The 57,671-nt window shown below is 42.5% G+C and carries 50 protein-coding genes (2 of these 50 cut by a window edge); 6 read left to right on the top strand and 44 right to left on the bottom strand.

Translation table 11 applies throughout. From position 1 onward, the window contains the following. The 16 genes from AC3E8G_RS04045 to AC3E8G_RS04120 form a co-directional block, all read right to left on the bottom strand. Positions 1-510 carry the 5' portion of a B3/B4 domain-containing protein gene (locus AC3E8G_RS04045; protein WP_490677086.1) on the bottom strand. 186 nt of this gene lie to the left of the window's left edge, so 510 of the gene's 696 nt are visible here — the first part of the coding sequence; its start codon is at positions 508-510; the stop codon falls past the left edge of the window. A 110-nt stretch (positions 511-620) separates the two neighbouring features. After that, a complete protein-coding gene (gene rpoE / locus AC3E8G_RS04050; protein WP_048691524.1) occupies positions 621-1,199 on the bottom strand; it encodes a DNA-directed RNA polymerase subunit delta in 579 nt (192 codons plus the stop codon). 218 nt (positions 1,200-1,417) lie between these two features. Then, positions 1,418-2,701: a trigger factor gene (gene tig, locus AC3E8G_RS04055; RefSeq protein ID WP_048717652.1), complete on the bottom strand. Its 1,284-nt coding sequence runs from the start codon at positions 2,699-2,701 to the stop codon at positions 1,418-1,420. Positions 2,702-2,919: 218 nt separating this feature from the next. Then, positions 2,920-3,483, bottom strand: a complete 564-nt coding sequence (locus AC3E8G_RS04060; protein WP_490677087.1) for a TIGR01440 family protein — start codon at positions 3,481-3,483, stop codon at positions 2,920-2,922. 3 nt (positions 3,484-3,486) lie between these two features. After that, complete coding sequence (locus tag AC3E8G_RS04065) at positions 3,487-3,957, bottom strand: ECF transporter S component (protein WP_048691530.1); 471 nt, start codon at positions 3,955-3,957, stop codon at positions 3,487-3,489. Then, positions 3,947-4,708 (bottom strand): bifunctional hydroxymethylpyrimidine kinase/phosphomethylpyrimidine kinase, encoded by a 762-nt coding sequence (locus AC3E8G_RS04070; RefSeq protein WP_490677088.1) that lies wholly within the window; start codon positions 4,706-4,708, stop codon positions 3,947-3,949. Before AC3E8G_RS04070 ends, AC3E8G_RS04065 begins: the two co-directional genes overlap by 11 nt. Beyond that, positions 4,701-5,447, bottom strand: a complete 747-nt coding sequence (gene truA, locus AC3E8G_RS04075; protein WP_490677089.1) for a tRNA pseudouridine(38-40) synthase TruA — start codon at positions 5,445-5,447, stop codon at positions 4,701-4,703. Before truA ends, AC3E8G_RS04070 begins: the two co-directional genes overlap by 8 nt. Positions 5,448-5,591: 144 nt before the next feature. Beyond that, on the bottom strand, positions 5,592-9,314 hold the full coding sequence (locus tag AC3E8G_RS04080) for a family 20 glycosylhydrolase (protein ID WP_490677090.1): 3,723 nt from the start codon (positions 9,312-9,314) through the stop codon (positions 5,592-5,594). A gap of 615 nt (positions 9,315-9,929) precedes the next feature. Continuing rightward, positions 9,930-11,171: an aminopeptidase gene (locus AC3E8G_RS04085; protein WP_490677091.1), complete on the bottom strand. Its 1,242-nt coding sequence runs from the start codon at positions 11,169-11,171 to the stop codon at positions 9,930-9,932. A gap of 18 nt (positions 11,172-11,189) precedes the next feature. Next, entirely contained in the window at positions 11,190-11,339 is a 150-nt protein-coding gene (locus AC3E8G_RS04090; protein ID WP_414286400.1) for a hypothetical protein, read from the bottom strand. Next, a complete protein-coding gene (locus tag AC3E8G_RS04095) occupies positions 11,336-12,031 on the bottom strand; it encodes a hypothetical protein (protein WP_490677092.1) in 696 nt (231 codons plus the stop codon). The genes AC3E8G_RS04090 and AC3E8G_RS04095 overlap by 4 nt, the downstream gene beginning before the upstream one ends. A 37-nt stretch (positions 12,032-12,068) precedes the next feature. Then, the gene (locus AC3E8G_RS04100; protein ID WP_045504411.1) at positions 12,069-12,347 is read right to left on the bottom strand and encodes a type II toxin-antitoxin system YafQ family toxin; all 279 of its coding nucleotides are present in this window, start codon (positions 12,345-12,347) and stop codon (positions 12,069-12,071) included. Beyond that, entirely contained in the window at positions 12,340-12,603 is a 264-nt protein-coding gene (locus AC3E8G_RS04105; protein ID WP_490677093.1) for a type II toxin-antitoxin system RelB/DinJ family antitoxin, read from the bottom strand. The genes AC3E8G_RS04100 and AC3E8G_RS04105 overlap by 8 nt, the downstream gene beginning before the upstream one ends. A 105-nt stretch (positions 12,604-12,708) precedes the next feature. After that, a complete protein-coding gene (locus AC3E8G_RS04110) occupies positions 12,709-14,583 on the bottom strand; it encodes a DUF262 domain-containing protein (protein WP_490677094.1) in 1,875 nt (624 codons plus the stop codon). Then, the gene (locus tag AC3E8G_RS04115; protein ID WP_490677095.1) at positions 14,577-15,887 is read right to left on the bottom strand and encodes a DUF262 domain-containing protein; all 1,311 of its coding nucleotides are present in this window, start codon (positions 15,885-15,887) and stop codon (positions 14,577-14,579) included. The genes AC3E8G_RS04110 and AC3E8G_RS04115 overlap by 7 nt, the downstream gene beginning before the upstream one ends. Positions 15,888-16,424: 537 nt before the next feature. After that, a complete protein-coding gene (locus AC3E8G_RS04120) occupies positions 16,425-20,816 on the bottom strand; it encodes a PolC-type DNA polymerase III (RefSeq protein WP_490677096.1) in 4,392 nt (1,463 codons plus the stop codon). 167 nt (positions 20,817-20,983) lie between these two features. On the opposite strand from AC3E8G_RS04120, the gene AC3E8G_RS04125 reads away from it, so the two are divergent. Together AC3E8G_RS04125 and AC3E8G_RS04130 are read left to right on the top strand one after the other, a co-directional pair. Next, positions 20,984-21,529: a DUF1307 domain-containing protein gene (locus AC3E8G_RS04125; RefSeq protein ID WP_490677097.1), complete on the top strand. Its 546-nt coding sequence runs from the start codon at positions 20,984-20,986 to the stop codon at positions 21,527-21,529. Positions 21,530-21,638: 109 nt separating this feature from the next. After that, positions 21,639-22,106, top strand: a complete 468-nt coding sequence (locus tag AC3E8G_RS04130) for a hypothetical protein (protein WP_490677098.1) — start codon at positions 21,639-21,641, stop codon at positions 22,104-22,106. 209 nt (positions 22,107-22,315) lie between these two features. On the opposite strand, the gene AC3E8G_RS04135 is transcribed toward AC3E8G_RS04130, so the two are convergent. From AC3E8G_RS04135 to AC3E8G_RS04200, 14 genes are all read right to left on the bottom strand, one after another. Further along, positions 22,316-24,166: a proline--tRNA ligase gene (locus tag AC3E8G_RS04135; protein WP_490677099.1), complete on the bottom strand. Its 1,851-nt coding sequence runs from the start codon at positions 24,164-24,166 to the stop codon at positions 22,316-22,318. 17 nt (positions 24,167-24,183) lie between these two features. After that, positions 24,184-25,443 (bottom strand): RIP metalloprotease RseP, encoded by a 1,260-nt coding sequence (gene rseP / locus AC3E8G_RS04140; protein ID WP_490677100.1) that lies wholly within the window; start codon positions 25,441-25,443, stop codon positions 24,184-24,186. A gap of 41 nt (positions 25,444-25,484) precedes the next feature. Next, positions 25,485-26,288 carry a phosphatidate cytidylyltransferase gene (locus AC3E8G_RS04145; RefSeq protein WP_023027645.1) on the bottom strand — a complete coding sequence of 268 codons (804 nt, stop codon included), beginning with the start codon at positions 26,286-26,288 and terminating at the stop codon, positions 25,485-25,487. 11 nt (positions 26,289-26,299) lie between these two features. Next, on the bottom strand, positions 26,300-27,049 hold the full coding sequence (gene uppS / locus AC3E8G_RS04150; RefSeq protein ID WP_048691553.1) for an undecaprenyl pyrophosphate synthase: 750 nt from the start codon (positions 27,047-27,049) through the stop codon (positions 26,300-26,302). Between the two features lie 132 nt (positions 27,050-27,181). Further along, the gene (gene yajC / locus AC3E8G_RS04155) at positions 27,182-27,511 is read right to left on the bottom strand and encodes a preprotein translocase subunit YajC (RefSeq protein WP_006595033.1); all 330 of its coding nucleotides are present in this window, start codon (positions 27,509-27,511) and stop codon (positions 27,182-27,184) included. Positions 27,512-27,698: 187 nt separating this feature from the next. Continuing rightward, positions 27,699-27,944, bottom strand: coding sequence for a hypothetical protein (locus AC3E8G_RS04160; RefSeq protein WP_023022151.1), 246 nt, complete (start codon positions 27,942-27,944; stop codon positions 27,699-27,701). A 291-nt stretch (positions 27,945-28,235) separates the two neighbouring features. After that, positions 28,236-30,341, bottom strand: a complete 2,106-nt coding sequence (locus AC3E8G_RS04165) for an AAA family ATPase (protein WP_490677101.1) — start codon at positions 30,339-30,341, stop codon at positions 28,236-28,238. Positions 30,342-30,699: 358 nt separating this feature from the next. Further along, positions 30,700-31,464, bottom strand: a complete 765-nt coding sequence (locus tag AC3E8G_RS04170; RefSeq protein WP_154858909.1) for an amino acid ABC transporter ATP-binding protein — start codon at positions 31,462-31,464, stop codon at positions 30,700-30,702. Between the two features lie 19 nt (positions 31,465-31,483). Next, positions 31,484-32,170 carry an amino acid ABC transporter permease gene (locus AC3E8G_RS04175; protein WP_154858910.1) on the bottom strand — a complete coding sequence of 229 codons (687 nt, stop codon included), beginning with the start codon at positions 32,168-32,170 and terminating at the stop codon, positions 31,484-31,486. Between the two features lie 3 nt (positions 32,171-32,173). Continuing rightward, positions 32,174-32,866 carry an amino acid ABC transporter permease gene (locus tag AC3E8G_RS04180; protein ID WP_154858911.1) on the bottom strand — a complete coding sequence of 231 codons (693 nt, stop codon included), beginning with the start codon at positions 32,864-32,866 and terminating at the stop codon, positions 32,174-32,176. A gap of 66 nt (positions 32,867-32,932) precedes the next feature. Beyond that, complete coding sequence (locus tag AC3E8G_RS04185) at positions 32,933-33,811, bottom strand: transporter substrate-binding domain-containing protein (protein WP_154858913.1); 879 nt, start codon at positions 33,809-33,811, stop codon at positions 32,933-32,935. A gap of 27 nt (positions 33,812-33,838) precedes the next feature. Next, positions 33,839-34,840 carry a uroporphyrinogen decarboxylase family protein gene (locus AC3E8G_RS04190; protein WP_490677102.1) on the bottom strand — a complete coding sequence of 334 codons (1,002 nt, stop codon included), beginning with the start codon at positions 34,838-34,840 and terminating at the stop codon, positions 33,839-33,841. A 99-nt stretch (positions 34,841-34,939) separates the two neighbouring features. Beyond that, positions 34,940-35,140, bottom strand: coding sequence for a hypothetical protein (locus AC3E8G_RS04195; protein ID WP_006595041.1), 201 nt, complete (start codon positions 35,138-35,140; stop codon positions 34,940-34,942). A gap of 18 nt (positions 35,141-35,158) precedes the next feature. Continuing rightward, positions 35,159-36,160 (bottom strand): uroporphyrinogen decarboxylase family protein, encoded by a 1,002-nt coding sequence (locus tag AC3E8G_RS04200; RefSeq protein ID WP_006596959.1) that lies wholly within the window; start codon positions 36,158-36,160, stop codon positions 35,159-35,161. Between the two features lie 319 nt (positions 36,161-36,479). On the opposite strand from AC3E8G_RS04200, the gene AC3E8G_RS04205 reads away from it, so the two are divergent. Then, positions 36,480-37,301 (top strand): Cof-type HAD-IIB family hydrolase, encoded by an 822-nt coding sequence (locus AC3E8G_RS04205; protein ID WP_129270415.1) that lies wholly within the window; start codon positions 36,480-36,482, stop codon positions 37,299-37,301. Between the two features lie 31 nt (positions 37,302-37,332). Here AC3E8G_RS04205 and AC3E8G_RS04210 read toward each other — a convergent pair whose 3' ends face one another. The 7 genes from AC3E8G_RS04210 to AC3E8G_RS04240 form a co-directional block, all read right to left on the bottom strand. After that, on the bottom strand, positions 37,333-38,382 hold the full coding sequence (locus AC3E8G_RS04210; protein WP_006595044.1) for an LLM class flavin-dependent oxidoreductase: 1,050 nt from the start codon (positions 38,380-38,382) through the stop codon (positions 37,333-37,335). A 267-nt stretch (positions 38,383-38,649) separates the two neighbouring features. Further along, positions 38,650-40,458 (bottom strand): glutamine--fructose-6-phosphate transaminase (isomerizing), encoded by a 1,809-nt coding sequence (gene glmS, locus AC3E8G_RS04215; protein WP_490677103.1) that lies wholly within the window; start codon positions 40,456-40,458, stop codon positions 38,650-38,652. Between the two features lie 326 nt (positions 40,459-40,784). Next, a complete protein-coding gene (locus AC3E8G_RS04220; RefSeq protein WP_125374776.1) occupies positions 40,785-41,663 on the bottom strand; it encodes an ABC transporter permease in 879 nt (292 codons plus the stop codon). Beyond that, the gene (locus AC3E8G_RS04225) at positions 41,656-42,585 is read right to left on the bottom strand and encodes an ABC transporter ATP-binding protein (RefSeq protein ID WP_425931619.1); all 930 of its coding nucleotides are present in this window, start codon (positions 42,583-42,585) and stop codon (positions 41,656-41,658) included. Before AC3E8G_RS04225 ends, AC3E8G_RS04220 begins: the two co-directional genes overlap by 8 nt. A 350-nt stretch (positions 42,586-42,935) precedes the next feature. Continuing rightward, complete coding sequence (locus tag AC3E8G_RS04230; RefSeq protein ID WP_490677104.1) at positions 42,936-43,862, bottom strand: helix-turn-helix domain-containing protein; 927 nt, start codon at positions 43,860-43,862, stop codon at positions 42,936-42,938. Between the two features lie 210 nt (positions 43,863-44,072). After that, complete coding sequence (locus AC3E8G_RS04235) at positions 44,073-45,458, bottom strand: glycoside hydrolase family 1 protein (RefSeq protein ID WP_490677105.1); 1,386 nt, start codon at positions 45,456-45,458, stop codon at positions 44,073-44,075. Positions 45,459-45,604: 146 nt separating this feature from the next. Continuing rightward, entirely contained in the window at positions 45,605-46,297 is a 693-nt protein-coding gene (locus AC3E8G_RS04240) for a gamma-glutamyl-gamma-aminobutyrate hydrolase family protein (RefSeq protein ID WP_490677106.1), read from the bottom strand. A gap of 166 nt (positions 46,298-46,463) precedes the next feature. Between AC3E8G_RS04240 and AC3E8G_RS04245 the strand changes: the two genes are divergently transcribed. Next, positions 46,464-46,652, top strand: coding sequence for a class IIb bacteriocin, lactobin A/cerein 7B family (locus AC3E8G_RS04245; protein ID WP_048690331.1), 189 nt, complete (start codon positions 46,464-46,466; stop codon positions 46,650-46,652). Positions 46,653-46,949: 297 nt separating this feature from the next. Then, positions 46,950-47,162, top strand: a complete 213-nt coding sequence (locus AC3E8G_RS04250; RefSeq protein WP_313964741.1) for a P-loop NTPase family protein — start codon at positions 46,950-46,952, stop codon at positions 47,160-47,162. 72 nt (positions 47,163-47,234) lie between these two features. Here AC3E8G_RS04250 and AC3E8G_RS04255 read toward each other — a convergent pair whose 3' ends face one another. From AC3E8G_RS04255 to AC3E8G_RS04275, 5 genes are all read right to left on the bottom strand, one after another. Continuing rightward, positions 47,235-47,648, bottom strand: coding sequence for a YjdF family protein (locus AC3E8G_RS04255; RefSeq protein ID WP_313964740.1), 414 nt, complete (start codon positions 47,646-47,648; stop codon positions 47,235-47,237). 141 nt (positions 47,649-47,789) lie between these two features. Continuing rightward, the gene (locus AC3E8G_RS04260; protein ID WP_313964739.1) at positions 47,790-49,022 is read right to left on the bottom strand and encodes an acyl-CoA thioesterase/BAAT N-terminal domain-containing protein; all 1,233 of its coding nucleotides are present in this window, start codon (positions 49,020-49,022) and stop codon (positions 47,790-47,792) included. Positions 49,023-49,079: 57 nt separating this feature from the next. Further along, positions 49,080-49,535, bottom strand: a complete 456-nt coding sequence (locus AC3E8G_RS04265) for a MarR family winged helix-turn-helix transcriptional regulator (protein WP_313964738.1) — start codon at positions 49,533-49,535, stop codon at positions 49,080-49,082. Positions 49,536-49,715: 180 nt separating this feature from the next. Continuing rightward, complete coding sequence (leuS, locus tag AC3E8G_RS04270; protein WP_490677107.1) at positions 49,716-52,217, bottom strand: leucine--tRNA ligase; 2,502 nt, start codon at positions 52,215-52,217, stop codon at positions 49,716-49,718. A 285-nt stretch (positions 52,218-52,502) separates the two neighbouring features. Next, entirely contained in the window at positions 52,503-54,485 is a 1,983-nt protein-coding gene (locus tag AC3E8G_RS04275; RefSeq protein WP_313964736.1) for a peptide ABC transporter substrate-binding protein, read from the bottom strand. A 170-nt stretch (positions 54,486-54,655) separates the two neighbouring features. On the opposite strand from AC3E8G_RS04275, the gene AC3E8G_RS04280 reads away from it, so the two are divergent. Beyond that, complete coding sequence (locus AC3E8G_RS04280; protein ID WP_313964735.1) at positions 54,656-55,978, top strand: DUF1958 domain-containing protein; 1,323 nt, start codon at positions 54,656-54,658, stop codon at positions 55,976-55,978. 71 nt (positions 55,979-56,049) lie between these two features. Here AC3E8G_RS04280 and AC3E8G_RS04285 read toward each other — a convergent pair whose 3' ends face one another. Then, on the bottom strand, positions 56,050-57,141 hold the full coding sequence (locus tag AC3E8G_RS04285) for a glycerol dehydrogenase (RefSeq protein WP_048788743.1): 1,092 nt from the start codon (positions 57,139-57,141) through the stop codon (positions 56,050-56,052). Between the two features lie 14 nt (positions 57,142-57,155). Then, positions 57,156-57,671: the 3' portion of a fructose-6-phosphate aldolase gene (locus tag AC3E8G_RS04290; protein WP_048717592.1), read on the bottom strand. It continues 153 nt past the right edge of the window; the window shows 516 of its 669 coding nt (coding positions 154-669); its start codon lies off the right edge, out of view; the stop codon is at positions 57,156-57,158.

Genomic DNA, 57,671 nt, shown 5'->3' on the forward strand with positions numbered 1-57,671 from the left:
ACCATCTCTCACATCTAGCCAGGCCATAATACCCTCTTGATCTCGGTAGACCGGATCTGTTTCACTAACATGCTTTTCTGTTGATAAGATGGGCAAAAAGGTCTCCTCTCTTTGACTAATCGTAAACTCGATTGGCCCCTGGATTTTATCCAGATCATGCCCTCCAATGGCTAGAAAGGAACGGAGACATTCGACATTATAGATATCAATCACACTATTGATCGTCGGAAGGAAGCCTCGACTTTGGATATTCTTAATCAGAGCAAGAATTGTCGGCGGGTTCTTTTTGACACTACGCCCCACTTCCTTCAACAAGCCCATATAGCCTTGTACAACTGCCTCCTCTTTCACCGAGCTGAAATCACAATTTAAGGCCCAAGCTTCCATCTCCTTCTTTTTAGCTAGAAAAGTTGCAGACAAGGGAGCTTGTGGATCCACCTGTTTGGCCACTCCGATTACAACTGTCTCAATCCCTAAGTCCACCAAACTTTGATTCAGTATCCAGTCCATATGCTCTTCCTCCTTCTGCACTACTTCAGGCTTACACCCTTATTATACTCCTCCTTGAAGCGTCCTTCAAGCAAAGAAAAAACAAGGAACGAATTCCTTGTTTTTTTGAATTATTCTTCTTCTTCGTAAGACTCTTCTTCGTCTTCTTCGTCACTTAACTCAACTTCTTCATCCAACTCATCTGGTGAGATTTCATTGATTTCAGCGTCATAGGCTTCTACTTCATCCTTCTCATCTTCTGGGTTTTCATCATCGTAAGTAAGCGCTGGATCTGCTTCATAGACATCTTCGTCTTCTGGATCATCCGCATTGTAATCGATCGCGTCTTCGTCTCCATCCATAAAGGCATTGACACGTTTTTTCTTACGTTTTTTAGGCTCTTCGTCTTCATCTGTTTCTTCAAGAGCGATGATTTCTTCATCTACCTCATCAATCGCATACCATGAGCGAAGTCCCCATTTGTTGTCTCCTAGTGGGATAAAGCTTCCATCCACATTTAATTCTGTATAGAACAATGGAAGAGCTTCACGAATTTCACTGTTTGATTTTTCGAGGTAGTTTTGAATTTCATTGACCAGGTCATTGAAATACATTTCATGATCACGGCCACGTGACTCTAAGATCGCACGGGCTACTTCAATCATTGAAAGTTCACTTTTTTCTTGTCCAGCAAATACTTCTAATTCCAAGGTAGATCTCCTTCATTTTTATCTCAAGGCAACACTCTTTTTCATTAAAAAAGAGGATACCCCTAGAATACATCATTTATCGTTACACTCTATTGTACGATAATTTTCCCCTTTCGTCAAAGGAAAATTCCGCGCCAATAAGAAGAGAAAAGCCGGGACACATGGCCTCAGCTTTTCTTCTTATGACTTGTTTCCATCAAGATGGAAGATCGTCTTTTTTATTTTACTTTTGCAGTACTTGTGATCACTTCAACAGCTTTCTTCACAGCAATATCATGTTTCAACATTTCTGGTGAAAGCAAGCTACGAACTTGTTCAACTGGCATGTTGTAGTCTGCTGCCAATTGTTCGATTTCTGCAGTTACTTCTTCGTCAGTTGCTTCGAAGCCTTCTGCTTTAGCAACTGCTTCTACGACAAGGTTAGTCTTAGTACGTGCTGCTGCATCTGCTTCATATTGTTTGTGAAGATCTTCTTGAGTTGTACCAGTGATTTGGAAGTACATGTCTGGAGAGATTCCTTGACGTTGCATGTTCCCAAGGAATTCATTGACAGCACGGTGTACTTCTTCGTGGATCATTTCTTCTGGAAGGTCAACGATTTCTGCGTTTTCTACTGCAAGGTCAATCGCTGCTGACTCAACTGCATCTTTGTAAGCTTCTTCTTTCGCTTCAGCCAACTCTTTGCGGTATTTTTCTTTCAATTCAGCAAGAGTTTCAACTTCTTCGTCGATGTCTTTTGCCAATTCATCGTCAAGAGCTGGTACTTCTTTTGCTTTTACTTCGTGGATGGTTGTCACGAATTTTGCTTCTTTACCTGCAAGGTCAGTTGCTTGGTAGTTTTCTGGGAAAGTTACGATGACATCAACTGTTTCACCAGCTGAGTGTCCAACCAATTGGTCTTCGAAACCTGGGATGAATTGACCTGAACCAAGGCCAAGTGAGAAGTTATCTCCTTTTCCTCCGTCAAACTCAACACCGTCAACAGAACCTACAAAGTCGATCACAACAGTATCACCTTCAGCTGCTGGTCCTTCTTTGATTACCAATTCAGCCAAGTTGTTGCGTTCGCGTTCGATACGTGCATCTACATCTTCATCTGTTACTTCTTTAGAAACTTCTACAGATACTTCAAGGTCTTTGTAAGCACCCAATTTTACTTCTGGTTTTGTAACAACATTTGCTGTCAATGTCCAATCTTGACCTTTTTCCATTGATACAACGTCAAAAGTTGGTTGAGCAACCACTTCAAGACCTGCTTCTTTTACTGCTGCTTCATAAGCTGCTGGAAGAAGATCGTTCAAAGCATCTTGATAAAGTGATTCTTCACCAAAACGTTGGTTAAAGATCGGACGTGGAAGGTGACCTTTACGGAATCCTGGTACGTTCAAGTTTTTCTTAACAGACTCAAACACGCGGTCTAAAGCTGGTTTAATTTGGTCTTGACTGATGGTAAAAGTCAATACTCCGCGGTTTGTTTCTTTGTTTTCAAATGATACAGACATTCTGTCTCTCCTTAAAATAATATAGTCATTCCTAATAATTTTACCATAAAACTTCGAAAATGCAAGTTTTTGGGCATCTTGGTTTTGTGGAAACTGCTTCTTTTTAGAGGAATTTTATAGTGGTTTCTGGAGACTCGAAGATTAAAAATCTCTTTCCTATCTCAAAAATTGTCCCGGAATAAAAAAACTAGTACATGCCTGAACTAGTTTCCTTCCTATTAGGACTTCCGAAGCGGGTCTTCCTGGTAAGTAGCACGCGCCCCACCAACCAACTTGGGACGACTGGCTAGAGCCGTCACATGAGCACCACCCAGTTCTTTCAAAACAGGGCGAACGGGTACTTGCACATGTTTGACATGCATCCCGATAGAAGTATCACCGATATCCAAACCAGCCTGAGCTGTGATGTATTCCACTTCGACAGGATCTTTCATATAGCCGAAGGCAGCCAACTGTCCGGCACCCCCCGCATGGAGGCTCGGTAGTACATTGACGATTTCTAAGTCTTTCTTTTCTGCTAGTTCACGTTCGACCACCAGAGCTCGGTTAAGATGCTCACATCCTTGGACAGCTAAGTAAATCCCTTTGGGAGTTAGGGTATCCAGGATGGTTTTCACAATGGCTTGCCCAATCTCCAGGCTTGAGTTCTTCCCGATACTTGCGCCAGCGACTTCACTGGTGGACAGGCCTAATACGAGGATTTGTCCCTGATGCAGATTAGCCTTGGATATAATATCCAGTAAGATCTCCTGGGTTTCTCTTTTTAATTGCTCTAACTCCATCCTCTAATTTCCCTTCTTTGGTAAGAAATGATACAGAGCATATCCCAGAGCCATCCCAACGAAGTTTTGAACCAGATTATGAGGAACCTCTTCAATCGCCGCTACCCAGGTATTTCCTAAAAAGAGTGCTGACGCTAGGGCATAGCCGCCTACCATGATAACCGTTCCTAGAAGCAGACCGATGTAACGGGCTTTTCCTTTAAAGCCAGCAAAGTAACCTTGAGCTCCGTGGAAAAGAAGACTAAAGAACATCCATTGAGGATAGCCAGAGAGGAGGTCTAAGAGAAAGGCACCAAGACCACCGACCACTGCTCCTTCTTTGCGCCCCAGATAAAAGGCGGTAAAGTAGACGCCTAGATCCAGTAAGGTCACCATCCCGGTTGGAGTTGGCAACTTGGTATAATAGCCTAGCACAACTGTCAAGGCGGTTAAAATGGCTAAATGCGCGATTACTTGGGTACGGTTATTGGTCATATTGAACTACTCCATATTGATCTGATTTTTGAATGGCTTGGTAGACGAACGCTTTTGAAGCCTTAACAGCTTCTAAGGTTGCCTTCCCTTGGACTAACTGGCTTGCTATGCTAGAGGCAAAGGTACAACCAGCTCCTGTATTATTCTTTTCTAAAACATCTTCTTCGAAGACCGTAAAGTCTTGGCCGTCATAAAAGACATCGATGGCTTTTTCCTTGTTAAGGCGGTTGCCCCCTTTGACCACGACAGTCGCTGCTCCCAATTCATGGAGCTTGCGCGCCGCCTCCTTCATATCGTCAAGCGATTGAATCTTGCTTTGAGTCAAGATCTCAGCTTCTGGTAAGTTTGGCGTGATGATGGTCACATAAGGGAAAAACTTGATCAATTCATCTCGAAGGGCTGACACTTCCACGTCATGGGTTTCCTTGCAGACCAAGACAGGGTCTAGTATCACAGGGATCTCCGCATGGGCTTTGACATAGTCCAAGGCTAAATCTGCCACTTGGACATTTGGCAAAAGACCGAGTTTAATAGCAGAGAAAGGAACATCCTTGAGAGAGTTGAGCTGTTGGGCAAAGGTCGTCGGATCCACCGGAATCACTTCAAAACCATGCTCTGTCATAGCTGTCAAACAAGTCACCGCTACAAAGCCATGCTGTTTGTTGGTTGTATAGGTCGCAAGGTCTGCGTGAAGACCTCCTCCACTAAAAATATCATTTCCTGAAATAGCTAGAATCAATTCATTACTCATAACGGATCTCCTTTAAATATAAGCCATTTGGCGCTGCTGTAGGACCTGCTAAATTGCGGTCCTTCTTTTCCAAAATCAGATTGATCTGCTCGATCGGCATCCGATCATTTCCGATCTTCAACAAAGTTCCCACCATATTGCGGATTTGCTTGTAGAGAAAGCCATTGCCCGAAAAGGTAAAGACAAGGCGATGATGCTCTGCATCCTCGACCAAGCGAGCCTCTGTAATCGTACGAACCTTGTCTTCCACACTGGTTCCCGAAGCTGTAAAGCCGGTGAAATCATGGGTCCCCACCAACTTTTGGATGGCCGCTTGCATCTTTTCCACATCCAAAGGATAAGGGTAGTGGGTTGCATAGTGGCGCATCATGGGATTTTTGGGACGACCATAATCCACGATGAATTCATAGGTCTTGCTGTGCTTCTGGTAGCGTGAGTGAAAGTCATCGGGAACTTGCTCCACCCGGATAAAGTCAATATCCTCTGGGGTTTGGGTATCGAGGGCGAAGCGGAGCTTCTCCTCGTCCCTCGCTTGAGGGAGATCAAAATGGATGACCTGCCCAAGGGCATGGACACCTGCATCCGTCCGGCCTGCTCCATGGATGGTCACAGGATTTCCTTGATTGAGACGCATCAAGGTCTTCTCGATTTCTTCTTGCACACTACGGGCATGCGGTTGTCGTTGGAAACCCGCAAATAGAGTTCCATCGTAAGAAATAGTTGCTTTGTATCGTGTCATGTTTTTATTTTATCAAGTTCATCCAAGCTGAACAAGGCGGAAAAGAGAAAACTGTCCGGGTACAGTTGTAGAGACAAAAAAGAACCAAGTCTTTCCTTTTCCATCTCTGGAAAATAGAAAAACTTAGTTCAATCGGGGGGCTGATTAGTCTTCTTTCCGTCCTTTGAGACTCATGCCTGTCGCTCCTAAGATCGCTCCAAGCAAGGCCAAACCTAGGACAGATTCTTGTCCAGTCTGAGGAAGTTCTTTGCTTCCTTCTGCTTCTTGCTGTACACCCTTCTCTGAGCGAGAGTTTTCTGGTTTCAGAGGCGAGATAAATGCTTGAAGTTCTTTGCTTCCTACTTCTGTAATTTCTGGAACAGCTTCACTGGTCAGCTCAGTCGCTACCAGTTGACGACTCTGATCAAGAGATGAAACCATCACGAATTCGCGGCGCAAACCTTTCACTCCTGCCTGGACTACTTTTCGTTCACCCTTGGCTAGTTCTGGATTGGTCCGTTCAACTCGTTCAAAGTCAACTTCTTTCTCTAGAATCTCTAAGATTGGCTTATCGAGTACTAAGGCTTTCACACCATTGAAGCCTTGAACCTTCGGTGTTTCTGGAGTAGAAGGAAGTACTTCCGCCTCCTTGGTGCCCACTTCCACAATCTCAGCAACAGCTTCTTTCGATACTTCTGTTCCTAGCACTTGGCGGCTCTCATCAAGGGCAGAAACCGCAACAAATTCACGCTGCTGGCCTTTGACACCTGCTTGAACCACTTTTCGTTCACCCTTGGCTAGTTCTGGATTGGTCCGTTCGACAAGTTCAAAATCTAGCTCTTTCTCAATGACTTCCAAGCTTGGTTTGTCTTCTACCAAGGCTCTGACATCATCTTCTGCTAGGCTTCCCACTTGGGTGATTGGTTTCAATTGACTGAGAGCTTGAGTGACCTGTTCAACCTGCTCTGCCACTTTTTCTTGGTGAGCACGACTGATCGTCCAATTTAACTGATCTAGCACCGTTGCAAGAGCTGAACGAGATTCCTCAGTGTAGATGGAAAGATCTGTTGGAACATTGGCAAGGGCCGTACGAAGGGCTGTATAGTCAGCCTTGAAATAGTCTTTGTTATGGTTGGCAAATGCTTCCATGACCTGGAAGACTTCTTCTTCCTTGTATTCATTGGCTGGTTCATCTGCCCAGATTCCCAACATACTTCCGGACACTGGTAATTTCACATCAGGGTATTTGGTTGAAGCTAATTGTTCAAATGGAACAGTTTCTGAATGTTGAAGAGCTTTATCGAGTGGATAGCTTTGATCTCCTTTATGGCCCAAAACATAGTACCAGTCACCGTTGGTATTGAGAAATTTATAGCCCTTGTCTGCGAGGTACTGTGGTGATGCGAGGTTATAGCCCCACCATCCTTTAGACCAGTAAGAAATCAAGACGTCCTTGTCAAAGGTCACATCATCTTCGTCTCCATAGTAGAAGCCATCGTTAAAGGCCATTGGTTGCAAGCCTTTTTCACGCGCCATAGCTGCAAGACTATTGGAATAGTCCGCAAACTTACCATAGAGCTCATACCATTTGAGGTAATACCAGCCTTGGGCATTGGTAGCATCATTGGCATATTCGTCTGTTCCGTAGTTAAAGATCTTAGACTTGCCTTTGAAATAGTCCATGTACTTGCCAATGAGGGCCTTGGTGAAATTAACCGCTTCTTCGTTGGTCAGATCCATGGTTGTCTTGGAAACCGTATCAAAGGTCGCTTGCGGATGTTCGATACCTAGTTTTTCCATCGCTACCAAGATGGCATCCATATGACCTGGACTATTGACTGCTGGGATCAAGCCAATTCCTTTAGAAGTCGCATAAGCAAGCAATTCGTCCATTTCTGCTTGGGTCAAGGCTTGACCATTTGGATCGTCATAGTAGGACTTGGTTCCTTCGAGAAGGGCCTGTTTCACGTCATCGCTGGCATAAGTCTTGCCATTGGCTTCCACCGTCATATCATCGAGAACGAAGCGCATGCCATCGTTTCCGACAAGGAGGTGCAAGTCAGAATAACCTAGCTCACTGGCCTTATCGACGATCCGTTTCAACTGATCTAGCGAGAAGTATTTGCGTCCTGCGTCAATGGAAATCACCTTGCTCTTAGCTAGTTTTTCAGCCGCTTCCTTGTCTGCCAACTCTTTGGCATAGCTTTCTGTATAGACTAAGGACTCTTGAGCGGCTTTGAGAGAAGCAATCAGTTCCTTAGCTTCTGCCCGAGTCGTGTCTGCTCCTACTCCTTCCAGCGCCTTTTTTGCTGCTGTATAGGCTACTAGGGATTCTGGTGTGTAGTGGTCCAAATCAGTTGGAGCTTCCGCTAGAGCTTTTTCAACGACTTTAGGATCTGCTACAAAGTAGTCCGCATTCTTATCCGCAAAAGCGTGCATGAGCTTGAAGAGTAGCTCTTTTTTATAGGTTGCAGATGGCGTATCTGCCCAGGCAGCTACCATCCCACCAATGAAGGGAACCTTAGCCCCATCATTTTTTTGAACAACATCAATCGCAGACTTGGAAATCCCTTCAAGTCCTTGATCGAGGTTGTACCAACCAGATCCAGCCTTATCCCGGCCGAGGACATAATACCAAGCATCATTGGTGTTAAGAATTTGATGGCCTAGTTCAGATAGGAATTTTGACGAAGCCACATCATAGCCGTTCCAACCACCTGTCCAGTAGGATACAATGATATCCTTATCAAAGGTTCCGTAGGAGGTATCGCCATTGTAGTAGATACCGTCGTTGAAGGCCATTGGTTTCATCTTGTGTTTTTTCACAATAGCCGCTAGATCATTGGCATATTGGATGAATTTTTCGTAGCCTTTATCTGGATAGCCTTCATCTGGCCAATGCTTGCTAGCTTGAAGGACCTGCCAACCATGGGCATCTGTTGCATCATTGGCATATTCGTCCAAGCCGATGTTAAAGATTTCTGTCTTGCCACTGAAATAAGCTGCATACTTGTCCACCAAGGCTTTGGTGAAATCTAGAGCTTTTTGGTTGTCTAAATCAACGGTCCGTTCTGACTTCTTCGTACCAAAGTAATTAAAGTGAGGGTTTTCAATCCCCAATTGCTCCATAGCTGTCAGAATTGCATCCATGTGCCCTGGGCTATTAATCGTTGGAATGACGCCTATATTCTTGGATTTGGCATAAGCCAAAATCTCATCCATTTGAGCCTGAGTCAAGGCTGTTCCATTTGGATCATCATAGTAGGCTTTGGTTCCTTTTTCTACAGCTTCTTTGACCGCTTGACTTGAGTAGGACGCATCTCCTACTTGCAAGGACATGTCATCAAGGACAAAGCGCAAGCCGTCATTTCCCACTAAGAGATGCAAATCGGTATAACCCGTCTTGCTGGCTTCATCAATGATTTCCTTGATTTGATCCGGCGAGAAGTACTTGCGACCGGCATCAATAGAGATGACCTTTTTCTTGGCCAATTTTTCTTCTTGCTCTGGATCTTTAGCAGGTGTTTCAGTCGCTGCTGTTACCGGTTGAGCTGTCCCATCAGTTTCTGTAACAGTGACCGCTTCTTCACGAATCAAGCGATCAAGGTCGGATGCGCGCAATTCTCGATCAGGTAGGGTTGGTTGACTTTGATCGACGATTGGAGCAGGAGCCGTTGGTTTTTCTACTACCGGCTGAGCAGCTTCCTCGGTAGCAGACTGAGGCAAGTCTCCTTCACTTGGCTGTGTCGGAAGAGTCGTTGCAGGGCTTTCTGTAACGCTTGGCGTATCTGCAGCTACGACTTGACCGCTGGCAAAAAAGCCAACCAGTACCGAAGCAACTCCTACAGCATACTTGCGAATAGAATAACGTGGTTGATGTGATTTCATCAGGACCTCCTAAAATTTGTTATGTGTAAACGCTTACTTCCAGTCTATCTAGAAAGCAGGCCCTCGTCAAGGCTTCTTTGAAAGGTTCTTTAATTAAGAGAAGAAGCTATAAAATTTTATCCCTATATTTCATTAAAACCAGCTGACACAAAAAAGAGCTTAGTCGTTAAAACCAAACTCTTCGAGTTACCGATTTCTGTCTCTTAGCACAGTGGTTGATTGCTCAAAACACTGTTTTGAGGCGGCGAATAGGGATTGCGGAGCAAGGCCCTTCCTAATCAACTGGGCGGGGGTACTAAAAAGGTCCTGTGGACCTTTTTTGCCCGAGCCTTAAAACCGAAAAGCGAGGTAGAAATCGAGACTGCGTCTACCGATTTCTGTCTCTTGGCGCAGTGGTTGATTGGAGCTACTCCTACCTGCGGTACTCGTACTTCCTAATCAACTGGGCGGGGGCAAAACTACGAAATCAAACTCTTCGAGTTACTGATTTCTGTCTCTTAGCACAGTGGTTGATTGACGGTACTTGAACCTTTCGGTTCTTCGTCCAGTCTAATCAACTGTGTGGGGGCAGGACTACGAAATCGAGACTGCGTCTACCGATTTCTGTCCTGCTCCCTATATTGCCCAATCTCCGTTTCGGAAGACTGGGACGCGGGTGCCGTCTTCTCGGATGCCGTCGATATCCATTTGGCTTGAGCCAATCATGAAGTCGACGTGGACGTCTGAGCGGTTGAGGCCGGCTGCTTCGAGTTCTTCTTCTGTGAACTCTGCGCCACCTTCTACACTGGTAGCATAGGCTGCCCCGATGGCCAAGTGGTTAGAAGCATTTTCATCAAAGAGGGTGTTAAAGAAGGTAATGCCTGATTGAGAAATTGGGCTTGGATCTGGTACAAGGGCACATTCACCCAAGGCACGCGCTCCCTTGTTTTTGAAGACCAAATCTTTCATGACTTGGTCGCCTTTTTCTGCTGTGATATCTACGATTTCTCCATTTTTAAAGGTCACTTTGATGCCTTCGATGATGTTTCCGTTGTAGCTAAGCGGTTTTGTAGAGGTGACATAACCTTCTGCGCGACGGAAGTCAGGAGCTGTGAAGACCTCTTCTGTCGGCATGTTTGGCAAGAATCCTTCGCCTTGGGCATTGATAGCTCCCGCAGATTCCCAGACGTGGTTCTTCGGCAAGCCAAGAGTCAAATCTGTTCCTGGTGCTGTGTAATGAAGAGCTGAGAATTGTTCCTTATTAAGAGTGTCTGCCTTGCTCTTGAGAATAGCCGCATGCTCTTCCCAAGCTTTGACTGGATCTTCTTCGTATACCCGGCAGGTCTTGAAGATCTGATCCCACAGGAGATCCACTGCTTCTTCATCACTTGCAGCATTTGGAAAGACCTTTTTCGCCCATTCTAAACCTGCTGCTGCAGCAACAGTCCAGCTGACCTTGTTGGATTGAGTAGCGATGCGCATTGGTTTCATAGCCATGCCCAAAGCCTTAGCAGAAGCAGAAAGCTTCTCTGCCTCGACACCGTTTAAAGCACCTGGATCAGACGAGCGCACACCCAAGCGACTGGCCTTGTGTTCCAAGAGGTAGTTCATCTCTGCAATCTTGTAGTCAGGCACATTGTCCAAGCGATCCATCGGTGCATGGAGGAATTTTTCACGGGTAGTAAAATCATCTGCCCATTGGATGATTACTTCATGTGCACCTAAGGCATAGGCCTCCTTCACGATCAAGTGGGCCAATTCTCTTTGCTCCACATCGATGTTCAAAGCCAAGGTATGGCCAGGTTGCACGTTGATGCCGTTTGCAACCAACAATTTTGCGTATTTTTCTAAGTTTTCTTTAAAATTTGGTAAAACCATGTTCAATCCTTTTCTATATTAATCCTTTAAGAGTGACAAGAGGTTTGCTACCACGACAGTGGAGCAGACCAAGCCAGTGACTTTTAAAATTGTATCGGTATCTAGCTCTAATTGATAGCTAAATGTTTTTTGAGCAGGTTTGTCTGCTGCAAAAATTTTGACTCTCATCGTTCTATTCCTTTCTTAGCATCCTCCTCACCTAGATAGAGGCGTCGTACCTCTGGGCTGTTGGTAAGAATATCGAGATAGGTTTCATAAGCATCGGGCAGGGGCTTTCCCAAAGAGATATCTAGCTCTGGATTCACATTTCTCCCATAGAGAAAGCAGAGATAAAGACGTTCATTGAGCGTCGGAAAGACTTCTAGAGACATGAGCTCAGCCTGACCGACCCGCTCCCAATCTTGCTCTTGGATATCTGGTAGGATATAGGTTTGGAAGAGTCCCATCAGAGGATTGTCCTCTGGTTGGCCACTTTCCTTGTCCGCCTCAACCAAGGAAAGCCGATGACCAAAACCAGCTACTTGGCGCTCCTGTCCCTTCACCGAAACCGTAATCGGATGCCCTCCCATATGACTATAAATCCATTCTTTAGGCAGCCGGTAATCTAAGAGAGGCTCAAGATCTTTGACAATCGTTACAGGACTAGAGCGTAGAAACTGACGAGTGACTGCTTTACAAAAGAGAATATTCTCCTCTTTCAAGGTCACTCCCTTCCAGCTATTTTCCTCCTTAAAATGGTTAAAAAACACCAAATAGGGCTCTCGTACCATTTGTGCTAAGACATAAACACCATTTCGTAGGCGAATGGAAATGACTTTCCCTGACTTCCAGGATGTTGCTCTTTTTTTCTTTTCTATCATTAACCAACCTCAAACCGAGCGAGGATCGTTGAATCCATCAGAACAAATCGCTATGACTTCCTGTCCTTAGCAAGTTTAAAATCAATTCGTCCTTATCTACTTTGTAAACCAAAAGCCAATCCGGCTGGATATGACACTCCCGAACACCTTGGAAATGCTTGGAGTTGGTCAGTTGATGGTCACGATATCTAACAGGAAGTTCTTTTTCTTGAATCAGAAAATCCAAGACTTCTTCTAATAAGTCTGCCTTCAAACCACGCTTCATTGCCAACTTAAAATCTTTTTTAAACTGTTTATGATAGCGAATCTTAAGCACGCAAATCCTCCATCAAATCTGAGACTGATTCAAAGGATTGACTCATATTCCGATTTTGCTCTACATCCGTTACGACTTGAAGCAACTTCCCATGATCGTCTAATCGAACATCAAAAGGTAAGCCCTGATATTGAATAGCCTGACGGAGGAAAATGTTTATGGCTGTAGTCATATCCATCCCTAAATGGCTAAAAACCTGTTGAGCCTGCTCCTTGACCTCACTATCCAAACGGATACTCATGCTCGTCTTTGACATATTCTCACCTTCTTTCTATCTTTTATTGTAACAAAAAAGAAGGCTATTGTAAATCTATCGGATATACATTAGCTTCTCAAAAATTAATGGTTAAATCAATTCTTATTACTTGCTTTCTATAAATTTTTTGACCATAGGCAAAATTTCTTTTTCCAACCCTTTTATTTGATCCGATCCCCATTTAGTTTTTTCTGTTATGCTAGCCATAATTTGTAATTTTAGACTCTGACGATCAAAAATTCCTTCCCATTGTTTATATTTTGCACTCGGAACTAAATTTCCAAATTTTGAATTTTGACTATCTGTAATGATACAAAGGTTCCCAAAGGAGTGTAAGAATTGATCATTCATTTTTTCAACTTTTTCGTCACTATTTGGATGTTGTGGAAACCAATGCTCTATTGAACGACGATATGCAAATTTGAAATGATCAAATATAACACCTTTATACTCCCTTCCTAACTCTTCACGATTTTTCCATAAGATGTAATCAATAAAATTAAATGCATAAACAGGAATGTCACCATATTTCTTAATAATATCTTCCTCGGTGAACAATCTTCCCTCAGCATATCTCACAGCCATTTTTTCAAGAAAATCCTTAAATCGAATAGCAAATTCTTGATCATTTAGTTCCTCAATATTCTCGAAGAGGAATTGCAAAATTTCATATAACCAACGACTATCACGATTGGCAGTGAAAGTCACAGCAAACATAGATTGAAGAAGAATAATGTTTTGGTTAATTTCCGAATCTGAAAATGTATTCTTAGTAAAGCGTTCTTCAACTATGTAATGCTCTTTCGCTTTTCCGTTAGGTTGATATTCATAATAAGTTCCCTTCTGCAAAAACCATTCATCCTTATTTCTGCTTGAAGAATCCATATTTGAATTTCTAACGATGTAATTATCAAAAATATGTTTTATTTTAAGAAGAAATTCACTGAATTCAATAATCCAAGTCTTATTTTTATTTTTTATATCAAATAGAGTTAAGAGTTTCTTATCGTCTAGCTGAACCTCACTGGGATCTCTACCTTCCCAAATAGCCAATACATGGAGTAAGAAGGTAGGAAAATCTATAACTTGGGTATAATCACCAAAATCTTTTTCTACTTCTATATTTTTTTCATTTATCTTTTTTCCTAATACATCTGATAACTTTCTTCTTTCATTTTGATAAAAATCAAAGTCATCATAAATATTATGAAATGAGTAATTTGAAAAGTGCCATCCAAAAATGCGTTCACGCTCCTGAAAACTGTCTGCCCTCTTCCGCCTCATCTTAAATTGACTTGCTACCGGCTTATCAAATTCAGCGCAAGCATCCCAGATTCTAGCAAATTTTTCTGCTGTTTCTTGATTTTCTCCAAACTTAGCCATCATTTGTGCCTTAAGAATTTCATGAGCTTCTAGTTGTTCTCCCCGAGAGTTAAAACGTTCGAAATAAAGATTCAAATCTAAATCTTTAGGAAGTATACTTCGAAAAATGATGACTTTATTAAAAAGATAATCAACGAAGGACTGAGGTTCAAGTTGGCGCTCTCCTAGCACTTTTTTCAAGGCATCTTTAGCATGTCTGTAACCTCTAGTTAATTCATTTTCATCGTTCTCAGAAATTTTTTCATTGATAAATAGTTTTTGAATATTCTCATTTGATCTTCTCCGAGCCGGGAAAGTTAAGTTAACCTCCTCTAATTTGTCAAAATTAAACTCATTTTTCAAAACCAAAGCAATTAAATTAAGGGCTGTTGTTCGTTGTTGACCATCTATAATTTTAAAAAGACCATTCTCTTCATTGACAACTAATGTTCCAATATAGTAATTGTCTCTCTTTTCTTGATAAGCATCTGCTACATCGTTCAATAACTGCTCGATCTCATCATAAGTCCAGGAAAAATTTCTCTGATAAAGAGGAATAGCATAGCTATCTTCGTTTAATAAACGATCAACGGACAAGCTGATATGTGTCTCTACCATTTCCCTCTTTCCTCCTCTATAATCTGCTCCACAGTATAATTTTCAAATAATTCTCTATCTATCTTAAGCATGAAATCATTTGGAGTTACAGCATGGGCTAAAATTTGGAAAAGTTTTTGAACTTCTCTTTGTCTGAACTTCCCGCCTGCAGCGTAGTTTCCTAAAGTAGCATCATATATAGCACGAGACTTTACACGCGGGTAGTAAGCCCAAATAAACAAGGTCTCTACTATTTCTTTTGATAGCTCTTCTTTTCCAAATCTCTCTGCAAAAAGCAAGCAAATATTTAGAAACAAATTATGACACTTGATATAGCGTCCTTTTGAACTATTGTAAATTTTCAACATACCTTTTGGATAATCTGAACTATTTTCTGCCCTTTTAGAATCATTAGAAATTCCTAACTGTTTATTCAAAATATCTATATGATCTTTAATCGTTTGATGGACAGATTCAATATACTTAAAAAATTTACTTCCATCAATGATTGGCATGGTTATTGACATAGGGAAATTTTCAATATGACGGTATAATTCTAGGTATGGAAAATTCTGACTTAAATCAACACCTTTAAAATCATCAATAAAAGATTCTGTAAAACGCAGATATGAACCATAACGCTTATTGGTTAATCCTGTTTCTCCCCTCGACCAACGTCTCATACGAAAAAGATGCTTATCAAATAGATCTTTCAGACTTAAATCGTTATCTTCCACAAACTGCTCCCATTTCTCAACAATTTTTTCATCTTCTGTTTCTTGTTGACGCAGATGGTAGGCTTTGAGTAAATCATGAGGTTCTAAAGATTTGCCACGATTATTCTGAGAGTCAAATAATTGAAAAGCTTCTGATAAACGTTCCTCTGGCATGACGATACAAGAGATAGAACAATTTTCTAATAAAAATTCGCAAATTCCTTTTGCCTGGTTTGAACCAACCAATTGAGCTAAATTTTCCCACTCATTATAATTTTCGCTCGCATGATAGCAGGATATCTCTCCAAATTCAGCACCTAAAAGTTGATTAGCACCTTCATAATTCTCTAATTTCTCTAATAAATGAAGAAATAAAGAAATAGAAATTAGCCGTTGTTGCCCATCTACAATATCTAAGTATTCACCATTCTCATGCAAGATAACAGAGCCAACTTGATATTCCTTTTTTTCCATAGCATCTTGTAAATCATAAAAAAGATTACGGATATGCTTTCTGTTCCACTTATAAGGTCTTTGATAAGAAGGAATCCGCAAATTACCTTCTTTCAATAGTTCCCCAACCTTTTTAGAAGTAAATTGAATACCCATTTCATCCGCCTTTATTGTATTTTAAAAAAACTACAAATTCATATGAATCTGTAGTTAAGAGTAGCTAATTCTTTGGAATAACACTTGTATTAGGAATATTTTTTGAATACTACTCTGCTGCTTCCTTTGTCCAAAATCCTTGTGCAATCATATTACCAAACTGATCAATAACAATCCATTCAGTCATATCTACGCCTCTTCCAACTTTTTTAATCATATATTAATCATTTATTATCAGAGATAGTATAGCATGTACAAACTATGATGTCAATATTATATAGAAAGAACATAATATTATTTTTCTCAATTTAAGATCAACTATAATAAACTTTCTCTATTTGAGAATACAAGTATATAAAATAGGAGTAAAACAGTACGATTTTTAGTAAATTTCGTTCTGTCCTACTCCTGAAAAGATAATGTAACATTCTTCCAAACTTAGAAAATGAACAATTCAATAAATTAGTTACTTCATCATGTAATTATGACTTTTGTTCATCTAAGATTGATAACTTTTGAATAAAAATCATTTATCCATCAAAACAAATCATCAAAGAGACTGAGCTGGTTATCCTCAGGCATATTGCCAAGAATTCCCATCTCATCCATCTTTTCTACCAAGGTTGAGGAGACGCCACCACGTTTGCGTAACTCTGTTTTAGAGAGGAATTCTCCTTCTTTCCGAGCTCTCACAATCTGCTTTGCTACGTTTTCTCCCAATCCATCCATGGCAACAAATGGTGGAATGAGGGTGTCTCCATCGATCAAGAATTCCGTCGCATCACTGCGATAAAGGTCTAGCTTCCCAAACTTGAAGCCTCGCTCCCACATCTCATTGACAATTTCAAGGGTGGTGTAGAGGTCGATCTCCACATTGGAAGCTTCGTTGTTCTTGCGTTTTTCAGCGATGTCCTTCATTCGCGCTTTCACGGCTTCTAGTCCTGCACCCATGGTCTTGATATCAAAGGCCTTGGCACGGATAGAGAAGTAAGCACAGTAATAGTAGAGAGGATGGTGCACTTTGAAGTAGGCTACACGGAGGGCCATCATAACGTAGGCTGCCGCATGGGCTTTAGGGAACATGTACTTGATTTTTCCACAAGACTCGATGTACCATTCAGGTACATTGTTAGCCTTCATGGCCTCGATATAACCATTGCGCTCTTCTTCAGAAATCTTAAGCCACATGCCTTTCCGCACCCGCTCCATGATGGTAAAGGCCATCTTGGGTTCGAGTCCTGCGTGCATGAGGTAAACCATGATGTCATCCCGACATCCGATAACGGTTGATAGGTCAGCAATCCCAGCCTTGATCAAGTCTTGGGCATTTCCTAACCATACGTCGGTACCGTGAGACAGACCAGAAAGCTGAAGCAATTCGGCAAAGGTGGTAGGATGGGTCTCATCGACCATCCCCCGAACGAAGTTAGTCCCAAACTCTGGGATTCCCAGCATACCGGTTGAAGTACCGATTTGCTCCGGTGTGACTCCTAGGATATCTGTACCTGAAAAGAGGGCCATGACACCAGGATCATCCATAGGAATATCGTTTGGATCAATGCCTGACAAGTCCTGGAGCTTCCGAATCATGGTCGGATCATCGTGTCCCAGGACATCGAGCTTGAGGACGTTCTCATCGATATCGTGGAAGTTAAAGTGAGTGGTTTGCCATTCAGCAGTCACATCATCTGCTGGGTACTGAACAGGGGTGAAATCATAGACGTCCATATAGTTTGGAATAACGACGATTCCCCCTGGGTGCTGACCGGTCGTCCGTTTGACCCCAGCGGCACCTTGCGCCAGACGTTCCACCTCTGCATCCCGGTAATACTTGCCGTAGTCTCGCTCATAGCCTTTCACAAACCCATAGGCAGTCTTGGCCGCAACTGTACCTACTGTTCCTGCCCGGAAGGCATATTCTTCCCCAAAGATATCGCGAACATCCAAGTGGGCACTCGGCTGGTCTTCCCCTGAGAAGTTCAAATCAATATCGGGTACCTTGTCCCCATCAAAACCAAGGAAGGTCTCAAACGGAATGTCTTGGCCGTTTTTGCTGAGCTTGTGGCCACAGTTTGGACAATCCTTATCCGGCATATCAAAACCAGATCCATAAGAGCCATCAGTGATGAACTCACTGTACTGGCACTGGTCACAGACATAGTGAGGCGAGAGCGGATTAACCTCCGTAATCCCAATCATGGTCGCGACAAAGCTGGAGCCAACGGATCCACGCGATCCAACCAGGTAGCCCCGCTCATTGGAACGATGCACCAGCATTTGCGAGGCCAGATAAATCACGGCAAATCCATTCCCCAAGATAGAGGTCAATTCCTTTTCAATCCGCAGATCCACAATATCAGGTAATGGATTTCCATAGATTTCAAAGGCCTTCTGATAGGTTAACTCGGCAACTGTTTCTTCGGCCTTGTCGATAAATGGGGTATAGAGGTCACCCTTGACCACTTCGACAGGTTCGAAGATTTCTGCCAGGGCATTGGTGTTTTCAATGACAATCTTGCGCGCCAAGTCTTCCCCTAAAAAGGCAAATTCATCCAGCATTTCATTGGTTGTACGGAAATGGGCTTTTGGTAGGGGTGCTGGTTGGGCGTTTTCTCCATGGCCGATATTCCGGTTAATCATGGCCCCTTGCCCGAGACTGCGGACAATGATTTCCCGATAGATCTCTTCCTCAGGCTCAAGGTAGTGGACATTTCCTGTCGCGAGGACTGGTTTTCCAAGGCGATCTCCCACCTCAATCAAGCTCTTGATGATAGTTTGGAGCTCATCCATATCTTTGACCTGCTCTTTGGCAATGAGGGGCGCATAGATGGCTGGAGGCATGACCTCGATAAAGTCATAATACTTGGCCACTTTCACTGCCGCGTCAACTCCTTGAGAGACGACCGCATCGAAGACTTCTCCTTCAGAACAAGCTGATCCAAGGATCAAGCCTTCCCGATGGGCATCTAAAACTGTCCGCGGAATCCGAGGAACACCCTCAAAATATTGAGTATTGGAAAGGGAGACCAGTTTGAACATGTTTTTCAAGCCGGTCTGGTTCTTGACATAGATGGTCGCGTGTTTGACCCGAGCCTTTTTGTAGGAATCTGGACTAATCAAATCCAAATTCAGCTTGGCTAGATTGGTCACGCCATGCTTTTCTGCTACATCCTTGATAAAGATGAAAAGCAAGCGCCCCGTCGCTTCCGCATCATAGTTGGCCATATGGTGATGTTCCAAGGCGACCCCAAAGCGCTTGGTCAAGTGCCCCAAGCTATGCCATCTAAAATCTGGGTAGAGGTTGCGGGCAAATTCCAACGTATCGATGACTGGTTGGGTGATTTTTGGAAGGCCATGACGCTCGTAGTTGACATTCATGAAGCCCATGTCAAAAGTGGCATTGTGGGCAACCAAAACCGCATCCTGACAGAATTCCTGGAACTCCTCCAAGACCTGTTTCAAAGGTTTGGCATTGCGAACATGGTCATCGGTAATGCCTGTCAGGTCCGTTATATAGGCTGAAATGGGGTGACCTGGATTGATGAACTCATCGAATTCAGCAATGATATTGCCCTTGTGCATTTTAGAAGCGGCAACCTGAATCAGATCATTGTAAATCGCTGAGAATCCCGTCGTTTCCACGTCAAAAATCACATAGGTTGCTTCATGAAGGTCTAGATCAACTTCATTGTAGGTAATCGGCACGCGGTCTTCAACGATATTGGCTTCCATCCCATAGATGAGTTGGATACCAGCTTTCTTGGCAGCCTTATAGCCATGAGGGAAGGACTGAACATTTCCATGGTCTGTGATAGCCACTGCTTTGTGGCCCCATTTGGCTGCTTTTGCGACTAGCTCCTCTACCTCAGGTAGGGCATCCATAGTCGACATATTGGTATGGGCATGGAACTCGACCCGACGCTCGCCTTCTGGCATCAGATCCTTGCGCTCGTAGTGGACCACTTCTTGGACATCCTGGACATTCATGGTCAAATCGCGTGTGAAGTTATTGACCTCGATATTCCCACGGACCCGCAACCAAGAGTTTTTCTTAATCATGTCAAACTTCTGAGCTTCTTCTTCATTTTTAGCCCATTTTTGGAGTGAAAAACTGGAGGTATAGTCGGTCATCTTGAAATTGATCAAGACCCGACCTGTCCGAGTCACCTTGTGCTCAACATCAAAGACCACTCCTTCAAAGACAATGCGGTTTTCTTCTGTCGTGATATCAATCATAGGAGTGACTTCTGCCTTATCCAGCTTAGGCTTGGCCGCAGCCTTTTTGGCCTTGAAATCAAAGGCTGGTTTTTCCTCTGCTGGTGGTGGGGCCATTTGAGACAAGGACTCCATAGCCCGCAAGGTTTCTTCATTAGCAGCTTGGAAGATTTGATCCTTCTCAGCCTCGAAGGCCTGCTGGAGTTCTTCTGTCAACTGGTCATCCGCCTCGACCCGACATTGGAAATGAGGAAAACCAAACTTGGTCAATTGACTAGCAAGATTAGGCAGATGGTTTTTCCGGTGGTGCTCCGTATCCACAGATGAAGGACCACTAATGATCAACTCTTCTCCTTGAGAGCGGACTTGTAGGTGCTGATACATGCTCTTAAAGCCCTGACTCGCACAGGGACCATCTTCAAAAGCCTCCTGATAATAGGCTTGCAAGAGCTCCTCACTAAAAGTTGGATTCTTCACATGAATCTCAAACACCGCTCGATTTCCTGTCTTTGAAAACTCCTCAGCCAAGCGGTTTTTGAGCTCCTGAAAAATCGTGATGGGAAGAATTTCGGCAAAAACAAAACGAAATTCCCAAACACGACTGAGCTTATGGACGATGACCTCTTGGATTTCAGCCCCTTTAAAAGCGTCTGATTCACGCATTTCCAAAGGCATTCCCAACTGATTCATTAAGATTTCAAACTTGTTTGACATGATATTTCCTCGTACAGTAGTGACCCTATTTTACCATAAATCAGCCCGTTTTTCGACCAAAAAAGAATAGGGCCAGGTGCGGGAACCTGCACAATTCGCGAGCCATTTTTCACGGGGCTCAGTTATGATATAATAGAACAAAATATTTATTAAAAGGAGCCTTCACTGTGAAGAAAATTTTACTAGCCAGTGCCTGTCTGCTGACCCTGACGGCCTGTAGCACGCCTAGTCAGAATCAGCTAGAAAACAAACTCAAGCAAACTCAGAGTCAACAGAAAGCCAAAGAAGAAAAGGTGAAGACGAAAACTTTTTCAAGGGCAGTAAGTGCTGATGTCGTCACTAAAATCAAAGTCTACTATCTAAAAGATAAGGTGACTGCCTTTTCTTTCATTCATGAAAAAGAGATCCCTGAAGAGGAACAAGATAAAAGCCGCGAAGAGTTAGCTGACTATTATCAAGAAGACATGGAAAGCAGTCCCTATTTTGAAGCGATGAACAAAGCCAAAGGGATTGAGTTAAAAGTTCGAATTTCTACAGATAAAAAAACGGTTCGACAATTTGTCACATTTGATTTGGCCAAGATGGATGTAGATGAAGCGGCGGCAGCTTTGGGCGTGACAGACCAAAAAGGAACCCTCTTTGAAAAACTAAAAGATAAACCTGAAGATTTTTTTAAAGCTATCGAAGAACAAGGTTTGACAGAAGAAGAATAATAAAGCTTTCTAATTCATTTTTGAACTTTTACCTATTCGCAATTTTCGTCTATTTTTAATCCGAGTTCCTTACTCTAGTTCTATTTACTATAAATTTAAAGGAGTTTTTATGCGCCTCACTAAAAAAACAGTTCTGATTGCTATCGCTTCTCTTGTCGTTTTAGGCCTATGTCTATGGGGAGGAAGTTTGTATCTCACTAGGCAAAATGCCCTGAAACGATTCGATGAAAATTTCATTCACTATCAAGCAAAGAGTGATGACCATCAAACTTTTATTTCACAAGACATCAACCGAAAAGAAGTCTACAATTTATCCTATTCTCCTACTAAAGAAACTATTGCCATAACGAAAACAATTAAAAAAGGGGATATCTATTCTTCTGATTACCTTTATGGACCAACGACAGTCTATGATATCAAACAAACTGCTGATCGCTATGCCATCATCACTTCAGGCCATCCCATCCTCGTCGACTTTGGAACGACTTCAGTCAAGGTAACTTATAACAAAGACAGTTTTGAAATACCATACTCTGAGTTGTCTTTTGGAGAGTCCTTCCCTAGCGAAGATAACTAAATCGCTACTTTTCTAGATTACCAGTCTAGAACACTGAACTAACCAAGCTATTCGCTATGGTTAGTTTTTTTTGCAAAAAATTGTTTTTAACCTATTCAGCTCGATGGTACATTCTTCCCAATAGCAATAATCCTCTTAGCGCTTCGGAAAATCAGGCTTACACGTTTCTTCAGCAAAAGAAAACTGCCAGGTAAAACTGGCAGTTTAGCTTATTTATTTAAAATGGAAAGAGTTTCAAGCAGGTTGTCTGCATGTACTTCAATCGTGTCGCCTGAAGCTTTGATTTTCACTTCTACGACACCGTCAGCTGCTTTCTTCCCGACAGTGATGCGGATTGGCAAACCAATCAAGTCACTATCGCTAAATTTAACACCAGCACGTTCGTTACGGTCGTCTACCAAGACTTCGTAACCAGACTGGATCAATTGATCTTCAATCTTGCTTGTCAATTCAAGAGAAGCTTCATCCTTGACATTGACTGGAATCAAGTGCACATCAAACGGCGCCAATTCTTTAGGGAAGTTGATGCCCCAAGCGTAACGGTATTCACCTTTAGGAGTTTTGTTAACAAAGAGGCGAGCGTGTTGTTCCATAACTGCTGAAAGGAGACGGCTGACACCGATACCGTAGCATCCCATGATGATTGGCACAGCACGGCCATTTTCATCCAAGACATCTGCTCCCATACTTGCTGAGTAACGAGTTCCGAGTTTAAAGATATGACCAATTTCGATACCACGCGCAAAGTTGAGAACACCTTGTCCGTCTGGAGAAATCTCACCCTCACGCACTTCACGGATATCGACATATTCCGCAGTGAAGTCACGACCTGGGTTGACACCCGTCAAGTGGTAGCCATCTTCGTTGGCTCCAACAACCGCATTGCGGCTATCTTGCACCTTGCGGTCAGCGATAATTTTAACATTTTCAGGAAGATTGACTGGTCCAAGGGAACCAAAGTCTGCTCCCAACAATTCTTTCACTTCCGCCTCAGTTGCAGGTTCCAAGAAATCTGCTCCAAGGTAGTTTTTCAATTTGACTTCGTTGAGCTGGTCATTGCCAACAAGTAGGGCCACAACTGGCTCCTCATCTGCGATATAAACCAAGGTCTTGATGGTTTGCTCTTCAGAGATATTCAAGAAGGCTGCGACTTCATCAATCGATTTGACACCCGGTGTTTCCACGCGAACCACTTCTTCTTCCGTCACGACACGGTTGCTTGGTTTGTAGGCGTTGGTTGCCATTTCCAAGTTGGCCGCATAGCTTGACTCACTTGAGTAGGCAATGGTATCTTCACCAGAAACCATCCATTTGAGCAATTCTGCCTTGATTTCTTCTTGCACTTCTGCAGGAATCTCGTCAAATGATGCAACAGACTTGTCTAACACCACCCAACGGTCAAGGTCTGTACGCGAAGGTGTAATGGCCATAAATTCTTGGCTGTCCTTACCCCCCATGGCACCACCGTCACCGATGATGGCTTTGAAGTCCAAGCCACTACGAGTGAAGATACGCTCATAGGCTGCCTTGTACTCATCATAAGTTACATCCAAGCTATCGTAGTTAGCGTGGAAGCTATAACCATCTTTCATGATGAATTCACGCGTACGAAGAAGGCCATTACGTGGACGTTTTTCATCACGATACTTAGGCTGGATTTGGTACAAGTTCAGTGGCAATTGCTTGTAAGACTTGACAGAATCGCGGACAATCGCGGTAAAGGTTTCTTCGTGAGTTGGGCCTAGGATGAAGTCAGATCCTTCACGGTTTTTCAATTTGTACAAGTCTTCACCGTAGGTATCATAACGGCCAGACTCACGCCAAAGGTCCGCACTGAGAAGGGCTGGAGCCAACATCTCAACCGCACCAATCTTATCAAATTCTTGGCGCATGATCTTCTTAGCTTTTTCAATCACACGGTTAGCAAGTGGCAGATATGAATAGACACCTGCAGAGACTTGACGAACATAACCCGCACGGAGCATCAAAGCGTGACTGATAACCTGCGCATCACTTGGCATTTCGCGAAGTGTTGGAATAAGCATTTTACTTTGTTTCATTCAGATTCATTCCTTTTCTATTTCAAAAATAATTTCATAATATCGTTCCAAGTAACGGCAATCATCAAGATAACCATGACCGCTACTCCAGCAAGGGTCAAGTAGGTCTCTACCTCCTGCTTGAGCGGTTTTCTACGAACAAGCTCGATCAAATTAATCAAGATTTTTCCTCCATCCAAGGCCGGAATGGGGATCAAGTTAAAGATTCCAATATTGATGGACAACATGGCCATCAAGGACAGGATAGCTGGAAGTCCAAGCTCCGCGGCTTGCGAACTCGCTTTGTAGATCGCTACCGGACCACCCAACTTGTTCAAACTAAAGTGGAAGATGATATCCTTCAAGGCCGTTAAGATACGACTTGCTGTGTACCAAGTATCTGTCACACCTGACAGAAGCTTATCGAAAAAGCCCGTCTTGACAGCGTTGGTCACACCGAGATAATAGCGTCCACCATCTTCTTCTGGTTGGACCGTCACTTTTTGAGTTTTCCCGTCTCGTTCATAGGTGATCGTTACTTCTGGATTTTTTCCTTGGTTACGGGTTGCCTTCTGAACAGAATCTGTCAACTCATCCCAGTTTGAAACCTTGTATTCATTGATCTGAACGATCTGGTCATTGTCTTTTAGACCAGCCTTAGCCACTACTCCTTGAGGAACAACCTGAACATGGTTGCTGTAGTAGTCCACTGCTCCTCCTCGCATAAAGGCTAGGAGAGAGTAGACGACAATACTCAAGATAAAGTTGTTCATGGGACCCGCAAAGTTGGTAATGAGTCGTCCCCAGATACTAGCATTTTGATATTGCACATCCAGAGGAGCAATCCGAACTTCTGTCCCATCTTCCTCAACGATAGTTGCATCATGGTGGACAGGATAGGTCTTGGTCTCTTCGATGACGATTCCTGTGATTTCCAGTTTATCCTCAAAATCAAAATCTGTGACATTCATGGGAAGAGCCGTCTGGTCGATATTTTTCCCAGAAAGGTTGATCCGAACAACTGTTCCCTCAGGGTTCAAAGTTAGACTAACAGGCGTTCCTGTCTTAATCTCTGTCGTATCTTCGCCCCAGCCTGCCATTCGGACATAGCCCCCCAATGGAAGGATTCGAATAGTATAGGCTGTTCCGTCTTTGCCTACATGGGCAAAAATCTTGGGCCCCATCCCAATAGCAAACTCGCGAACAAGGATGCCTGATTTCTTTGCAAAATAGAAATGGCCGAACTCATGTACCAGGACAATGACGCCAAAAATGATAATAAAGGCAATAAATTGCATACACGCTCCTTCGTTTTATCTGATGATGGGATGACTTCTGTTTAAAACAGACCAAAGAATAGCATCAGTGGGAAAACAAAAATCAAGCTATCAAATCGATCTAAGACACCGCCATGACCAGGAATAAAACGGCCAGAGTCTTTCACTCCAAAATGGCGCTTGATGGCACTTTCGACTAGATCACCAAACTGAGCTGCTATACTGAAAAGAATGGTAAAGAGAATCATGGTCACCCAACCGTAAGAGCCCGCAACGGTACGATCTAGCATCATAAAGATCATCGTCACAACGACAGCACAAGCAATCCCGCCTAGACTTCCTTCAACAGTCTTGTTGGGTGATACTCTTGGCAAGAGTTTTTTCTTACCGAACTGGCTCCCAATAAAGTAGGCCCCTGAATCCGTTGCCCAAACAATAAAGAGGGCTAAGAGAATCTTATCTACACCTGCTAAGCGTGCTTGAATCAAGGCATGGAAGCCAAAGCCAACATAAAAACTTGAAGCAATCGGATAGACAACCTCGTCATAGGTGTAGCCTTGCGCCAAGACAGTCGTTCCCATCAATAATAAGACCAAAAGGCCATAGGCGATGAAATTGCCACCCGCTGGTAAGAAGGGAAGGTAACTCTCTAAGGGCAACGCCAACACAAGAGCTGCTAGCATGGCCAAGGCTCCTTCGATGGTTTCAGTCTGCAGACCTTTCATCTTCAACAATTCATGAACACCCAACATAGCGATAAGTCCCACTACAATCTGGAACACAAGGCCTCCCATAAGGACAACTGGGATAAAGAATGCTAGGGCGATTCCTCCAAAAATCACTCGCTTCTGTAAATCTTTTCTCATCTATTTCTCTCCTATACACCACCAAAACGTCGATGACGATGGCTGTATTCTTCTATTGCATCATGCAAGGCCTTTTCTCCAAAGTCAGGCCACATCACATCAGTAAAGTAAAGCTCACTGTAGGCTGCTTGCCAAGGCAAAAAGTTGCTCAAGCGAAGCTCGCCACTGGTCCGAATAATCAGATCAGGATCTCGCAAGTCCTTGGGTAGACTACTGGTATACAGATAATTAGCAATGGTCTCTTCTGAAATATCACCTGGATTCAAGTGCGCATCGAGGACTTCCTGGGCAATCTGTTTGACTGCTTGGGTCAGTTCCGCCCGTCCTCCATAGTTCAAGGCAAAATTCAAAATCAAGCCTGTATTGGAGTGGGTTAACGCCTCTGCCTTTTCCAGAGCCTCTAAGGTTTCCTTCGGAAGACGGGAAACTTCACCAATCATCTGGATCTTCACATTATTTCTATGAAGTTCTGGAACAAAGCGATCGTAAAATTCAACTGGAAGATTCATGATAAAGCTCACTTCCTGTTGAGGACGTGTCCAGTTTTCAGTTGAGAAAGCATAGACCGTTAGGGCTTGCACTCCCATCTCCTTGGCTGCGATGGTTACTTCTTGCAGAGCCTCCATGCCGGCTTTGTGGCCAAAGACACGAGGTTGCATCCGTTTTTTGGCCCAACGACCGTTCCCATCCATGATGATTCCAATGTGCTTGGGCACTTCTAGGGGAACGCTTAATTTTTCTTTCTTTTTAAAACGAAACATGTTTTTCTACCTATTTCACTGTTTTTATCGCTTCATTATATCATAAATCAGCTTAAAATGGTAGTCTAGCCCCTTTTCTAGGGGGCATCGAGCTAAAAATGAAAAAAGCGACCGTTTGATCGCTCTTTCTTATTATTCACCGTCGATGATAGAATCTGAGTCACCAGCGCCTTCAACTGCACCAGCTGTCACTCCTTCTGAAACTGGCAAAACTGTTTTAATAGCTGTCAATTCAAATGTGAGGTATACGCCATCCACATCCAAGACAACGGTTTTACGTTCAGTGTCTACTTCATCAACTGTTCCATACAAACCACCGATGGTAATCACTTCATACCCTTTTTGAAGCTTGTTCAAGCTCTCCATCCGTTTTTGGTATTGTTTCTTTTGGCTACGGCTCATGAAGAACATCATTCCGACCATTAGCGCAAGCATAAATAGCAAGGTTGTACCACTTTGCATACCGTTTCTCCTTTTTAAATCATATATGCTCTACTATAGCAAATTTTATAGGTATTTTCAATACGAACCCTTGATTTTCAAAAAAATAAGTCCATGGATGGAGGTGTCCAGCCACTATTCGATCCAGACAGCTTTTCTAGTGATTTCTTTTTTTGAAAAAGAAAAAACCATAAAAAATAGGTTTTTGCTAATCGATTGTGATCCCATATTTTTCATGATTTTTATCATACCATTCAATCAACAACATGGCTGTTTGATAGGTAATGTTTTTAATTTTACTGGTTCCTTTTGTCAAGGTAGCTAGACTCATCTTACTAATATCTGTCTCAGTTGCTACTCTATAACTTGTCACCTTTCCATCCACCATCAATTGAACGACAGCTTCAACTTTCTTATAATCTTTTGTCGAATAAATATCAATTGGATTTTTCATAAAATCATCCTATCCCCTTAAATTTAGTCTTTTATATATTATATAATTTATTTGTTCATTTATATGAAAATCTTGCTTACAGACGCTTTCTAAGGCATTTTCACGCTGTATTTAGCATCAATTCATGAAAAAACATACCTATTTTTTATCATTTTTCACTTTCTGGGAAAAAAAACGATAAAACTATACCTTATATATTTTTCTTTTGATGACATAAAAAAGGCTAAGGATTTCTTCTTAGCCTTCTTTTTCAAACTGATTTTCTCTCGGTTATAGTGCTAGATGTCCTAGTTATTCTTCTGAGTTTGTATTCTCTTTAATAACCAATTCTCCATCTTCCATATCCGCTAACAAATGTTTAGCCTCAAGGTGATCCAAGTGGAAGTCGGTCACTTTGTCACGGATTTGTTGTTCAACCACACGACGGAGTGGACGAACACCCATGACTTCATCATAGCCTTCTTCGGTCATGTATTCTTTAGCTGCATCACTCACCACCAAATCAATGTCTTTCTTAGCAAGCGTTTTGTTCACTTCTGCTAACATCAAGTCAACAATCTTAGAAAGGTCTTCCTTGCTCAAGTGTGAGAATTCGATGACAGCATTGAAGCGGTTGAGGAATTCAGGACGGAAGAATGGTTTCAAACGATCCATGAGTTCTGGTTTGTCTGCATCTTCTGTCAAGTTAGCTTCATAACCAAAGCCAGCGTTTGAAGTAGCGATAATGACCGTATTCTTGAAGTTAACTGTATTCCCTTGACCGTCTGTCAAACGACCATCATCCAAGACTTGAAGGAGAAGGGTGATGACTTGAGGATCTGCCTTTTCAATCTCGTCAAGAAGGACGATTGAGTAAGGATTACGACGGACGCGTTCTGTCAAGGTATTGTTGTTGTCATCGTAACCGACATAACCAGCAGTGGTACCAATCAACTTAGAAACAGCTGTGCGATCGCTGTATTCTGACATGTCCAAACGGATGATGGCATCTTTGGTACCGAACATATCAAGGGCCAATTGTTTAGCTAACTCAGTCTTACCGACACCGGTAGGTCCGACGAAGAGGAAGCTACCGATTGGACGGTTGCCTTCGTCAAAGCCTGCACGGTTCCGACGAATCGCTTTTGCAACAGCTTCAACGGCCTTATCTTGACCGATAACCTTAGTTTGCAAACGGTGACCCATATCTTTCAAGCGTTCGATATCGGTTGCCCCCATTTGTGATACTGGAATACCAGTCATCCGTTCGACAGACTCAGCCACATCATTGACAGTTGCAGTCACCTTGTGATCTTCTGTATGATTGGCAATTTGTTTTTCGAGTTCTTCGATCCGAACTTTTGCATTGAGGGCTGCTTCGTAATCTTCCTTGGCAGCTGCAGCTTCTTGTTTCGCTTTTTCTTCTTCAATTTCATGTTCCACAGCATGGACATCTGTCACTGGGTGTTGAGCTGCCAAGTGAGCAGCTGTCACATCGACCAAGTCAATGGCCTTATCAGGCAAACTCCGTTGTGGAATGTATTGAACAGAGTAATCAACAGCAGCTTTCAAAACTTCATCTGGCAAGACAACATTGTGGTGTTGTTGATACAGTTCACGGATTCCTTGGAGGATCTTGAAGGTATCTTCAGCAGATGGTGCATTAACTTTTACTTCGTTGAAACGACGAGCAAGGGCTGCGTTTTTCAAGATGGTGTTGCGGTATTCATCTTGAGTGGTTGCCCCAATCACGGTCAATTCCCCACGTGAAAGAGCTGGTTTCAAGATATCCGCAAGACCTTTAGATCCTTGACCATCCCCTGTGCTACCAGCACCAAGGATTTGATGGATTTCGTCAAAGAAGAGGATAATGTTTCCAGCTTCTTTAACTTCGTTGACCAAGTTTTGAATATTTTCTTCGAAGCTACCACGGTATTGTGTACCAGCTTCTAGACCGGAAATATCAATGGAGATGATTTCTTTGTTCTTGATAGCCGCTGGGACATCCCCATTCACGATAGCTTGGGCCAATCCTTCTACAACGGCTGTCTTACCAACACCTGCATCCCCGACAAGAACAGGATTGTTCTTAGTACGGCGAGAAAGAATTTCAGAAGTTTCTTGAATTTCTTTATTACGTCCAATAACTGGATCTAGCTTACCTTCACGAGCTTCTTCGGTCAAGTTACGACCAAGTTTTGCAAGGATCCCATCTTGTTTCATTCCTTTACCTTGATGGTGTTGCACTTGCTCGCTTCCTTCATTTGGAAGTTGACCAGTTTGACGGTAAATAGCGAATTCTTCAGGTGTCACTTCCCGACCGTTGATCATATAGCGACGGCTTTCAGAACGAAAACCACCCATATTTCCCATTAGTTGATTGAAAAGATCATCCATATTGTTAAAGTTGTTATTCATATTGTTTACCTCTAATTTACATAATTTTAACTTGTTCTTGAAAATGAGTAGCTGATTTAGCTACTTTAAATTTGTTTACATAATTTTATTTTGCTTTTAAATGAATAGCCTCAAAGGCTAGGATCTTGTATTTCTTCTTTTATCAATTAGTTTTCTATATTTTGGAAATAGCATCTCACCATCTCCTTTCCACTATTGATCCTGTAAACTCTTGAGATTTTTCCAACCTCTTTTTGTTTACATAAATTATTATAATCCAGGACGATTTTTTTGTCAACACTTTTTACATAATTTTTTACATTTTTTTAAAAAATTTTTTCCAAGCTAAAAAACACACCCTTACTAGGTGTGTCTCTTATTAAATCATGTATTCGACACTGTAGGTGGCGTCGGATAGAATCCGTGAAAGGAATTGTTTGGTTCGTTCTTCTTTTGGACTGTTGAAGAATTCATGCGGTTCATTTTCTTCGATGATGTGTCCACCATCCATAAAGATGACATGGTTGGCCACATCACGCGCGAAGCCCATCTCATGGGTTACGACAACCATGGTCACTCCTTCTTGAGCCAATTGCTTCATGACATCTAAGACGTCACCGACCAACTCTGGGTCTAACGCCGAAGTCGGCTCGTCAAGCAAGATCACGTCTGGTCTCACTGCGATGGCACGCGCAATTCCGATCCGCTGCTGCTGGCCACCTGACAATTGAGAAGGATAGTAATCCTTGTAAGCAAGGAGACCAACTTTTTCAAGGGCTGATTCTGCCCGTTGGATAGCCTCTTCTTTTGGAATTTTCCGAGCCACAACCAGGCCTTCTAAGATATTTTCAAGCGCTGTTTTGTTGGCAAAGAGATTGTAATGCTGGAAGACAAAGGCTGTCTTTTGGCGGATTTCTAGAATCTCTTTTTTGCTGAGTTTTGAGAGGTCATACTCTTTTCCACCCAAAGTCAAACGGCCTGTATCCGCCTTTTCCAAGTGATTGAGGCAGCGAAGGAAGGTTGTTTTTCCTGATCCAGATGGCCCCAAAATAACGACGACATCCCCTTGGTTGACCTTGAGATTGACATCTACCAGGACTTGGTGGTCCTTAAATTTTTTCGATACGTGTTCTACTTCTAACATCTTCTTATTTCTCCTTCTTCTATGCAATCGTCAGGCGTTTTTCTAAGCGATTGAATCCCCATTGAATCACCCCACAAATGACAATATAAAGAATAAAAATCACTAGATAGGATTCAAAATATTGATAACCATAAGAGGCTTCGACCTTGGCAATGGCGGTGATATCCTTGATGGTCATGACAAAGACAAGGGAGGTTCCTTTGACCAAGTTGATAACTAAGTTACACAAATTAGGAAGGGCTGAACGCAAGGCTTGGGGAAAAACAATGCGGATATAGGCTTGGCGATTGGTCAAACCGATGGCTTGCGCCGCTTCTAGCTGGCCCTTATCCACCGTCAGAATGGCTGACCGGAGAATTTCAGCAAGACTCCCTGTTGTCATCAAGCTAAAGATGATAAAGGCATAGTAAATGGGATTGATCTCAAAGACATTAAAGTGACTGCCTATGCTCTTAAAAAAGCTATTTAAGAGGCTGGGAAAGAGACTATAAAAGAAGAGAATCAAAAGAATCGGAGGCGTCGCGCGAATAAAGGCTAAGTAAACCACTGAGAAACTGCGAACCCCTTTGACCTTATAAATCTGGCCGAGTGCCAAAAAGAGGGCTGGAAAAAAACTCAAGAGAATCGACACGACCATGATCAGAAGTGTCACTGGAACACCACCCAAGGTGGCTAGAAATGTTTTACTAATAAAATTGAAATCCATAAGCTACCTTTCTGTTACACTGAGTCGTTTTTCAAGCAATTGAGCAGAGAAAGAAATCACAAGGGCAATCACCCAGTAAATCACCGCAACAGCTGTATAAGTCTCGAGAGAATAATTCCCAAGATTGCGGCTGATCAAGTTGTTTCCTGCTCCCATGATATCGATAAAGCCAATGGTATAGGCCAAAGCGGCATCGCGCATGAGGTTCAAGATGGCAGTTGTCATATTTGGAAGAGCCACGCGAAAGGCTTGTGGAAGGACAATCCGCCAAATGGTCTGAGCTGGTGTCAACCCGATACTCAAGCCCGCTTCCATCTGACCTTTTGGAATGGCCAAATAGGCTGCCTTGAAGACCTCAGAAATCATCGCGGCAAAGAGAAGAAACATGGCAATCAGGACAAAGACAAACTTGGACCAGTGGTCAATGTCGATGCCCAACCACCAGTTCAAAAATTGGGGCAGTCCATAAAAGACCAAAAAGAGCAAGACAATTGGAGGGGTACAACGCAAGGTAAAGACATAGCCTTTTGCCAGACCTGCTCCTACCTTATCTTCTGATACTTGTGCCCAGGTCAAAACCAAGCCAAATGCCGAACCGAGAAGCGTCGTTAACACCATCAAAGCTAGGGTCGCCGGTAGGGCCTGGACCAAGGTTGGAAGAAATGACCAGACCTTGGAAATGTCGTATGAGACCATGTTTCTTTTCCTTTCTGTATCCGTATAGAAATAAGGAAGCTGGGGCTATGCGCACCCAGTTTCATCTTATTTTTCTTTATCTACATAACTGAAGACATCTTCACCGAAATATTTTTCGGATAGTTTAGCAAGCGTCCCATCTTCTTCCAATTCTTTGATGGCCTTGCTGTAGGCTTCCGCAAATTTTTCGTTTTTCTTATCCTTATGGATCAATGGGTAAGTTGGAATTCCTTTGTAGGCAAACCAGCTAAGTTTGTCCGCATATTGGTGGTAAGAACCATCTTTATCTGTGACAGCTTTTTCAAAGGAAAGTTTGATGTCAAAGAAGGCATCGTAACGTCCTTCCAGAACCCAAGCATAAGCATCTGCGACTTTGAAAGATTCCGCAGCTGTTAATTCGATTTGTTGGTCCTTATGCTTTTCATTGTATTCTTTAATAACATTCCACTGCGCATTTTGTGGTGAAATTGGAACCAATTTTCCTTTTTCTTTAGCGAAGTCATCAATGTTCTTGTATTTATCCGCGTCTTCTTTTCGTACGGTAAATCCGATGATACTTGCCCCGATTGGTTCTTTTGGAATGATAAATTTCTTGGCACGTTCTTCGGTATACCAAGCTCCTTTGGTTCCGATATCGTATTTACCAGACTCTAGACCGATCAAGAGATCGTCATCACTTGTTCCAGTGTACTCAAACTTGTAGTCTGGTAGTTTTTCGTCAATGGCTTTGAGCACGGCTACTTCATAACCATCTGATTCCCCTTTTTCATCGACGAAATCGTAAGGCACATAGTTTTGAGTGTGGGCTACTTTCAAGGTTGTTACTTTATTAGATCCTGTTGATCCTTTACTGTCGTTTGCGTGGTTCAAGCTTCGACCAATAATCGTTGCACCTGCAAGGGCAAGAACGGCCACCCCACCGATAATCCATGTTTTTTTACTCATACTCTGTTCTCCCTCTTTCTATTTTCCTTATTCTGCTGCAGCTTCACGAACCCATTCGATTCGTTCTTCATCAATGTCACTTGGGATGGTACAATCGGCACCAATGACCAAGCCTGTGGTTCCAGTTTCTGCGATGATGCGTTTGGTTTCTGCTTGGATCGCAGCCTTATCTCCTGTGTAAAGAAGTCCATTTTTACCATTTTCAAAGCCACCAAGAACCGTACGTCCACCGAAGATTTCGCGTCCTTCTGCTAGGCTGATGCCTTCTGGTCCGACTGCCCAGTTAATGACTTGGGCTGGGTAGTCTGTGAAGAGATGGATATCATTGCGAGCTCCTTCGTAGCCACAGATATGAAGAATGTTTACGCCCCCTGCTTCATTGGCTGTTTCTAAGACATGGAGTTCACTCGGTGCGATGACTTGTTTGTAAACTTCTTGGCTCACGCGCGCATCCTGGATACTTTGAACACTGAGGTAGATCCCGTCTGCCCCTGCTTCTTTGATGATTCGTTGGCTCAAACTTGCAATATCTTGGCCAATGGTATCCAATACTTTTTTAAGAGTTGCTGCATCTTGATCGATGAAGTTTGCGATCAAGTCATCTCCTCCTGAAACTTCTCCGACCAACCATTTGAAGTAGGTCACTGGAGCAAAGATATTGTAGATAGCCACAATGTCTTCTTCAAAACCGGCACGGATTTTTTTAACGAGCTCTACCTGCTCTGTAATCCATGGATGATCTGCCCCGAGGGGTTCAATCCCTGCTAAATCCGAGATGTTTTCAAGGCCCTTGTAAATAGCTGGGTTTGGATAAGCAAAGTAGCCATCACTCATGAGTTTGACAAAGTCTGGTTTGACCTTGTGTAGGAAGTTTTTATGACCATTGAGGTTTTTTTCAATAATTTCAGGATTGGAAAAACCTTTCAACCATTCTTCTTCCCTTGTAAAGTGATGCCAAAAGCCAACTGGCACACGGTCAACCGCTTCCCCTCTGAAAGCTTTTAAAACTAATTCTCTTTTTGTGGACATGTTCTTACCTCGTTCTATTCTTTTCTTGCTAGTTATCTTAACACTTGGACTTTTATTTGACTAATATATATTTTTTATCAAGCCCTTCATCTTTTTTTATCACTGATCTTCTAGGAGCAGGACTCCTGCTAGATCAGACGGGCGAATGAGGGAGAGACTATGAGCTGGAATTTTCTCCAGTCTTTCCACATCCGGATCCGTTTTGCTTTCCTCTTGACTGCTAGCGGCAGCAACTTTTGCGAGTCCTAGGACTAGGAATAAAGCTACCAGCATCAGACACCAAATATTGATTTTTTTCATCTCCCTCTCCTTTCTCTTTTATAAGACAGCTGCTTGGCGCACCCAATCAAGACGTTCCAATTGGAAATCGTCTGGCACGGTGCAGTCTGCTCCAAGGATCAAACCGCGACTTCCAGCTTCTGCCACCAAGCGACGGGTTTCTTGCTCGATAGTTGCTCGTTCCCCTTGGTAGAGCAAGCCTTTCTTACCATTGACAAAGCCACCCAAGACGGCGCGATTGCCAAAGAGCTTGCGCCCCTCTGCTAAGCTGATCCCTTCATGATGGGTCGCCCAGTTGATAACCTGAGCTGGATAATCCTTGAAGAGTTCCACTTCATTGCTAGCTCCTTCAAAGCCACAGATATGAAGGATATTGATGCCACCCGCTTCATTGGCCGCTTCTAGGACAGCGATACTGCTCGGTTCAATAATCTTGCGGTATTCTTCATCTGTCACGCGCTCATCTTGGATCTGCTGAGTTGAGAAGTAAATCCCTTCCACTCCCGCTTCTTGGATCAAGCGGCGACTAAGAATAGCGATATCTTCAGCAATGACATCAAGTACATGGGCCAAGGTTTCTGGATCTTCCTTGATAAAGTCCGCAATCACTTGATCCCCGCGAGAATGATCTGTCCGGAACCAGCGTTTCAAATAAGAAATGGGCGAGAAGATGTTGTAGAAAGAAGCAATCTCCTCATGAAAATGAGAACGAATTTCCTTGACCACTTCAATTTGTTTTTCAATCCAAGGATGATGCTCTCCGATGGGCTGAATATCCTTTAATTCTTGGATTGATGTGATCTCTCTCGAATAAAGAGCACTCGGATAGCGGAAGAAGCCATCGCTCATAATCTTGACAAAATCAGGGGAAATTTCTTCAACATAGTGTTGGTGTCCTTTGATACTTTTTTCAAGTACGGCCGGATTGTCTAGACCCAATTCTTTTTCTTCTTGGGTCACATAATGGAGCCAAAATCCTACAGGAATTCGCTCTACTGCTTCGCCTCGAATGGCACGAAGAACCAATTCTTTTTTACTCATACCGTGAAACCTCCTCAATCTCTTCTCCAAAAGGAAGACTGATTGCTGCCCTTCTGAAATTTGTAACCATGATATCACCTCGAAAAGTAGCTGACTAATATATTTTCCCTATCAAGGCCTTAAAATTTCTTTATTGAGGTAGGTATCAAAAAAAGCGCAAGCCCTTGAAAATAAAGCCTTGCGCGCATTCTGATCTATTATTTTATTTTTGAAGAAAGGAACCTACTTTGAAAATTACTTGACCCCGTTATAAGAATCAACTATACCCCTCCTTTTCATTCTCCTAAAATATGGTATACTAAAGAAAAAGGAGGTGCCTATGTCTTCCATTCGTTTAATTGTCAGTGATATTGACGGAACCATTCTGGACCAGCAGCATCAGGTCGATCCCGACCTCATCGAACTCATCCCCAAGCTCCAAGAAAAAAAGATTCCTTTTATCTTGGCATCGGCTCGTTCTCCTATCGGGATTGCTCCTATCGCAAGAAGATTGGGCGTCCACCAGGAACCAATCGCTTGCTATAATGGAGCTCTCATCGTCAAGGGAGAAGAGATTCTATTTGAACACAGCCTGAACAAAGATGAGATCCGCACCTTCCTCCATCGTGTGGAAGAACTAGATTCCAGCATTTCGATTAATTGTTATAGTGGGTCAGTCTGGTTTAACTCCAGAGAGGACCAGTGGACCCAAGTTGAGGCTTCGATTACTGGTGAGACGCCACAGATACAGCCCCTTTCTCAGACCCTCTCTGACGATGCTCTCCATCTACATAAATTGCTCTTGATCGGCGATACTCAGAACATTCAAGAACTCTATCAGAAGCTGGATCCACAAGAATTTCCTCAGACTGCTTTCTACCTTTCAAAGGAAAACTACCTAGAAGTCACCGCCAAGTCCGTCTCAAAAAGAGATGCTGTCCTTGAACTGGCTGCTTATTACCAGGTCCCTTTAGAACAGGTCATGACCATCGGGGATCACTTCAATGACCTCCCCATGATTCGTCTGGCTGGACTTGGAGTTGCCATGGGAAATGCTCCTGAAGCCGTCCAAAAGGAAGCTCAAGTTGTCACCAGTAGCAACCAAGAGCACGGCGTAGCAAAAGCAATCCAAGAGTATGTCTTACCACCATCAAACAAATAACCTATGAAGTTTCTTCCTTCATGGGTTTTTATTACCCTTCTTTCATGACAAAGTAAGCACGCACTTTTGGTGCGACTTGCGTTCCAAAAAGTTCAATAGCTCGAAGAACTTGATCATGTGGCATAGAACCAAGCGGTAAGTGCAACATAAAGCGATCCAAGCCTAAATCCTCAATCATACGGATCATTTTTTCTGCTACTTGATCTGGATTTCCCACAAACATAGCGCCATTTGGCCCCACCTGCTCAAGATATTGCTCATAACGCAATTCCTGCCAGTGCGGACGGTCTTTAGAAATCGCATCCACCACTTGCTTGGTCGGATGGAAATAATCTTTCACTGCCTGCTCGCCATCTTCAGCAATCCACCCCCAAGAATGGGCTCCCACTTTCAAGTCTTTGTCAGCATGACCCGCTTCGCTTCCAATCTCACGATAAGCTTGAATCAACTTTTTAAAATAGCGAGGATTGCCACCGATAATCGCATAGACAATCGGCAAACCAGCACGGGCAATCTTGATGGTTGACTCAACGTTCCCTCCTGTCGCTACCCACAGAGGCAATTTTTCCTGAACTGGACGTGGATAGACTTCTTTTCCAGCAATGCTTTGGGTCAATTGTCCACGCCAGTTCACTTTGGTGCTTTCATTTGCCAGCTGAAGCAGGTCCAATTTTTCATCAAAGAGGGCTTCATAGTCTTTCAGGTCATAGCCAAACAGAGGAAAGGACTCGGTGAATGAACCACGCCCAGCCATAATCTCCGCACGTCCGTTTGAAAGGGCATCGATGGTGGCATATTGTTGGAACAAACGGATGGGATCCATACTCGAGAGGATGCTGACAGCACTGGTCAAACGAATCTTCTTGGTATTCACCGCACCAGCTGCAAGGACAATCTCTGGCGCTGATACCGCAAAGTCCTCCCGATGATGCTCCCCAATGCCATACACATCCAAACCAACCTTATCAGCCAACTCTATCTCTGCCACCAACTGACGGATTCGTTCATCATGACTGTATACTTGTCCAGTCCCATTTAAGGCTGTTGTTTCACCAAATGTTGAAATTCCTAATTCTACCATACTGATTTACTCGTTTCATTATTAGTTATTTTGGGATTTTATCACTAATTAGTTATAATTGCAAAAAATTTGCTTATTAAAAAAAGGCTGGGACAAAAGTCCTAGCCTCTCAATTGTCTTTGGATTGTCAAGCAAGACGCAGTGGTTGAGTGGGCTCTACTACGCTGATTTCATCAGCTTTTACGGCCCTACTCAATTGTGCGGAGGTGGGACGACGAAATCGAATTCTAACGAATGACCGATTTCTGTCCCACTCTCTTTTCATTTTTATTCTACTGTTACGGATTTAGCAAGGTTCCGTGGTTTGTCCACATCGAGTCCACGGTGTAGGGTTGCAAAGTAAGCGACCAATTGGGTCGGTACGACCATTGAGATTGGTGAGAGGTAAGGGTGTACGGTCGTAAGAACGATATCATCTGTATCTTTGGCAACATTTTCTTCTGCGATGGTGAGAACCTTAGCGCCACGCGCTGCCACTTCTTGGATATTTCCACGAGTGTGGTTAGCTAGGACAGGGTCTGACAAGAGGGCCAAAACAGGTGTTCCCTCTTCAATCAAGGCAATCGTTCCGTGTTTGAGTTCTCCAGCCGCAAATCCTTCACATTGGATATAAGAAATCTCTTTGAGTTTGAGACTGGCTTCCATAGCTACATAATAATCTTGGCCACGTCCGATGTAGAAGGCATTACGTGTTGTTTCAAGAAGTTCACGAACTTTGCTATCAATCAATTCTTTTTCTGAAAGAGTTGACTCGATCGACTGAGCGACGATAGACAACTCATGAACCAGATCAAAGGCTTGCGCTTTAACATTGCCATTTGCTTCACCAACTGCTTTTGCCAGGAAGGCAAGGGCTGCGATTTGCGCTGTATAGGCCTTGGTTGATGCTACGGCAATTTCAGGACCTGCATGAAGCAGCATAGTATGGTTAGCTTCACGAGAAAGAGTTGACCCTGGCACGTTTGTAACTGTTAAGCTTGGAATACCCATTTCATTGGCCTTGACCAAAACCTGACGGCTATCAGCTGTTTCACCAGACTGACTGATGAAGATGAAAAGTGGTTTCTTGCTGAGAAGCGTCATACCGTAGCCCCACTCAGATGAGATTCCGAGTTCAACTGGTGTATCCGTCAATTCTTCCAACATCTTCTTAGAAGCAAATCCTGCGTGGTAAGAAGTTCCAGCCGCAAGGATGTAGATGCGGTCTGCCTCTTGAACAGCCTTAATGATCGCTGGGTCTACCACTACTTGACCAGCCTCATCAGTATAGGCTTGGATCAACTTACGCATCACCGTTGGTTGCTCATCGATTTCCTTGAGCATGTAGTAAGGGTAGGTACCCTTACCGATATCTGACAAGTCAAGTTCAGCAGTATAGCTAGCACGCTCACGGCTGTTGCCATCATAGTCTTGCACTTCAACACTATCAGCCTTAACGATAACCAACTCTTGGTCATGGATTTCCATGTATTGGTTGGTTTCACGAATCATAGCCATGGCATCAGAGCAGACCATATTGTAACCATCTCCAAGTCCAATCAAGAGTGGTGATTTGTTTTTTGCCACATAGATGACATCTGGATTTTCAGAGTCAATCAAGGCAAAGGCATAAGAACCGCGGATGATGTGAAGAGCTTTTTTGAAGGCTTCAAGTACTGACAAGCCCTCTTCTTCGGCAAATTTCCCAATCAAGTGAACAGCGATTTCTGTATCTGTTTGTCCCTTGAAGTGGTGACCTGCAAGGTATTCTTCCTTGATTTCAAGATAGTTTTCGATCACCCCATTATGCACCAAGACAAAACGTCCTGTCTCAGAGCGATGTGGGTGAGCATTGTCTTCTGTCGGTTTTCCGTGAGTGGCCCAACGAGTATGTCCGATACCAGTTGTCCCCTCAACACCGGCAGTTTTAGCAGACAATTCTGCAATACGACCAACTGCTTTCACCAAATGGCTTTCAGCACCACCTAGAACAAAAATTCCAGCCGAATCATAACCACGGTATTCGAGTTTTTCAAGTCCTTGAATCAAAATATCCGTTGCATTTGTATTTCCAACAACACCAACAATTCCACACATAGTTTTTACGACACAGACAAGCTGTGCTTTCTCCTTCTATAAAAATGAAAGAAAATAGGTATCCATACTTGAGTTCCCTTATTTTCTTAGCCAATTTATAAAATTGGTCTAGTCTGATTTGATAGAAAAATCATCAGCGGAATCAGTATACAATGCTTTTTCCTGTTTGTCAACCTAAAAAATACTAGAAATTGGTCTAGTTAAGAAAGGGTTAAGAAAAACCAACCAACATGTCGGTTGATAGGGTAGGATGATTGGCTTCATTTAAGATAGTAATTGATTTCAACTAATCTAGATGCCTATCCAATAATTTCATGAGCTTCACTTCATTTTTTTACCTTTTTAATTATAAAATGAACTCCCAGCAAAACAACTATAATAATAGAAATATAGGCAAACATGAACTGATTCGATAGATGTTCACCACTCGCATTCTGCAAGATAATCCCATAAGATTCTTTGTAGTTCGTAATGACCGAAGATGGGGCGTCATTAAATACTTGAGCAATTGAATCTTTCATCAAAACTTGTTTTAAGAGTGCATTCACCTGTGTTAGAGGGAACCAGGTCATGACCTGTTGCAAGGTTTCTCCTACGGATCCAATTGAAAGATAAACACCAGAAATGAAGCCGATAAAGGTTCCAACTATTGTACTCAAAGTTGTAAAAGCTGAACTAGTTCGGATAAAAGTCAAAATTGGAAGAATAATAGCCGCAGATAAGATCGTTCCTAAGGAGGTAACCCCCAAAATTGATAAGTAATCAGTCATTGAATAATCAAGAAGAGAACTAAAACCATTAAAAATACCAATTGCAAAAACACAAGAGAACATGGTCATAATAATCCCAAATAGAATTGCAAAAACTGCATAGGCTAATTCAACCTTAAAGTTAGATACTGGACTGACTTTAAAGTCCTCACTCAACTTCTTTTCTCTATCTGAAACCATTACGCCAAATGCACCAAGAGTACTTGTCATTGAAATAATAGTTGTTAAACCTGAGATTAACCAATAATTGACCATCTGAATGGTATCCGTAGAGGCGGTATCACTATTCAATGCCTCCTTGATGGCATCAATCTGAATTTGTCCTAGAAAGACTTGATAAACCAAGATTAAGATGATGACCGATAAGAAGGACATCAAGAAAGCTAATCGATCTCGTGTATAGACTTTCCGATTTCTAGAAATTAATTCAAGCATTCCCCTCTCCTCCTTTAGATTTTAGTAAGTTCAAATAAGCCGCTTCCAAATTGGAGTACTCCACATTAAATGTTTCAATAATTGATTTTCCTTGATTTTCTGAAATAATCTCCATCATCTCTTCAACCGAGACATCCTTAAATACGACTTCTGCCTCAGAAAGAACTTGACACTTATTTACAAATTTAGATACAGATAACGATTTTACTGATTGACCAGGTTTTAAAGTGACATTCAAGTTAGTGGTTGAATGCTTTTCAATGAAATTGGCAATATCTCCTGAATAATACAAATTACCTTCGATTAAAACATTTAAGATATCACAAGCAGCCATCTCTTCCAAATAATGAGTGATAAGAACGACAGTCATATTATCTTTTTTGTTCAACTGATTGATTGCTTCCCATAAATCATGACGAGACTGTGGATCTAAACCAGTTGTCGGCTCATCTAACAACAGTAAAGACGGTTGTGGTAGTAAAGCTCGGGCAATATCTACTTTTCGTTTTTGTCCTCCTGATAAACTACCATATTTTTTCTTTTTTAGAGTAGCTACATCCAAATATGATTGCAAATCTGTAATACGCGTTTGTACTTGTGATTTTGATAAGCCGTACAAGGATCCACGAGATACTAAGTTTTCCTCTACCGTTAAGTTATCATCTAAACGATTACTTTGAAATACAATACCGATATGTTGATAAAAATCTTTCGTTGGCAAAGATTCTCCATCCACTTCCCAAAGAATCTCTCCTGAACTTGGCTTGAAATTTTTAATCAACAAATTAAAGAGTGTTGTTTTCCCTGCACCATTCGGTCCAAGAAGTCCATAAAATTTTCCTTCCTCAAGAACTAAATCAATTCCTTTCAAAGCCTCAAAGGAACCATAGCTTTTCTTTACATTGTGTAATCTAATTTCCATTCTCTGACACCAACATCCTTCCTGAAGCAACTTCTTTCTTCTGCTCTCAGTATATCCAATTTCTATCATTTGACGTGAGGACATTCATGTCCAAGTCTAACCATTATTTTCACCAACAAAAGAGGCTGGGACAAAAGTCCCAGCCTCTCAACTGTCTTTGGATTGTCGAGCAAGACGCAGTGGTTGAGTGAGCTCTACTACGCTGATTTCATCAGCTTTTACAGCCCTACTCAACTGTGCGGAGGTGGGACAACGAAATCGAATTCTCACCAATTACCGATTTCTGTCCCACTCTCTCAATATTCAGTTTATATTTTTTGAGAGCAACAGACTAAAAGATGAACAATTCTCTATTCCTCAGTGTATGTTAGACCTTTTTTTGCAAGGTCCTCTTTCCATTCTTCTTGCATGTTTTTCTTCACTAAATTCTCAGATAATAAGTCTGCCATCAAGCATACTTTTTGATAATCATTTTTTGCTTTTTCTAGATCATCTTCTATAAATAAAGCAACTTTCCAATTTAAAGCATAAACAAAAATATTATCCTGAAAATCATGTCTCTTTGTCATGATATCATTTAAGGCTTTAACAATGTCTGGCAACCTGTCGTATATCCCATAATGGGCTAACACGCCTGCGGCTGAGATTAGAGTGTTTTGTAGCATTTCCAACTCTGATAAGGGGAAATAATCTATCGCAAGTAAGATTTTCTCTACTAAGTGTATAAATTCATCTTGATCAAAGGCTCCCAAAGCCAAAGAAAGCAAGCGCAATTTGATAATCTCCACATCGTTGAGACTTAACTCTTTTTTCTTCATGGCTTGCTCTAGATACTCATCTAATAAACCTTGATCAAAAGAAGGATTTTTGGATCCAATCATATCAACCGTAGCTTGGGCGACCTGGACAGACAGTTTTTCTTCCTCTGGCAGATTATCAAAATAGTTTTCGTAAATATCCTCAATAATTTCTTCATGCCGATGAAGACGATCTTGATCTCCATAATGATATAACGTCCGTAGTTGATACTTCAAATTCAGATATTCTGCAGGCAATTCCAAACTAGTTTGATTCGTTAACGTATCTAGGGAAACACCTAGTTGCTCAGCAATATACTTCGCTGTTGCAATCGTTGGCAAAGACTGACCCTTTTCAATTCGCTGGAGTTGGCGCGTCGTTAATAGGTCCTCAATACCACAGATTGCTTGTCTACTTAATCCCTTACTTTCACGTAGAGTTTGTACTTTTTTTCCTAATTCTGTTTTAAAATCCATCATACAAGCTCCTTTTCTTCTGGTTTTATTATAGCACATATTAAAATTGAAGGGTTTTGAACCTTTTCCGGCACTAAATGAAAAATCGGAAATGAAGAATGCCGTCAGAAACATATGCATCTGATGGAGTTCCACACTTCCGAAAATAAAACTAGTCAGTCATTTACTGAAATGAACGGCCTATCGTACTTAGATAACAGAATCCTCAAAAACTTATTCTTCAAATCCATTCTGCTGGCTCAATTCACGGAACCAATGACCAGATTTTTTTAGGCGTCTTTCTTGAGTGGCTAGGTCTAATTCGACAAGGCCATAGCGGTTTTTATAGCCATTGAGCCAAGACCAGCAGTCGATAAAGGTCCACATAAGGTAGCCCTTACAGTTGGCCCCATCTTGGATAGCTCGGTGCAATTCACGCAGGTGGTCTTTGACGAAGTCAATCCGATAGTCATCTTGAATTTCCCCGTTTTGACGGAATTTTTCTTCCCCTTCAACTCCCACCCCATTCTCTGTTAGGAGCCATTCGATGTTGCCGTAATTTTCCTTGATATTTTGGGCAATATCGTACAAGCCCTGCTCATAGATTTCCCAACCTCTATGTGGGTTGATCTTTCTTCCTGGCATGACATAGGGTTCGTAGAACTGCTCGACCAGCATCGGAGAGTCTGGGTTTGGCGCATAACGAGGCGCAGAGACCCGCATTGGCTGGTAATAGTTGACTCCTAGGAAGTCAACTGTATGTTCTTTGATCAGCTCCAAGTCACTTGGATCCACCTCTGGCAAGAGAGCACGCTCCCGCAAAATCTCTACCAACTCTGGTGGGTAAGTCCCAAGAACAGACGGATCAAGGAAGGATTTGGCTTGGAAGAGCTCAGCGATTCGTGCCGCCTTGACATCTGCTGGATGCTGACTCCGCGGATAGGCTGGCGTCAAGTTCAAGACCACTCCGATTCGATAGTTTGGATCCACCTCATGGCAGGCCTTGACAGCAAGGCTACTTGCCAACTGGGTATGATAGGCGACTTTGACTGCTGCTGCGGCGTCCACCTTATGTGGGTAATGGGCATCATAAAAATAGCCAAACTCTACAGGAACAATAGGCTCATTAAAGGTAATCCACTGATCGACCAAGTCCCCATAGGTTTCAAAGCAGAAACGAGCGTAGTCGCGATAGGCGTAGACCGTTTCCTTGTTCTCCCAACCATCTCCTTGCTCTTGCAAGGCAAAAGGAAGATCAAAGTGATAAAGATTGACCATCAAATGAATGCCTTTGGACTTGATGCGTTCAAATACTTGGCGGTAAAAGGCCACTCCTACTGGATTGACTTCTCCACGACCCTCAGGGAAAATTCGAGACCATTGGATAGAAGTCCGAAAGGCGGTATGTCCAGTCTCGACTAGAAGCTCAATGTCTTCTTCCCAATTTTCATAAAAGGTCGAAGTTAAACCGGGCCCTTCTTGGAAACGAAAGCGATGAGGCTCTACTTGATACCAGTAGTCCCAGAGGTTGTCACCCTTACCATCTCCGGTAAAACGCCCTTCTGTCTGTGGGCCAGATGTCGATGTCCCCCATAAAAAATCTTTTGGAAACTTAATCATGTGTTTATCCTCTCTCATTGTCTTCCTCTCTATTATACTCCCTTTCAGCGCTCTTCCTAGAGACTATTTTCAGTCATTTTTACGCAGATTATAGAAAAAACACGCTAGCTATCAGAAGACCCGATTTCTAGCGTGTTTTGTTTCCATTATAATTGATTGACGACATAATCAAAGAGAGCCTTGTCTCCCTCGCTTATCTGATAACGCAGTTCTGGATGCCACTGAACCCCTAGAAAGGCTGTCCCGTGGGATGATTGAACCGCTTCGATAATCTGATCTTCCGGACTAAGAGCAATCACTTCTAGGTGAGGGGCTAAATCCTTGATCCCTTGATGGTGGTAGGAATTGATCTGACCAACTTCTCCGAATAAGTCCCGCAAAATGCTTCCTTCAACTGTTTCGATTGAATGACTAGTTTCGCTGGCAGGATTTTCCTGCCAGTGATGGTCGATATCTTGGTAAAGTGTCCCGCCCATGGCTACATTGTAGAGCTGCATGCCTCGGCAAACCGTAAAGATGGGCTTCTTAGCAGCTACTGCTTCCTTGATCAAGGCCAACTCGAAAAGGTCACGCTCGAGCAAGTAATCATCGCTAACAATCTCCTTCTCTGCTCCATAAAACTGGGGAGAAACATGCTGACCACCTGTGATAATCAACTTATCAATCAAGGAAATATAGTGCTCAGCTGTTGCTGGGTCTCCAATCGGAAGGATGAGGGGGATGCCCCCCGCTTCTTGAACCCCCTGGACAAAGCCTGTCGGTGTATAACTGAGGTACATTCCATCTTCTTCACGGAAAGGGCGTTGATTGCCCGTAATCCCAATCACTGGTTTCTTCATCGCTCATTCTCCAATCTCTTCACAGCTAATATAGTTCCTTATTTTATCACACTCCGAAGGTGACTTTCAACTTTTTTCTAGATTTTTCAAATAAGGAGAAGTTTTCTGAATTTTTACGAATAATACAGGTGAAGAAACAATTTTCTTCAAAGAAAGGAGAAGATAGATGAACACAATTTCTATTCATTCTGATGACATACTATCAGATCATGAACTAGCCTCTATTCAAGGTGGATTTATCCCAGCTGTCATTGCAGGGGTAGCTACATGGAAAATTGCTGCAACTGCTGTCAGTAGTATCGGACTCGTTTTTGCTGCTGGAGCAGGTCTAGGATATCTAGCCAACCGTCCATAGGTAAGAACGATGAAAAAAAGACGCATATTCCACATCATCACGATATCTACTTTACTTTTGTCTAGGATCTTTTTAGCAGTTCTACAAATCCTACACGACCTTCATTATCTCACACTTCCTTTTGAAACTTACGGAGTGAGTGACTTACTTTCTTGGATTCTTGTTATTTGGATCCTAGGCATTGCATATAGAGAACTCAGAAAGGAGAAAAGCAATGAATAATCTACAACTTTTAACAACTGAGGAATTAGAAAACACCCGGAGCGGTGTTGGCCTAGCTGAAATCGTCGCTATTTGATGAGCCTTAACGGCCTCTCCCCCAAATACCAGAAGCTGATTGTCTCCTTGCTCCAAGAACTCAAAACAGCAGGAAAAACGATTGTCATTTCCTCCCACCATTTCGAGCAAATCGCTCCCATTGTGGAACGAGTTCTGCTCTTTTCTGAAGAGCACACCATTACTGGAAGCTACGATCGAGCGGATTGGGAACATCATCCAGATATTCAATAATCGTTTTCGTCATGTTAAAAAGCCTCGGTAGGGTTCTTCCTACCGAAGCTTTTTTGATGAAAGAGATAAGGGTTAATGTCCTTTATGCTTGTCTCTTCGTTTTTGCTGTTTGCGTTCAAATTTCTCTTGTTTGAGCAATTGCTTTTGGACACTAGATTGATGTTTTGAAATCTTTTTCCTTTCCTCATACTGCAACTGCAATAGTTCTTTCGACTTGGAAGAAACTTTTTGTTTTACTTGTTTCCTCACCATTCGCTGTAATCGTTTAGGATTCTTGATTTTTACATGTTGCTTAACTGTAGTTTCTGAACTAAAAGATAATTGAGTAAACTGAGTCTGTAAAATCTCTAGAATTTCATCATCTTTTGGCTCCTTACCAAATGTCACACGACAAACTTGATAAGTTTCTCGATACACTTGTTCGAACAAACCATGCCAAAATCCATCTTCAAAATAAACTGTCAATCCAATTGAAATTGTTTCCACGACAGCACCTCCTTAAATCTATCCCTAAGAATGGACAACCAAGGAGGAAGGTTACTGATAGGCTTGCCTACGTCTGGACTACCAACCAGAACTGTGTTTTTATCTTAGTTGGAACTATTATAGCATATTTATAATCTATTTTTATTTCTTCTTCAAATGCCTATCAAAAAAATGAATCGTAGCTAGCCAAGAATCCTTACTCTCTCTCATCAATAAACGCCAATCTTTTCGATAACGGTGATTTGGTTGATAAGCCACTGTCAACATGTGACCTGTTTCATGATATTTTTTAAATGTAATGTGGCGTCCTTTATAATCTGAGACAATATCATCAATTGCTGACGAAGCATCCCATATTTCATCAACAGTACTTCCGAGCAATAAGGTTGGTGAATGTATTTGACCAATATCTATCCTAGCAGAGCAATCTTTAGGGAAATTTTTTCTAAAAAGTTTACTGAACAGATAATCTCTAAATCGAAACTTTTGATAGGGAAGTTCTTTTTGCAAATGCGTCCAAGAGGAAGTATGAGAGTTCCACTTCCCTTTTATTCCTTCATACACCACATCAGAGGGGGAATTTAGTACCAAGCATTGAACGTCATTAAAAATGCTCTCCTCAGCTAAAACTAACTCTGCTCCCTTAGACCGTCCATAGATTCCAATTCTTTCACTATCTACTTGAGGGTGCTGACGTAGAAAATTCTTTGCCCCCACAAGACACTCCAAAGGAATACATTCCAAATGTTTTGGCAACCCCTCTAAACCAAAGTAGGCAATCGCTAGACAAATATAACCTCTAGAAGAGAGAAGCTGAGCTATATTCTGTGCCTTTTCAATCCTTCCTTCACTACCGCTCACAATAATCAATGCTGGTGTTTTCATTGCCTTTTTATCATAAAAGAGTCTCCCTTGAAAATGTTCCCCGTAAATATCTTGATGACTAATTTGCGAACTCATGTAATGTCTTGTGAAAGTTCTCTCTGCAATGACAGTATTTCCTTGCATAATTTTGATTCCCACAAAAAAATGATCTAATAAGGGAATTTTAGAAAGAAAGTTTGGAAGTTTCTTTCTCTTATTGGTCAAGGGCTTGGCATTAAAAAATAGTCCCATTTTTGAAATGCCTTCATAAGAGCCAGAACAGGATGGAGTTTGTGAGATATTAATAATACCATTCTTATCTGATACAAAAGTCGCTGTTGATTTCCATAAAACATCATGATCTAAAAACATGGGAGCATTGATACAATAATAATCAGATAGAAACATTTCGACTCGATATGTTTCTCTTGGTTTTAAGTCATTGATGACAATATTAAAAGATTCGTCTGCTAACTCAGACGTTGAGATAAGTTCAATTTGTATATTCATATCTTCCTCATTTTTGTTAATATAATTAACAATATGGTTTTAAAATTACCGTGATATTTACCACGGTAATTCTCGCCATACCTGTTCAATATCATCCATCAGTTTCATAACCATTTTAAGATCCTCCTCACTATAGTTTCTTAAAACTGAAAAAATAGCTTTTTCAATATGTTCTTGCTGCTCTTTATGGATGTTAAAAACTTCAACCCCTTTTTTAGATAAGCTCAGATATTTATTTTTTTCATTATCCTGTGCAAATTCAAAAGAAACGAGGTCTTTCTTGGTTAAACGCCTAACACTCTGAGTAACGGCACTCCTTGATACTTCAAGTAACTCAGATAATTTCACTAGATTCACAGGCTGATTCCGACCTATTAGGTCAATCAAATGGACTTCATTAATAGTGATTGATTTATCAATACTGTTCCTATGCTGAGCTTTTTTCAACTGTTCAAAAGCTAAAGCAAAGCTGTTAAAACGATTATTAAACTTATGCAGTTCTTTCTTATTCATGGTTTCCTTCTTTTTGTTAACAATATTAACAAAATATCAATTTCTTGTCAAGAAGAGTCAAAAATCCTCCAGAGTGGAGCTCTGAAGGATTCATTCTTATTTCACAACAATATTAACGAGTTTAGTTGGCTCAAACAGTTTGGGGAACTGTTTGAGGTTGCGAATGAGCAAATAAATTGGTTATTTTACAACAATGTTAACCAATTTATTTAGTACTGCAATCACTTTCACGATTTCCTTGCCGTCAATCTCTGCTTTGACTTTGTCGTCAGCCAGAGCGACTTCTTGCAATTCTTCGCGTGAAAGATCTTTAGCGACCATCAATTTCGCACGGACTTTACCTTTGATTTGGACAACGATTTCGATTTCGTCTTCAACCAATTTACTTTCATCCCATGTTGGCCAAGCTACATAAGAGATAGACTCACCTGTTGCTGCAACAGTTTGCCAGAGTTCTTCTGCCAAGTGAGGGGCAAATGGGGCAATCAATTGGATAAAGCCTTTGGCATAATCCACATAGAGCTTGTCTTCCTTGTTAGCCGCGTTGACAAAGACCATGAGTTGGGCAATAGCTGTGTTGAATTTCATCGACTCGATTTGCTCTGTAACAGCCTTAACGGTTTCGTTATAGACCTTATCAAGAGCACCATTGTTTTCCGCAACGATTTCTTTGGTTGTAATCAAACGGTATACACGGTCAAGGAATTTACGGCTTCCTTCCAGACCTTCTTCTGACCAAGCGATCGAAGCATCGAGTGGTCCCATGAACATTTCATAGACACGAAGGGTATCGGCACCGTATTGTTCCACTACATCGTCTGGGTTAACCACGTTCTTGAGGGATTTAGACATCTTGGCTGGTGCCTGCTCCAATTCTTCCCCTGTTTCCACATGGAAGAAGGAACCGTCACGTTTTTCAACCTTATCAGTTGCTACAAGAGCACCACGATGGTCACGGTAGCTTGTTCCCAAGATCATTCCTTGGTTAAAGAGTTTTTGGAATGGCTCCTTAGTTGGAACGACACCGATATCATAGAGGAATTTATGCCAGAAGCGAGCGTAGAGCAAGTGGAGCACAGCGTGTTCTGCACCACCCACGTAGATATCGACTGGCAACCATTGTTTGAGGAGGTCCTCATCTGCCAATTTCTCAGTGTTGTGTGGATCGATATAGCGGAGGTAGTACCAGCTTGAACCTGCCCATTGTGGCATGGTGTTGGTTTCACGACGACCTTTGACGCCATCTTCACGAGTCACTTCCAACCAGTCTGTCAAGTTAGCTAGTGGACTTTCCCCTGTACCTGAAGGGCGGATGTCCTTGGTTACAGGCAAGACAAGTGGCAATTCACTCTCTGGAACGGCTGTTGAAGTCCCATCTTCCCAATGGATGATTGGGATTGGTTCACCCCAGTAACGTTGACGGCTAAAGAGCCAGTCGCGGAGACGGTAAGTCACCTTCTCTTGACCACAGCCTTTTTCTTCCAACCAAGCGACAATTTTAGCAATCGCGTCTTCTTTGTTAAGCCCGTTCAAGAAGTCAGAGTTGACGTGAAGGCCATCTTCTGTGTAGGCAGCTTCTGCTACGTTTCCACCTTCCAGCACTTCTACGATTGGAAGGCCAAATTGTTTAGCAAATTCCCAGTCACGTTGGTCATGGGCTGGCACAGCCATAACAGCACCTGTTCCATAACTAGACAAAACGTAGTCGGCAATCCAGATTGGGATTTCTTTACCGTTAACAGGGTTGATAGCATAAGCTCCAGTCCAAACCCCTGTTTTTTCCTTGGCAAGGTCCGTACGAGCCAAGTCTGATTTAAGACTAGCTTGGTGTTTGTAGTCAGCCACAGCCTCAGCTTGTTCAGGGCTTGTAATGGCATCTACTAGTTCATGCTCAGGCGCCAAAACAGTGAAGGTCGCACCGAAAAGGGTATCCGGACGTGTCGTAAAGACTGTGAATTCCTTGTCAGTATCTTTCACTTTGAAGGTGACATTAGCACCCGTTGATTTACCGATCCAGTTGCGTTGCATGTCCTTGATAGACTCTGGCCAGTCAAGGTCATCCAAGTCATTAAGCAAGCGCTCTGCATAGGCCGTGATTTTAAGCATCCATTGGCGCATTGGTTTACGGACAACTGGATAACCTCCACGCTCAGAAGTTCCATCCGGAAGGACTTCTTCGTTGGCGATAGCTGTTCCGAGTTCCTCCACCCAGTTTACGGGTACTTCGGCTTCGTAGGCTAAGCCTTTTTCGTAAAGCTTGGTGAAGATCCATTGCGTCCACTTGTAGTAGTTTGGATCTGTTGTGTTGACTTCACGGTCCCAGTCGTAAGAGAAGCCAAGCGCGTTGATTTGACGTTTGAAGTTGGCAATATTTTCCGCTGTAAATTCTGCTGGGTCATTCCCTGTATCCATAGCGTATTGCTCTGCAGGCAAACCAAAGGCATCCCAACCCATTGGGTGAAGGACATTGTAACCTTGGGCACGTTTGAAACGGCTGAGAATATCTGTCGCTGTGTAACCTTCTGGGTGTCCTACGTGAAGACCCGCTCCAGATGGGTAAGGGAACATGTCAAGCGCATAAAACTTAGGCTTGGAAGCATCTGTTCCTGTCTTAAACGTGTGATGGTCAGCCCAGTATTTTTGCCACTTAGGCTCGATTTCTTTATGATTGTAAAAACTCATGCTGTCTCTCCAATTTTCGTGATGCTCCTATTATACCATTTTTAGGGGATTTTTAAAGGTTCTATCCACCAAAAAAGAGGCTGGGACAAAAGTCCTAGCCTCTCAATTGTCTTTGAAGTGTCGAACAAGGCGCAGTGGTTGAGTAGACTCTACTACGCTGATTTCATCAGCTTTTACAGCCCTACTCAACTGTGCGGAGTTGGGACGGCGAAATCGAATTCTAACGAATGACCGATTTCTGTCCCACTCTCTTCCCTGTTCAGTATACAATCGCTCTTAAAGCTCCTAGTCCTCTACGTGACTTTCTAGTTCTTTTTGAGCTTTCTTATTGGATTCTTCTTTTTCTTTCTTCCATTGTTCACGCGCTTCATCGTACTCCTTGGTTTTCAAGACTTTGTCTTGCAATTCCAAGTACTTGTAGTTGAAGGTTTGACCCTTGTGTCCTGTCCAAGCAAAGGCAGCTGTATATGGAACTGTCTTACGAACACCTGGAGAAGCTCCATCTGAATGAATTGGAATCAAGAGGGCACTATCAGTCAACCAAGCCTGAGCTTTAGCATATTTTTTATAGCGGTCATTGACATCTTTGGTTTCATTGTGCGCGTCTTCGATCAGTTGATCGTATTCATCAAAACCAGCTTCTTTAGCAGCTGCGTTATTCGTTCCCGCATCAAATCCAAAGTAGGAATTGGCATTTTCACCATTCTTAGAGTTTGTGATATCTAGGTAAGAAGATGGATCAGTATAGTCTGGTCCCCAACCTAAGTTGTTGTTCAAATCCCAGTCTTGTTGGGAAGCATTTTCAGCAAAGTAGGTCACTCGATTAAGATCGTCCTCAGATACCATGTTCAAGTCGATGACGACATTTTCTGCTCCTAGGGTAGATTCGATCGACTGTTTAAAGGATTGAGCTTGCTTGACTCCTTCTGTATAGGTTGATGAAACAGGGAGGTCCAGATGAATCGGGAACTCTACTCCTTGGGCCTGAAGGGCTTCTTTAGCCTTAGCAAACTCTTCCTTGGCCTTGGTTGGATTGTAAAGGGTATCTTTTCCATCTTCGACAGAAACACCTTTCCATTCATCACCATATTCTTCTAAGTTTTTCTCTACAGACTCACCGAAATCTTTGCCATCAATTTGAACAAAGTTTGGAGGAGTGAATGTGTTGCGGATGACCTTGTCTGCAGATGCTTCCCCATTGGCTTGCGCTACATAAGACTGGCGATTAAACGCAAACATAATGGCTTGACGGAAGTCTTTATTTAAGATTGCTTTCTTAGTTGAGCTCTTTTGGACATCCGTAGTTTTAGTCGTAATCTCATAAGCTTGACGGTCAATATTGAAGGACAAGTTATAAGTAGAGGATCCTTGATCACTGAAGACGATGTCATCTTTGTGTTTCTTCTCTACACTCTTATAGTTAGAACCATTTGGGAAGACACGAGCAATGGTATAGTCTCCGTTATCAAATCCACGGATCAAAGATTCTGAATCCTGTCCATCATAATAGGTCAGCTTAACCTTAGAAATTTTTACATTATCAGCATCCCAATAGGTTGGGTTCTTTTCAAGCGTCACAACAGATTTAGATGTGATGGCTTTGATCAAATAAGGGCCACAATAAAGAATACTAGAAGGGTTCGTGCCTTGACCGTAGCCATCTCCCTTAGAATCTAAGAATTCTTTATTGACTGGCATCAAAATGCCCATGGTGGTTTTTGAATTCCAGAAACTTTCTGGTTGGTTCAAGGTATATTGAACCGTATAGTCATCGACAGCTTTGATACCAACTGTTGAGAAGTCTTTGGTTTTCCCTGAGACATAATCATCCAGCCCTTTGATAGATTGTTGGACGAGATAGAGGGCCGAAGATTTCTTGTCCGCTGCGTGCTGAAGCCCCGTCACAAAGTCTTGGGCCTTAACTTCTCCGAATTCTTCCCCTTCAGCGGTCACCCATTTAACCCCTTTACGAAGTTTATAGGTATAAGTCAGACCATCTTTTGAAACAGTCCAATCCTTAGCAAGAGATGGGATTAAGTTGCCGTATTTATCAACTTCTAATAAGCCATCCACAGCATTTCCTGTAAATTCTGAGGTTGACTTCTTGTTAGAGAGTGAATAATCCAAAGTATCCGGATCTTGCGTATAGACATAACTAAAGACCTGGTTGTCTGAACTTGAAGATTTCCCTCCTTGTGAGCAGGCTACCAGTGCGCTTACAGACAAGAGCAGAGCGCCGGTGGCTAAGAGTAGCTTCCCTTTTTTCATATGGATCACCTCTGTATAAAATGTTATTCTTCATATTAAATTATAGCACTTTGTAGAAAAATGTAAACGCTTTTACTGCGAAATTATTCTCTTTCTTCTTTCTTTTTTCTTTTTTCACTTTCTTCTATTTCTAGATTTTTTCCGTTTTGATCCCTGGTCTGTATGATATAATGGAATCTATGAATTATGGGAGACATTTACACAAACGACTAAAACACAGCCTCTTGTCCCTTCTTATAGGAGTCTTGACATTAGGCCCTATCTCTACTGCCTTTGCGGACGACATCTACCAGCAAGAAGATGTCATGAAAATCGCAGCCGATGCTGGACTGGTATTGGACGATTTTTACAAGCCCAAGGCTGACATCGTCATCGACGCCAATACTGGAGCCATTCTATACGGGGACAATATCGACACGGTCCGGGACTCAGGAAGCATGGCCAAGCTCATGAGTGCTTACGTGGTTTTTCGAGCCCTCAAAGAAGGGAAGATCACGTACGATACCGTTGTCACTGCTACCGAAGCGGACCAAGCCATCTCAGAAAATAACCTTCTGAGCAATTCTCCGATCGTTGCTGGCGTCCAGTATAAAGTATCCGAATTGCTCAAGATGCTGTTTGTGCCATCTTCAAGTGCTGCTGTGATTATGCTAGCTAATCTTGTCACAGACAACGATCCCGATAAGTTTTTGGACCTAATGAATCAGTACGCGCAAGAAATGGGGATGACAAATACCAAATGGAATAACCCGAACGGGGCGATGATTTCCGTCTTACAGGGCTATTACAATCCACAGCACCACGATTTGAACGCTAATAATGAGATTACAGCGCGAGACATGTCTATCCTTGCCTATCACATTGTCAATGACTTGCCGGAAATGCTGGAATACACCAAACAGGCCCACACAACTATCATGCCAGGCACTCCGTATGAGCAAAGCTATGACAATTACAATACCTCGTTAGAAGGCGGGAAGTTTGAACTCAAGGGAACGGATGGTCTCAAGACTGGATCCAGCCCTACTGCTGACTACAACTACACCGCAACAACCAAACGGGGGAAACAGCGGATTATTGAAGTCATCCTAGGCGTTGGAAACTACGATGTCGAGATCGCCGAAAGCTACCGCAATCAAATCGGAAATACCTTAGCCGAAAAAATGTTTGCGGATTACCAATATAAAAAGATCCTCTCTGCAGGTCAACACACAATCGACGGAAAGACCGTAGACTTGAAGCAAGACTTCTATGCAACCGTTAAAAAAGGCACGAAGCCAGCAATTAAACTAGAAGGCAACCGCCTAGTCGTCCAAAACGGCTTGAAGCAGGTTTCTCCAAGTATTAAAGCAGGGATAGCCGTGAGTGAATCTAAAGCAACAAACTCTAGCAGTAAACCTAAGGGACTAGATATCATGTGGCTCTTCTGCTTCTTGCCAGCCGGAATCTTATACCTGATCTTTAAACAAACCGATCCAAAAAGAAGAAAATAGAACAAGAACTCCCATGCCTGTTGGCAATGGGAGTTCTTGTTTTGCGTTCTATATAAATAACCGATCTTTGTTTATCCTAAAGACTTGACATAAGCATCTACTGCTACAATGGCTTGAGCAATATCAGATGCTTGTACCTTGAATGGCATTTGATGGATGGTTTCTCCTTCAATGGTTGCTTGTTGGCCAACCTTGAGAAGATCTTCGTAGCTTGCATTTTCAAGATGCATTTCTTTTAGAGTGGTTGGCATACCGATTTGTTGATAGAAACGAATGTATTTGTTCAATTCTTCTTTTGGACGGTTTTCCAAGAATAATTGAACTAAAGTTCCATAAGCAACTTTTTCACCGTGAGTCAAATGGTGGATGTCTCCAGTGAGGGCCGTAAAGCCATTATGGATGGCATGAGCTGCAGCCAAGCCACCACTTTCAAACCCAATCCCACTGAGAAGGGTATTAGCTTCAATGATGTTTTCTAATGCAGGAGTTACAACTTTGGCTTCACAAGCAGCCATGGCTTGGAGACCATCAGCAAATAAGATTTCTTCACAACGTTGCGCAATCGCGACACCAGCTAAAGTTTGGTGTTTGCCTAGCATGGTTTTTCCGTTAGCTTGCATCACTGCACGCGCTTCAACCCAAGTCGCTAATCCATCTGCGATACCAGAAGCGAGCAAACGTTTTGGTGCTTGAGAGATGACTTTGCTATCCACCAAGACCAATTCTGGGTTTTTAGAATAGAAGATATAGCGAGCAAAGGCACCTTCATCCGTGTAGATAACTGACAAGGCTGAAACCGGAGCATCTGTAGAGGCAATGGTCGGAGCAATGACAACTGGTGATTTTAGAAGATCGGCAATGGCTTTTGCACTATCGATGGTCTTTCCTCCGCCAAGTCCGATGACTAAGTCACAGCCATTCTCTTCTGCCAGACTGACCACACGATTGATTTCATTATCAGAAGCTTCACCATTGAAGAATACTGGCAAGACTGTAAAGCCATACCGAAGGAGATACTTTTCAAAACGTTCCCCTACGATATCATAGACCACTGAATCACAGAGTAAAACGGGATGACTCCCCAGTTCTAAAATTGGTTTTGCATTTTCAAATAAAGCATTTTCCCCTTGAATGTAACGAGATGGACTTGCAAAATTTCTCATACACTCCTCCTTTATCAAATTGTATTCTTATGATGAACGGCTGACCAATCTGCCTCGAAGTCATCTACTGCTTTTGCAATAGAAGGCATTCCAAAAGCTGCTTCAAAGACATCTGCCCCTGCCGTAATTGCTTGTGTTCCTTCTTTAAATGCTCGATTAACTTGAGCCACATTTTTAAAGGAAGCTGCTAGAATTTTGCTTGATGAATGATCACGCTCTATGGCACTCGCTAACTGAGAAATAACCTGAGCTGAATCAATGTTTAAGTTTTCCATACGATTGTAATAAGGTGCTAAATAGTCGGCTCCTGCCTCAATCGCCAACAGCCCTTGAAAAACAGTATAGATTGCTGTTGCAGTAATTTTGTAACCCTCTGCTTTTAACACTTTAATTGCAGCAAGTCCTTCAGGTGTTACTGGGACTTTAATATAGGTGTTTTCATCGCATTGTTCGCGAATTTTAGCCGCATCTTTCAAAATTCCTTCATAATCTTTTGCGACAACTTGAACATGGATGGAAGGAGAGCCCCC

The sequence above is a fragment of the Streptococcus sp. SCPM-O-B-15294 (M123) genome (assembly GCF_058200455.1).

What these genes read in the sequence shown, in the direction of transcription:
- uppS (WP_048691553.1), bottom strand. Translation starts at nt 27,049, where the DNA reads ATGTTTCGTTTTAAAAAGAAAGAAAAATTAAGCGTTCCCCTAGAAGTG.
- rseP (WP_490677100.1), bottom strand. Translation starts at nt 25,443, where the DNA reads ATGCAATTTATTGCCTTTATTATCATTTTTGGCGTCATTGTCCTGGTA.
- AC3E8G_RS04080 (WP_490677090.1), bottom strand. Translation starts at nt 9,314, where the DNA reads ATGAAATCACATCAACCACGTTATTCTATTCGCAAGTATGCTGTAGGA.
- AC3E8G_RS04130 (WP_490677098.1), top strand. Translation starts at nt 21,639, where the DNA reads ATGCGCCTCACTAAAAAAACAGTTCTGATTGCTATCGCTTCTCTTGTC.
- AC3E8G_RS04285 (WP_048788743.1), bottom strand. Translation starts at nt 57,141, where the DNA reads ATGAGAAATTTTGCAAGTCCATCTCGTTACATTCAAGGGGAAAATGCT.
- AC3E8G_RS04235 (WP_490677105.1), bottom strand. Translation starts at nt 45,458, where the DNA reads ATGATTAAGTTTCCAAAAGATTTTTTATGGGGGACATCGACATCTGGC.
- AC3E8G_RS04090 (WP_414286400.1), bottom strand. Translation starts at nt 11,339, where the DNA reads ATGAGAGTCAAAATTTTTGCAGCAGACAAACCTGCTCAAAAAACATTT.
- AC3E8G_RS04135 (WP_490677099.1), bottom strand. Translation starts at nt 24,166, where the DNA reads ATGAAACAAAGTAAAATGCTTATTCCAACACTTCGCGAAATGCCAAGT.
- AC3E8G_RS04110 (WP_490677094.1), bottom strand. Translation starts at nt 14,583, where the DNA reads ATGGTAGAGACACATATCAGCTTGTCCGTTGATCGTTTATTAAACGAA.
- AC3E8G_RS04260 (WP_313964739.1), bottom strand. Translation starts at nt 49,022, where the DNA reads ATGAATATACAAATTGAACTTATCTCAACGTCTGAGTTAGCAGACGAA.
- tig (WP_048717652.1), bottom strand. Translation starts at nt 2,701, where the DNA reads ATGTCTGTATCATTTGAAAACAAAGAAACAAACCGCGGAGTATTGACT.
- truA (WP_490677089.1), bottom strand. Translation starts at nt 5,447, where the DNA reads ATGACACGATACAAAGCAACTATTTCTTACGATGGAACTCTATTTGCG.
- AC3E8G_RS04145 (WP_023027645.1), bottom strand. Translation starts at nt 26,288, where the DNA reads ATGAGAAAAGATTTACAGAAGCGAGTGATTTTTGGAGGAATCGCCCTA.
- AC3E8G_RS04210 (WP_006595044.1), bottom strand. Translation starts at nt 38,382, where the DNA reads ATGGTAGAATTAGGAATTTCAACATTTGGTGAAACAACAGCCTTAAAT.
- AC3E8G_RS04085 (WP_490677091.1), bottom strand. Translation starts at nt 11,171, where the DNA reads ATGGTTTTACCAAATTTTAAAGAAAACTTAGAAAAATACGCAAAATTG.
- AC3E8G_RS04275 (WP_313964736.1), bottom strand. Translation starts at nt 54,485, where the DNA reads ATGAAAAAAGGGAAGCTACTCTTAGCCACCGGCGCTCTGCTCTTGTCT.
- yajC (WP_006595033.1), bottom strand. Translation starts at nt 27,511, where the DNA reads ATGCAAAGTGGTACAACCTTGCTATTTATGCTTGCGCTAATGGTCGGA.
- AC3E8G_RS04070 (WP_490677088.1), bottom strand. Translation starts at nt 4,708, where the DNA reads ATGAGTAATGAATTGATTCTAGCTATTTCAGGAAATGATATTTTTAGT.
- AC3E8G_RS04250 (WP_313964741.1), top strand. Translation starts at nt 46,950, where the DNA reads ATGAGCCTTAACGGCCTCTCCCCCAAATACCAGAAGCTGATTGTCTCC.
- AC3E8G_RS04065 (WP_048691530.1), bottom strand. Translation starts at nt 3,957, where the DNA reads ATGACCAATAACCGTACCCAAGTAATCGCGCATTTAGCCATTTTAACC.
- AC3E8G_RS04265 (WP_313964738.1), bottom strand. Translation starts at nt 49,535, where the DNA reads ATGAATAAGAAAGAACTGCATAAGTTTAATAATCGTTTTAACAGCTTT.
- glmS (WP_490677103.1), bottom strand. Translation starts at nt 40,458, where the DNA reads ATGTGTGGAATTGTTGGTGTTGTTGGAAATACAAATGCAACGGATATT.
- AC3E8G_RS04240 (WP_490677106.1), bottom strand. Translation starts at nt 46,297, where the DNA reads ATGAAGAAACCAGTGATTGGGATTACGGGCAATCAACGCCCTTTCCGT.
- AC3E8G_RS04190 (WP_490677102.1), bottom strand. Translation starts at nt 34,840, where the DNA reads ATGTCCACAAAAAGAGAATTAGTTTTAAAAGCTTTCAGAGGGGAAGCG.
- AC3E8G_RS04205 (WP_129270415.1), top strand. Translation starts at nt 36,480, where the DNA reads ATGTCTTCCATTCGTTTAATTGTCAGTGATATTGACGGAACCATTCTG.
- AC3E8G_RS04280 (WP_313964735.1), top strand. Translation starts at nt 54,656, where the DNA reads ATGGAATCTATGAATTATGGGAGACATTTACACAAACGACTAAAACAC.
- AC3E8G_RS04245 (WP_048690331.1), top strand. Translation starts at nt 46,464, where the DNA reads ATGAACACAATTTCTATTCATTCTGATGACATACTATCAGATCATGAA.
- AC3E8G_RS04195 (WP_006595041.1), bottom strand. Translation starts at nt 35,140, where the DNA reads ATGAAAAAAATCAATATTTGGTGTCTGATGCTGGTAGCTTTATTCCTA.
- AC3E8G_RS04175 (WP_154858910.1), bottom strand. Translation starts at nt 32,170, where the DNA reads ATGGATTTCAATTTTATTAGTAAAACATTTCTAGCCACCTTGGGTGGT.
- leuS (WP_490677107.1), bottom strand. Translation starts at nt 52,217, where the DNA reads ATGAGTTTTTACAATCATAAAGAAATCGAGCCTAAGTGGCAAAAATAC.
- AC3E8G_RS04230 (WP_490677104.1), bottom strand. Translation starts at nt 43,862, where the DNA reads ATGATGGATTTTAAAACAGAATTAGGAAAAAAAGTACAAACTCTACGT.
- AC3E8G_RS04115 (WP_490677095.1), bottom strand. Translation starts at nt 15,887, where the DNA reads ATGGGTATTCAATTTACTTCTAAAAAGGTTGGGGAACTATTGAAAGAA.
- AC3E8G_RS04060 (WP_490677087.1), bottom strand. Translation starts at nt 3,483, where the DNA reads ATGGAGTTAGAGCAATTAAAAAGAGAAACCCAGGAGATCTTACTGGAT.
- AC3E8G_RS04180 (WP_154858911.1), bottom strand. Translation starts at nt 32,866, where the DNA reads ATGGTCTCATACGACATTTCCAAGGTCTGGTCATTTCTTCCAACCTTG.
- AC3E8G_RS04220 (WP_125374776.1), bottom strand. Translation starts at nt 41,663, where the DNA reads ATGCTTGAATTAATTTCTAGAAATCGGAAAGTCTATACACGAGATCGA.
- AC3E8G_RS04120 (WP_490677096.1), bottom strand. Translation starts at nt 20,816, where the DNA reads ATGTCAAACAAGTTTGAAATCTTAATGAATCAGTTGGGAATGCCTTTG.
- AC3E8G_RS04225 (WP_425931619.1), bottom strand. Translation starts at nt 42,585, where the DNA reads ATGGAAATTAGATTACACAATGTAAAGAAAAGCTATGGTTCCTTTGAG.
- AC3E8G_RS04165 (WP_490677101.1), bottom strand. Translation starts at nt 30,341, where the DNA reads ATGAATAACAACTTTAACAATATGGATGATCTTTTCAATCAACTAATG.
- AC3E8G_RS04170 (WP_154858909.1), bottom strand. Translation starts at nt 31,464, where the DNA reads ATGTTAGAAGTAGAACACGTATCGAAAAAATTTAAGGACCACCAAGTC.
- AC3E8G_RS04160 (WP_023022151.1), bottom strand. Translation starts at nt 27,944, where the DNA reads ATGAAAAATCCAATTGATATTTATTCGACAAAAGATTATAAGAAAGTT.
- AC3E8G_RS04105 (WP_490677093.1), bottom strand. Translation starts at nt 12,603, where the DNA reads ATGTCAAAGACGAGCATGAGTATCCGTTTGGATAGTGAGGTCAAGGAG.
- AC3E8G_RS04200 (WP_006596959.1), bottom strand. Translation starts at nt 36,160, where the DNA reads ATGAGTAAAAAAGAATTGGTTCTTCGTGCCATTCGAGGCGAAGCAGTA.
- AC3E8G_RS04095 (WP_490677092.1), bottom strand. Translation starts at nt 12,031, where the DNA reads ATGATAGAAAAGAAAAAAAGAGCAACATCCTGGAAGTCAGGGAAAGTC.
- AC3E8G_RS04185 (WP_154858913.1), bottom strand. Translation starts at nt 33,811, where the DNA reads ATGAGTAAAAAAACATGGATTATCGGTGGGGTGGCCGTTCTTGCCCTT.